Consider the following 57,324-nt stretch of genomic DNA (forward strand, 5'->3'; position numbering starts at 1 on the left):
GTGACCGACACCGACCTCGCAGCGATCTGGAACGCCGCGACGAACCAGCTCGCTGACGGGCTCGACTCTGCGCAGCAACGGGCTTATCTGCGGATGACCCGGCTGCGCGCGATCGTCGAGGACACCGCGCTGCTCTCGGTGCCGGACCCGTACTCGCGCGACATGATCGAGAGCCGGCTGCGCCCGGTCATCACCGAAGCACTCTCGCGGCTGCTCGGCCGGCCCATCCAGGTCGCCGTCACCGTGCGCCCGCCGGAGGACGCACCGCCGCTGCCGGCTCCGTCGGCATCGCACTGGTCGAACGGCGCGACCGGCGGCCACATGGTCGGCGAGCAGGCGACCGAACGGATCCCGGAGCACCGGGTCAGCGAGCACCGCGTCTCCGAGCACCGGGGCGTCGCCCAGGTCCCGCAGCAGCCGGAGCACGACCGCCTGTTCGAGCTCCCCGGCGACAACACGCCTACCGACTACGCGAAGGCGGCCGACTACAGCGGCGACTACAAGCAGCCGGAGTACGGCAAGCCGGCCGATTACAACGGCCCGACCGACTACAACAAGCCGGCCGACTACAACAAGCCCCCGGAGTACAACAAGCCGGGGGAGTACGGCAAGCCCGCCGACTCCTGGCGCAACGAGCACTCCGGCACCGCGGTCGAGGCCGCCGCCCAGGACGGCGGGCGTTACGAGCCGCCGAAGTACGAGTCCCAGTACAGCCAGCGCGAGATCCAGCGCGACGACCCGCCGCCGCGTCCGTCGACGCCCGGCACGGGCCGCGAGGACCGCCGCGGCGCCACCACGCCCTCCGGAGACTCCGCGGGAAACCGGCTCAATCCGAAGTACACCTTCGAAACGTTCGTCATCGGCAGCTCGAACCGTTTCGCGCACGCGGCGTCGGTGGCGGTGGCCGAGTCGCCGGCCAAGGCGTACAACCCGCTGTTCATCTACGGCGGCTCCGGGCTGGGCAAGACGCACCTCCTGCACGCCATCGGGCAGTACGCCACGATGCTCGGCAATGCGCGGTTCGTGCGCTATGTGTCGACGGAGGAGTTCACCAACGAGTTCATCAACAGCCTGCGCGACGACAAGACGCAGGCGTTCCAGCGGCGGTACCGCGACGTCGACATCCTGCTGATCGACGACATCCAGTTCCTGGAGACGCGCGAGCGGACCCAGGAGGAGTTCTTCCACACGTTCAACACGCTGCACAACGCGAACAAGCAGATCGTGATCAGCTCCGACCGCTCCCCGCGGCAGCTGGCCACGCTGGAGGACCGGCTGCGCACGCGGTTCGAGTGGGGCCTGCTGGCCGACATCCAGCCGCCGGACCTCGAGACCCGTATCGCGATCCTGCAGAAGAAGGCGGCCCAGGAGCGGCTGTTCGCGCCGCCGGACGTGCTGGAGTTCATCGCCTCGCGCATCGCCTCGTCCATCCGCGAGCTCGAGGGCGCGCTGATCCGGGTCACGGCGTTCGCCAACCTGACCCGGTCCCCGGTGGAGCTCAGCCTGGCCGAGGAGGTGCTGCGTGACTTCATCCCCGACGGCTCGGGCCCGGAGATCACGGCGGACCAGATCATGGCGTCGACGGCCGACTACTTCGGGGTGAGCCTGGAGGACCTCCGCGGCCACAGCCGGTCGCGGGTGCTCGTCAATGCGCGCCAGGTGGCGATGTACCTCTGCCGCGAGCTCACGGACCTGTCGCTGCCCCGCATCGGGCAGGCGTTCGGCGGCCGCGACCACACCACGGTGATGCACGCCGACCGCAAAATCCGGCAGCAGATGGCCGAGCGGCGATCGCTGTACAACCAGATCGCGGAGCTGACGAACCGCATCAAGCAGACGACCTGACCCCGCTTATCCACAGGAAATCGGTCATCCACCGGCCTTCTGCACAGCTTGTGGAGAGCATGTTGTCCACAAGCTGGACGCGGGGCTGACCTGTACCGAGTCGCCAAATGGCCACATGTTATCCACACTCCGCCCACAGGCCGGCCCCGGTTATCCACACGGCTTTTGCGGGCCCCGGGCCTCGGTTATCCCCAGTTTCCACAGTCTGTCCACAGAAAATCTGTGGATAACTTCTTTCCGGTTGGCTTTAGAAGAAGAGTGACCGAGCGGCTACGGAGAGTCCACAGTTGGTTTCCACAGCCTGTGGATAACTCCTGGGGATCATGTGTGGAGAACATGTGGATGCATCCGGAGGGTGAGTGGACAACCTACCGAACGTGAGTGAGGTTCGGGCCACACGTTATCCACAGGCGGAGGAAAACCCTGGGGATTACCGGTGGACAACCGGTGGACAAAGGCTGTGGACAAACCTTCATCCACAATCCACAGGGTTCTGCACACCGGCTCGTGCACAGGTTGTGCTCAGGCGTACAAGTGGCTTGAGCTGCGAAAAGGGCCGTTATCCACAGTTTCCACACCACCTACTATTACGAAGTATTTTTCTTTTAAAGAGAGAAGAAAAACAATCATCGGGGTGTGGGCAGAGGTGGGGTGCCGGATTCGCCGGGGCCGGTGCACGAGCGGAGCTCGCAGGCCCTAAGGTTCGATGAGCGAGCCGGAGGACGGCCCCCGCTCAGACGACGAACCCACCTCAGCCACGACTACAGGCCGCCAGGACGTACGCCCCGGAGCGAAAACCCGGCGGGCCGCGGACCTGGTGCGCGCCGAACGGCGAACATGTAGTACCGAAGAGAATGCGGGAGGACCGCGATGAAGTTCCGAGTCGAGCGCGACGCGCTCGCCGATGCCGTCGCCTGGACGGCCAAGAGCCTGCCCAGCCGCCCCTCGGTGCCCGTGCTCGCCGGCGTGCTGCTGCGCGTCGCCGACGGCCGCCTGCAGGTGTCCGGCTTCGACTACGAGGTCTCGAGCCAGGTCACCGTCGAGGTCCAGGCCGACGCCGACGGTGCGACGCTCGTCTCCGGCCGGCTGCTCGCCGAGATCACCAAGTCGCTGCCGAACAAGCCCGTGGATGTGGCCGCGGTCGGTTCGCACGTCGAGATCACGTGCGGCAGCGCCCGGTTCACGCTGCCGACGATGCCCGTCGAGGACTACCCGAGCCTGCCGGAGATGCCCGAGTCGGCCGGCTCCGTCGAGGCCGCCGTGTTCGCCGGAGCCGTCTCACAGGTCGCCATCGCCGCCGGCCGCGACGACACGCTGCCGATGCTCACCGGCGTGCGGATGGAGCTCGAGGGCAACACGCTCACGCTGCTGGCCACCGACCGCTACCGGCTCGCCGTGCGCGAGCTGCTGTGGCACCCGGACGAGCCGGACATCAGCATCGCCGCCCTGGTGCCGGCGCGCACGCTCGACGACACCGCCAAGACCCTCGGCCCGCTCGGCGGCACTGTCGCTGTCGCGCTGTCGCGGGGCAAGCTCGGCGAGGGCATGATCGGCTTCGCGGGCGGCACCCGGCGCACCACGTCCCGGCTGCTGGAGGGCGACTTCCCAAAGGTCCGGGCGCTGCTGCCGGACAACCACAACGCCCAGGCCCGGGTGCCGGTCTCGGCGCTCAACGAGGTCGTCCGGCGCGTCGGGCTGGTCGCCGAGCGGCAGACCCCGGTGCGGCTGTCCTTCAGCGCCGACGGGCTCGTGGTCGAGGCCAGCGGCAGCGAGGACGCCAAGGCCAGCGAGGCGATGGACTGCCAGTACGAAGGCGAGCCGATGACGATCGCCTTCAATCACCAGTATCTCCTGGACGGCCTCAAGGCACTGGACGCACCCATTGCCGCGTTGCAGTTCACTGATCCGAAGAAGCCTGCGGTCATGCGCCCGGCGTCGGATGATGGAGAGGTCACTCCTGGCTATACGTATCTGATCATGCCGGTTCGCATCGGCAGCTGATTCGGAGGCACCGCAAATGCAGCTCGGTCTCATCGGCCTGGGTCGGATGGGCTTCAACATGCGCGAGCGGCTACGGGCCGCCGGGCACGAGGTCATCGGCTTCGACCACCACCCCGACGTCACCGACGTGTCGTCCCTCAACGAACTTGTCGAAAAGCTCGCCGCGCCGCGCGTGGTCTGGATCATGGTCCCGGTACAGTTCACCGAGCCCACCATCGACGAGCTTTCGGGCCTGCTGGCGTCCGGTGACATCGTGATCGACGGCGGCAACTCGCGGTTCAGCAACGACCGGCCGCGGGCCGAGCGGCTCGGCACCAAGGGCATCGGCTACCTCGACGTCGGCGTGTCCGGCGGCATCTGGGGCCGGACCAACGGCTACGCGCTGATGGTCGGCGGCGAGAAGAAGTACGTCGAGCACTGCCAGCCGATCTTCGACGCGCTCAAGCCGGCCGGCGAGTTCGGGTTCGCGCACGCCGGCGGCCCCGGTGCCGGGCACTACGCGAAGATGGTCCACAACGGCATCGAATACGGCATGATGCACGCCTTCGCCGAGGGCTACGAGCTGCTCGAGGCGTCGGAGTACGTCGACAACATCCCCGAGGTCATCAAGAGCTGGCGGGCCGGGTCCGTCGTGCAGTCCTGGCTGCTCGACCTCCTCGACCGCGCCCTCGACGAGGACCCCCAGCTCGCCGGCATCAAGGGCTACGCCGACGACACGGGTGAGGGCCGTTGGACCGTCGAAGAGGCGATCCGACTGGCAGTACCGATGAATGTCATTGCGGCTTCGCTCTTTGCTCGTTTCGCTTCGCGTCAGGAGGACTCTCCGGCGATGAAGGCCGTGGCCGCGCTGCGCAATCAGTTCGGCGGCCACGCGGTCAAGAAGGACTGAATTTGTACGTCCGGGGCCTGGAGCTCGTCGATTTCCGCAGCTATCAGCGAGTCGTCGTCGAACTGGGCCCCGGACCGTGCGTGCTCGTGGGGCCGAACGGGGTCGGCAAGACCAACCTCGTCGAGGCGATGGCCTACGTGGCCACCCTCGAGTCGCACCGGGTCGCCACCGACGCGCCGCTCGTCCGCTTCGGCACCCCGCGCGCCGTCGTGCGCTGCGCCGTCGTCCACGACGAGCGCGAGCTGCTCATCGAGCTCTCGATCGAGCCGGGCAAGGCGAACAAGGCGCGCCTCGGCCGCTCGGCCGTCACCCGCACGCGCGACATTCTCGGGGCCCTGCGCCTGGTGCTCTTCGCGCCGGAGGATCTCACGCTGATCCGCGGAGACCCTTCAGAGCGGCGGCGGTACCTCGATGAGCTCCTCGTCGCCCGCCAGCCCCGCTTCGCCGGCGTCCGCAGCGACTACGACCGGGTGCTGAAGCAGCGCAACGCCCTGCTCAGGAGCGCCTACCTGGCCCGCAAGACCGGTGGGACCCGCGGCGGGGACCTCTCCACGCTGAACGTGTGGGACGTGCACCTCGCCGAGCACGGCGCCCGCCTGGTCCGGGCCCGCCTGGACCTCGTGGACGCGCTCGCGCCGCACGTCGCCAAGGCCTACGCCGCGGTCAGCGCGAGCCGCTCGGACGCGCGGATCGCCTACAGCTCGTCGTACCCCCAGAGCGAGAATCTGGAAGAGGCACTCCTCGCGGCGCTGGCCGAGTCGCGGCCGCAGGAGATCGAGCGCGGAGTGACGCTTGTCGGCCCGCACCGCGACGAGCTCACGCTGACCCTCGGTGCGATGCCGGCGAAGGGGTACGCCAGCCACGGCGAGTCGTGGTCCTATGCGCTCGCGCTGCGGCTGGCCGCCTACGACCTGCTCCGGGACGACGGCGTCGAGCCGGTGCTCATCCTCGACGACGTGTTCGCCGAGCTCGACGCGGGCCGCCGGGAGCGGCTCGCCGAACTGGTCGGCGGGGCGAGTCAGGTAATCGTGACCTGCGCGGTGGAAGATGATGTGCCGTCGACATTGCGCGGCATGCGTTTCGAGGTCGGCGGTGGGGAGGTCCGGCGTGTCTGAGGTACCGGATAAATCGGGCATCGAGCTGGCCCGGGCGGCCGTCGAGGCCGCACTGACCAAGCACCGGGCGCAGCCGCGCCGCAAGTCGGTGGTCGACTCGCAGTCGCGCCGCCGCGGGGGCTACACCGGACCGGGGCCGGACCCGCGGGACCCTCAGCTCTTCGGCTCGGTGCTGGAACGCCTGGTCAAGCAGCGCGGCTGGGCCCAGCCGACCCGCGAGGCGCGGATCTTCGGTGAGTGGGAGAAGGTCGTCGGCGCGGACATCGCGGCGCACAGCCGGCCGGTCAAGCTGGAGGACGGCGAGCTCACCATCGAGGCCGAGTCGACCGCGTGGGCGACCCAGCTGAAGATGCTCGCGGCCAAGCTGCTGGCCGGCATCGCGCGTGAGGTCGGTCACAACGTAGTCAAGCGACTGCACATCCAGGGGCCGAACCGCCCCTCATGGAGCAGCGGTCCGCTACGGGTCCGGGGCCGTGGGCCCCGCGACACCTACGGCTGACAGTTCTCCTCGCCGAGCCCCGGGCGGCGGCCCCTCAGAAGTCGGCGTAGACCGCGAAGCCGCGGTTGGCGCACCGGCGGTAGAACTTCGCCAGCACGTCGAGCTCGGAGATCGAGTAGGACCACTGCGGCGCGTTGCCGGCGTCGTCCCGCAGCGCGTCCAGGCGGCTTTGCAGCCACCGCAGTTGCTGCTCGGCGAGGCGGGAGCCCTCGAGGGCCTTGCGCAGCACCGAGCTCACGGTCTCGAACGTGATCTCGTCGCCGTATTCGGCGTGGCCGACGACGAACCGCTCTAGCCCGCCGGCGATCCAGGCGCAGTCGTCCGGGCTGATGACCGGATCCTCATCCTCGGCGGCCGCGTCTGTGGCGAAGAGCACGCCGTTGAGTCCGAAGAGGAGGTCGACGAGCTCGGTGTATCCCGTGACCCGCACAGTCCCCGTCTTGGCCACGTGATCGGCCAGCGTGGCGGCCGGCCCGGCGTGCAGCGGCAGCTTCTCGGCCAGGTCGGCGAAGTCGACGAACTCGGCCGGTGCGACCGGGTCGTAGAACCGACCGGTGCGCGGCCACTGCACGGCGACGTTGTCCAGCCCCACCGCGCACCCCCCTTGTCATCAACTTCGACGCGCCCGCCCCCGCGGCGGGGAACATACGGCACGAACGGCCCCTTGCGCGACCCCCGGAAGCTCCAAAAGCCCAATCTCGCTGCGGTACTGCCTGTGCCGCCCGCCACCAGGCTGGAGCCCCCCTCCCGCATGGGGGGACCTTCAACCCGCACCGTTCGGGCCGCTACGACGATTACAGGCACCGTCCCGGTGCGAAAATGTCGCACGGACACAGTAGGATTGGACCGGCTAGAGAACAGTCGATCACATCCCGCGTGTGCGTCACAGCGGTGGTCGGTTCGCCGGAAGTCCGGGCGCCCGTCAGCGGGGTGCCGACTGCCAGTGTGCCTGCTTCCGCCCCGGCGCGCCCGCACCGACTCCGCACGAGACCCGGGACGCCCACAGCGTGGCCGGCCAGTGCGAGAAAGCGACCGAGGGTGGCAGTAAACAAGCCCGAACAGTCCTACGACTCCTCTTCGATCACCGTCCTCGAGGGGCTCGAGGCGGTCCGCAAGCGGCCCGGTATGTACATCGGCTCCACGGGCGAGCGCGGCCTGCACCACCTGGTGTGGGAGGTCGTGGACAATGCGGTTGACGAGGCGCTGGCCGGCTTCTGCGACACGATCGAGGTGACCCTCCTCGCCGACGGCGGTGTGCGGGTCGTGGACAACGGCCGCGGCATCCCGGTCGACATGCACCCCAAAGAGAAGCGGCCCACCGTCGAGGTCGTCCTGACCGTCCTGCACGCCGGCGGCAAGTTCGACGGCCAGGCGTACGCGGTCTCCGGTGGTCTGCACGGCGTCGGCATCTCGGTCGTCAACGCGCTCTCGACGCGCATCGACCTGGAGATCCACAAGGACGACTTCGTCTGGCGCCAGCGCTACAACAACTCGAAGCCCGAGCCGCTGCAGAAGGGCGAGCCGACCGACCGGACCGGCACCAGCGTCACCTTCTGGCCCGACCCGACGATCTTCGAGACGACGACGTTCGTCTACGAGATCATCTACCGGCGCATCCAGGAGTACGCCTTCCTCAACCGCGGCCTCACGATCGCACTGCGCGACGAGCGCCCGGATACGCCGGAGGAGAAGCGCGAGGTCGTCTTCTGCTACGAGAACGGCATCGCCGACTTCGTGCGGCACCTCAACGCGACAAAGACCCCGATCCACCGCACCGTCGTGGAGTTCGGCTCCGAGGGTGACGGCATCGCTGTCGAGATCGCCATGCAGTGGAACGAGTCCTACGGCGAGAGCGTCTACACGTTCGCCAATACGATCAACACGCACGAGGGCGGCACCCACGAAGAGGGGTTCCGCAGCGCGCTGACGTCGGTCGTGAACAAGTACGGCGCCGACAAGAAGTTCCTCAAGGGCGACGAGAAGCTCACCGGTGAGGACATCCGCGAGGGCCTCGCCGCGATCATCTCGGTGAAGCTGGCCAACCCGCAGTTCGAGGGCCAGACCAAGACCAAGCTCGGCAACACCGAGGCGCGCAGCTTCGTGCAGAAGGTGTGCAACGACCGGCTGGTGGACTGGTTCGACCGCAACCCGGCCGAGGTCAAGACCATCATCACCAAGGCCTCGCAGGCCGCCCGGGCCCGCATCGCCGCCACGCAGGCCCGCAAGCTGGCCCGCCGCAAGTCGCTGCTCGAGTCCGGCTCGATGCCGGGCAAGCTGGCCGACTGCCAGTCCAACGACCCGCGCCTGTGCGAGGTGTTCATCGTCGAGGGCGACTCGGCCGGGGGCTCGGCCAAGCAGGGCCGTGACCCGCGGGTCCAGGCGATCCTGCCGATCCGCGGCAAGATCCTCAACGTGGAGAAGGCGCGCATCGACCGCGTGCTGAAGAACAACGAGGTCCAGGCGCTGATCACCGCCCTGGGCACCGGCATCCACGACGAGTTCGACATCGAGAAGCTGCGCTACCACAAGCTCATCCTGATGGCCGACGCCGACGTCGACGGCCAGCACATCCAGACCCTGCTGCTGACGCTTGTCTTCCGGTTCATGCGCCCCCTGATCGAGCTCGGGCACGTGTATCTTGCGGCACCCCCGCTGTACAAGATCAAGTGGAACAAAAAGGGCGATGACGCGCAGTACGCGTACACCGACCGTGAGCGAGACGGCCTGATCGAGCTGCGCCAGCGGTCCAAGCCCAATGCCAAGCCGGACGACATCCAGCGCTTCAAGGGCCTCGGGGAGATGAACTACCCGGAGCTCTGGGAGACCACGATGAACCCGGAGACCCGGATGCTCCGCCAAGTGACCTTGGACGACGCTGCAACCGCGGATGAGCTCTTCAGCGTCCTCATGGGCGAAGACGTAGAAGCTCGCCGCTCGTTCATTCAGCGCAACGCCAAGGACGTCCGGTTCCTCGACATCTGATCCGTGCCGGCTAGAGAAGAAAAGGATTACCAAGCGTGACGGAACCGACTTCCACCCCTGAGAACCCGGAAGAGACTCCGGCTGAGGGTGGGTCTGCGGTCGCCAGCCGTATCGAGCCGGTCGGCATCGAAGTCGAGATGCAACGCTCCTACCTCGATTACGCGATGAGCGTGATCGTCGGACGAGCCCTGCCCGACGTGCGTGACGGCCTCAAGCCCGTGCACCGCAAGATCCTCTACGCGATGTTCGACGGCGGATACCGCCCCGACCGCGGCTACGTGAAGTGCGCCCGCGTCGTCGGCGACGTGATGGGTAACTACCACCCCCACGGCGACGCCTCCATCTACGACGCTCTCGTGCGTATGGCGCAGAGCTGGTCGCTGCGCTACCCGCTCATCGACGGCAACGGCAACTTCGGCTCGCCGGGCAACGACCCGGCCGCCGCCATGCGATACACCGAGGCCCGCCTCGACCCGCTGGCCATGGAAATGCTGCGGGACATCGACGAGGAGACCGTCGACTTCGTCCCCAACTACGACGGCCGGGCCCAGGAGCCCACGATTCTGCCGTCGCGCATCCCCAACCTGCTGGTCAACGGCAGCACGGGCATCGCCGTCGGCATGGCGACGAACATCCCGCCGCACAACCTGCGGGAGATCGCCGCGGCCGTCCAGTGGTGCCTCGACCACCCGGATGCCGACGAGGCCGAGACCCTCGACGAGCTGATCGGCATCGTCAAGGGCCCGGACTTCCCCACCAAGGGCCTCATCGTGGGTACCGCGGGCATCATCGACGCCTACCGCACGGGCCGCGGATCCATCCGCATGCGCGCCGTGGTCGAGGTCGAGGAGGACACTCGCGGCCGGACCATCCTCGTGGTGACCGAGCTGCCGTACGCGGTCAACCCGGACAACCTGGCCGAGCGGATCGCCGACCTGGTGAAGGAGGGCAAGCTCGCCGGCATCGCCGACATCCGCGAGGAGTCCTCCGGCCGCACCGGCATGCGCCTGGTGATCGTGCTCAAGCGCGACGCCGTCGCCAAGGTGGTGCTCAACAACCTCTACAAGCACACGCAGCTGCAGGAGACCTTCGGCGCCAACATGCTGGCGCTCGTCGACGGCGTGCCCCGCACGCTCAACCTCGCGCAGTTCGTGCGGCACTACGTGGCCCACCAGGTCGACGTCATCGAGCGGCGCACCCGCTACCGGCTGCGCAAGGCCGAGGAGCGGGCCCACATCCTGCGCGGCCTGGTCAAGGCCCTGGACATGCTCGACGAGGTGATCGCCCTCATCCGGCGGTCGCCGAGCGCCGAGGAGTCCAAGAACGGCCTGATGAACCTCCTGGACATCGACGACATCCAGGCCACCGCGATCCTCGACATGCAGCTGCGCCGGCTCGCCGCGCTGGAGCGCCAGCGGATCTTCGACGAGTTGGCGAAGATCGAGATCGAGATCGCCGACTACAAGGACATCCTGGCCCGGCCCGAGCGAGTGCGTCAGATCATTTCCGACGAACTCGCCGAGATCGTCGCACGCCGCGGCGACGAACGCCGCACTCAGGTCATCCCGTTCGACGGTGAGGTCTCCATGGAGGACCTCATCGCCCGCGAGGACGTTGTGGTGACGATCACGCGGACGGGGTACGCCAAGCGCACGAAGGTCGACCTCTACCGCTCGCAGAAGCGCGGCGGCAAGGGCGTCTCCGGGGCGACGCTCCGGCAGGACGACATCGTCAGCCACTTCTTCGTGTGCTCGACGCACGACTGGATGCTGTTCTTCACGAATAAAGGTCGGGTCTATCGGGCAAAGGCCTATGAACTGCCCGAGGCGCAGCGGTCGGCGAAGGGTCAGCACGTCGCCAACCTGCTCGCCTTCCAGCCCGAAGAGCACATCGCGCAGGTGATCGAGATCCCGAACTACCAGGTGGCGCCGTATCTCGTCCTGGCGACCAAGGACGGGCTCGTCAAGAAGACCCGGCTCGAGGAGTTCGACTCCAACCGGTCGGGCGGGGTCATCGGCATCAACCTGCGCGAGAACGACGAGCTGGTCGGCGCGGCCCTGCTCGGCCCGGAGGACGACCTCCTCCTGGTCAGCAAGCAGGCTCAGGCCATCCGGTTCACGGCCAACGACGAGGCGCTGCGGCCCATGGGGCGGGCAACGTCCGGCGTGATCGGCATGCGGTTCACCGACGGTGACGAACTGCTGGCCATGGAAGTGGTACGCGAAGGCATGGATCTGGACGTCTTGGTGGCCACCGACGGTGGTTTTGCCAAGCGGACGCCCATCGAGGAGTATCCGGTGCAAGGGCGCGGCGGCAAGGGCGTCCTGACCGCTAAAATCACGTCGCGGCGCGGTGGTCTCGTCGGCGCGGTGGTGATCGACCCGGATGACGAGTTGTTCGCCATCACCTCCAACGGTGGCGTGATCCGGACTCCAGTGAAGCCTGTACGGCGTACGAGAGATCGGAACACAATGGGGGTCAAGCTCATGGACCTTCCTGAGGGTGTGACCATCGTCGCGATCGCCCGCAACGCCGATGAGCCCGACGAACAGGACTAGTTGATGACAGACACACAGGCGAAGTCGGGGACCGCCTCGGCAACCGAAGAGGCCAAGCAGGCCGGAGAGGCTGCCATGACGGGATCTGACTCGGGGGCGCCTGCCGCCGGAGGAGAGCCTGGCTCGTCCAACGGAGCCGGCTCCTTCGGCTCCCTGGGCTCGAGTTCACTCGAGCACACGTCCGGCGGCACGCCGAAGTTCCAGCGTGCCCCGGGCATGGTCCCGCCGCCGGACTCCCTGACGGTGCCGATCCAGCCGGCATCGGCGCCTCCGGCCGTCCCGACCAGCGGCGCGGGCATGGGCAGCACGGCCACGGGCACGGCCAGCGTCTCGGCCATCGCCCGGGCCGCCGTCCGTACCCCGGCCGCCGCCGCAACCCAGGCCATCAACACGCCGACCCCAGCGGTCAGCGGCTCGGCCCGGGTCACGGAGGCCGTCCGCGCGGCCCGCAAGACGGTCAGCTCCGCCGTGGGCCGCGGTCCCCGCCGCGCCCGCCTGCACCTCAAGCGGATCGACCCGTGGTCGGTGATGAAGTTCGCCTTCGCCGTGAGCTTCGTCCTCTTCGTCGTCCTCATCGTCGCCACCTCGGTCCTCTACCTGGCCCTGGACGCGATGGACGTCTTCAAGAGCATCAACAAGCTCCTGGCCGACCTCGTCAGCTCCACCGGCGGCTCCGGCTCCGACACCTTCCGCATCACCGCGAAGGGCGTCATCGGCGGCGCCGCCCTCCTGGGCGTGGTCAACGTCGTCCTCTTCACGGCCCTGGCCACCCTGGGCTCGTTCATCTACAACGTGTGCGCCGACCTGGTCGGCGGCATCGAGCTCACGCTTGCCGAAAAGGACTGACCTGCGGTTTCTCTCCCCCTGGCGTCGGCGCGCCGCGTCAGGGGGGAACCGGTTTGAGGCGGGCGTGGGAGGTACGGTAACCTTCTGTTCGCACCGCTACGGGGGCTCGGATTCCGTGGACGAGTGTTGTGCTGGGGCTATAGCTCAGTCGGTTAGAGCGCAGAGCTGATAACTCTGAGGTCGCTGGTTCGATTCCAGCTAGCCCCACATGTGGAAAAAGGTGCTCCTGGTGGTCGCCGTTGTCGGAGCCACCGCTTACGTCGCGAAGCGAGTCAAGGCCGCCAACGAAGAGCGCGCCCTGTGGCACGAGGCGACGACTGCCCCGGACCTGCGTTAGTCTGTAGCCCGACCCCGAGCGGGGGCGTAGCTCAACTGGCAGAGCACCGCCTTTGCAAGGCGGGGGTTAGGGGTTCGAGTCCCCTCGCTTCCACCCTTCACGGCGCCTGGCCTGCTGTTTTGAGGGCGCTAAGATTGCCCCGATCAGTTTCGACTCTCTCCGGGCTTTTTGCAGAGCCGCCCCGATCGCACCGCGCTGCCTTGACCGCTCGGTCCACCAGTGCACGTAGGTCCCCAGCGTGATCGTGACGTCTTGTGCCGCAGCGCCCGCTGGACCTCCTGTGGCTCGACGTGCTGCGAGATCAGCGTCGGGGCGAAGAAGTGCCGCAGCGCGCGGAACCCGGCGTGCTCGATGTCCGGCCAACCGGCTTTCGCTCGCCACTTCGCCCTCTCGCGCGACCAGATTCTGTCGGTAATCGGATTCTCGTGCCGGGTGGTGAACAGCAGCCGTGCGGTCCGGCACCGCGGCTCACCCGACGTGATGTCGAGCATCTGGAGCTCCACCGGCGGGAACGCTTTGATGTGCTCCCGGATCTTCTCCGCGACGACCGCGTCCAGTCGACCGTCCCCGACGAGCCCGACTTCGGCCCGCTCAGGTAGAAGCCGCCGTGCGTCCTGGGTGAGTACCGCAGTTGCTGAACAACGTGGAGCTCCTCCTCCGCGAAGTCGAAGCACCGCTCACCCACTTCGACGCCGATCGCCTCCGACGGTCGCAGCCCCGCGCCGGCCCCGAGCCAGACCGCCGCCTCCCACCTCGGCGGGACCACTCGAGCAGCTTCAGGACTTGGTCCTCGGTCGAAATCCACTTCGGGCACGGGACACGCCGTTGAGGATCTTGGCCAGGCGGACGCTGGCGCACGGCTTGTCGGGCATGACCTTGTCCGCGACGGCGGCCGCGCAGATCGCGTCGAGCAGCTCGAAGTACAGCTTGATCGACGACTTGGCCTTGCCCTCACCGAGTTGCCGAGCGAGCCACTCCAGCACCTCTGTCAGCGTGATCGACCGCATCGCCGAGTTGCCGAACGCGGGGACGAGGTGCACCCGGAGGTTCGACACCACCCGGTCCCGGGTCTCCACCGCCCAGCCGGTCTCCCGCGACAGCCGCCACCGCTTCGCGTACTCCTTGAACGCGACGTTCAGCGCCGGCGGGTTGAGCTGCGTCTCAGGGACCAGCCGGGCGCGCCTGGACGTCGAAGTCCTCGGCATCCTCTTTGCGGGCGAAGTTCCGCGCGCAGGCTCGCCGTTGGCGTCCAGGTACCGAACCTGCCAGCGCATCCCGCGCCCGTGCTTCGACGAGGGACCGGAGCAGGATCTTGCCGGCGAGCCTGATGCCGCCGGCGCCGGTGAGGGCGAGGGCGAGGGCGACCGGGAAGCGGCGGCTGCTGCTCGCCGCGGCCGCCGCGATCGTCGTGCTGGGAGGTGGGGCGGCGGCGGTCGCAGTGCACGGCGCCGAGGAGCCCCCACCCGGCAGTCAGGCGGTCTACGAGGGGGACGGCTTCAGGTACGGACCCATCATCCAACCCATGGCCTTCGTGCAGGGGGCTCAGATCACCCTGCCGTTGAGAGCCGCCGCGTACGAGAGTCAGCAGGGGCAGTACAACCACATCGGCATCATTTCGTGGAACGCCGTGTTCGACGACGAGCCCGGTGGGAACGCGACGATCATCCGGCCGCAGGAGCGGGATACGTGGTTCGACGCGCAATGGGTGAGGCGGGTCGTCGTCAAGCAGCTGCCGCCGGTCTTTCCCAACGAGCAGTCCCGGCAGTACTACCAGCGGCACCCGAACGCGCACCCGATCACCACGACGGCGCCCGAGGTCGATGACTTCAACCCCGGGGATCAGCCCGCCGCGGCCGGCCCGATGCCGACGACCGCGGCGGACATCGGCGAGCGGATCGCCAAACAGCAGGACCCGGCCGACCCGCGGGCAATTGTTTCGCTCATCGTCGATATGTCGAGCATTTACCTGCTCCCGGTCGAGGCGCGCACGGCGCTCATCGACCGCCTCACGAAAACGGCCGGGGCCGAGTGGATCGGGCTGACCACCGATCGGGCCGGGCGGGCGGGGATCGGCGTGAAGGTGCAGGCGAAGGAGGTGACGGAGATCCTCGTCTTCGAACCCGCCACGGGTGTGCTGCTGGCGTGGGACGAGGTCGACCGGGCCGGGATCATCCAGGGTGCGACGCTGTTCGTCAAGGCGGAGCGGACCGAGCGCATGGAGTGACCGTTACGGAAAACGTGGTCTGGGTAACAGATCTGCATCGAGGTTCGGGAGGTCAGGCACATGACGATGCAGACGGTCAGGGACGTGATGACCACGAATGTGGTCTATCTGCCCAGTGAGACCACGCTTGCCGAGGCGGCACGGACCATGCGGGAGCAGGATATCGGCGATGTGGTGGTGGCCGACGGGCCGGAGCTTTCCGGGCTGGTCACCGACCGGGACATTGTCGTGCGCGCGGTGGCGGAGCGGTGCGACCCGGCCGCGACGACGATCGGCGAGATCCTCACCAAGGAGCTGGTGACGGTCCGGCCGGAGGATTCGATCCACTCGGCCGCGCTCCTGATGCGTGACCAGGCGGTCCGGCGGGTGCTGGTCTGCGACGACAACAACGGGCTCGTCGGGATCGTGTCGATCGGCGATCTGGCCGAGGAGATCGACCCCGATTCGGTGCTCGGCGGCATCAGCAAGGCCGAGCCGAACAACTAGGAATCCGTATCGAGGCGGGCGTGCAGATGCATGTCGTGCCAGCCGTCCGCGTGGAGCAACGCGCCGCGCTGCACGCCCTCCGCCGGAAATCCCGCCGCGACCGCCACCTTGCACGACGCCGGATTGTCCATCGAATGCCGGACCACGAGCCGGTGCAGTCCGAGCGATCCGAACGCCCACGAAGACATGGCCGCAAGGGCCCGTGGCGCAATCCGCCGGCCGCGATACGAGGGCAGCGTCCAGTACGAGATCTCGGCCTCGCCATCGACGAAGTTCAGCGTCCGTAGGCCGATCTGCCCGGCGACGGCATCGTCGAGCGTCACCGCCCAGCCCGCCCGCGACTCGGTGCTCCAGCGCTCCGGCCACGCCGCCAGCCAGCCCGCCGCCTCGCTGTCGTCCATCGAGCGGCAGTGCCAGCGCTGAATGTCCGGGTCGGAATACGCCGCGACGACCGCCGGCTGATCGGCGAGCTGCCACGGGCGCAGCACGACACCGTCGAAGGACAGGGTGGGTTGCCTGAGCGCGGCCAACGTTCCGGGCTGCACCACATCGGCGACGAGACTCGGCACAGCGGTACGTTAGCAAGGTGGAGATGCCCCGCAAGCTGGCCGCGATCGTCGACGAGTTCGCGACCGCCCCGCGCGACGTCGTGCTCGAGATGCTGCTGGAGTTCTCCGACGCCGTCCCCCCGCTCCCGCCCGAGCTCGAGGGCCACGAGGGCATGGAGCAGGTGCCCGAGTGCCAGACTCCATTCTTCCTCAAAGCCGAGGTGACAGAGCAGAAGACTGTCCGGTTGTACTTCCAGTGCCCGCCCGAAGCCCCGACGACTCGAGCGTTCGCGGGGATCCTGAGCGAGGGTCTCGAGGGAGCGACGGCCGACGAGGTCCTGGCGGTGCCGGCCGACCTGTATCAGCGGATGGGGCTGGCCCAGGCGATCAGTCCGCTGCGCGTGCGCGGCGGGACGGCGATCCTGCAGCGCCTCAAGCGCCAGGTGTCAGAGCGCCAGACCCTCGACAACGGTGACGCCCGGGATTGAGGCGAGCACCGCGCCCGGCAGCACGATCTTGCTGGCCCGCCGCCCGCTGCCGATGACCGCCGACTCGACCGGGACCACGCGCGAGTCGACGTAGACGGGCCAGTCGGCGGGCAGCCCGATCGGGGTGATCCCGCCGTACTCCATGCCGGTGAGCCCGACGGCGTCGTCCATCGGTGCGAAGCTCGCCTTGCGGGTGCCGAGCAGCCGGCGCACGGCGCCGTTCACGTCCGCGCGGGTGGTTGCCAGGACCACGCACGCGGCGTACACACCAGATGGTTTGCCTAAAACAATCACGCAGTTGGCTGATTGTTCTAGGCCGACGTCGTAGGCCGCGCAGAATGCCGCGGTGTCGGCAAGCTCGGGATCGATGGGCGCCGCCTGCACGCGGTCGGCTCCGGGCAGCTGCAGCAGCGCGGCGTGCACGGGGGCGGCGAGCAGTTCGGGCGCGCTGAGCGCCGGGGAGAGATCGAGCTTCAAGATCAGCGTCCGTCGTCCAGGGCCAGGGCCTTCATGAAGATGCCGCCGATTTTCGACGGGTCCGACGCGATGAAGACCGCGCCGCCCGTGGCGTCGACGATGCGCTGCATCTCCGCCTGGTTCACCTCGGAGCCGACCCCGATGATGATGATCTGCACCGGCTGGTCGGCCTTCTCGGCGCGCTGCAGCGAGCTGACCAGCCCGTCGAGCGAGATCCCGCTCGGGTCGTTGTTGCGGCCGCCGGTGATGACGACCACCGAGTTCCCGCGGCCGGTGTCCCAGCCCTGCTGGACGTTCTGGTAGGCGGCCAGGATCGTGTCGTACAGACCGCTCCCGCCCTTGGGGTTCGGCTTGAGGCCCCCGAGGGCGCCGCGTAACTGGTCGCGCTGGGTGGTGAGCGGGCCGATCGGGACAAGCGACTGGTAGTCGTGGCCGCCGGGCATCTCCGTGGAGAAGCACCAGAGCCCGACGGCCCACGTGTCGGGGAACAGGTCCAGGCCACCCTGGGCGGCCTGGACGGCGACCTGCGCCTTCGTGAGCCCGCCGGCCGTCGGCACCGGCTTGCCCATCGCCGACGACACGTCGACGACGGCAAGCATCCGCGACGGCTGGGTGATCTCGATCCACATCTGCATCGCCTTGTTGATCACCCCGGCCTCGGGCACCGGGGTGACCTGGCCGCCGGGCGGGGCGCTCGGGCTGAGCGTCATGCCGGTGCCGACCGAGCCGTCGTTGGCCCGCAGCTGGTGCTGGGCCAGCTGGTTGCGGAACGCGGCGCCGATCAGCTGCTGGCGGAACGCGTCGGCCGCCGCCTCGCGGTCCGGGGCCAGCCGCGGCATCGCGGCGTAGGGGAAGTCCAGGGCGATGGGGGCCGGGTCCGGGTACACCGCGATCAGCGGCACGGCCGGCCCGGCGGCGTTGTAGGCGTGCAGCGCCTGTTCGGACAGTGGCGCCAGCGTGACCGAGGTGGACAGGGTGCGCGGGTCGGCGTCGCGCGGGAACCGCCCGATGAGGCCGGACTGCTGCTCGGACTTGCCGGACATCAGCGACTTGACGGCGCCGACCGTCAGCGCGTCGCCCTCCGGCCCGAACTGGTCCTTCACCGACTCCATCGCGACGAGCGTCGACACGCCTACCGAGTCGCGCTGGGGGTCGACGATGCCGGGCACGATCCGGGTGTCGCCGACGATCTGCTCGAGCACCTGCTTCCACGTGACCTTGTTCTCGACCCAGCCGAGCTGCTTCGCGGTGGGCTCGGGCACCGCGAGCACGATCGGGCTGCGGGCCAGGGACGGAGCGGCCAGGGTCACCAGATCCTCGCGGGCCGCGCGCATGCGCTGCAGCCAGATGGAGGAGTCCGGCACCCAGACCTGGGGCACCTGCGTCTTGCCGTCGGCCTGACCGAGGCCGGGCACCGTTGCCCCGCTCTCGCCGGCGATGGCGGCGGCGACCTCACTGGAGGCGACCGAAACCACGTCAACGGCGACACACTCGTCGTTGACCCGGGGATTGGTCTTCATCCACTGGTTCGCGACGTCCTTGATCACCGGCGCGATCTCCGGGCTGGCCGCGACGGACAGGCGCACCGTCCCGGAGCAGCCCGACGTCGACATCGCCCGGTACCCGCCGTACACGGCACCGATGGCGACGAGGGGAAGGATCGTGCCGGCCGCGATGGCGACGAACCCGTTGCTCCTCAGGTCCGTAGCCCGATGCCGTCCTCTCACGGGTACCAATATTCCCTAGATAAGCGGTTCGTGGGTCACGCGTTCGGCCAATCGTGAAGGTGTTTCGCGGGCTTTCGACACACTCCGCTCTCGCGGACTCACGGTGCGTTGCGCTGGCTTTGCAGAGCCTTAATTAGCGCGGCGATCAAATCCCGCCGTCGTGCATTTCCACCGTCCGGGCGCCAGGTGCAGGCGACGTCCAGACCGACCACGCGCCCGGTCGCGACCAGCGCACCGACCGCGGCCAGCAGCGCGCTCGCGGTGGGTCCACCGTCGACCGGAAACATCAAACCGGGCAGTTCCGCCGGATCTACAACGTCCAGATCCACGTGAACCAGAAACTTACCGTCCGGAGGACGAATTGCATTCACGTCGTACCGCATGAGCGTAGCTCCGGCCAGAAATTCGACCTCGGCGGGATCGAGATCGCGCGCGTCGGCGAGCACCGCCCGCTCCTGCGGGACCGGCCGCAGGCCGAGCCGCTCGGCGATGAGCTCGGGCCGATAGCCGACGAGCAGACGCAAGGGCATTCCGCCGATGTACCCCGAGGTCGTCGTCTCCAGCGTCTGCACATCGCCGTGCGCGTCGAACCAGACCACGCCCACCGCTTCTTGCGGGTTCCCCTGTCGCTGGAGGCCGGCCATCACGCCGAGCGACACCATGCAGTCGCCGGAGATCACGATCGGCACCGGCTCCTTCGCCACCGCGTCGGCGACATTGCCGTAGAGCGTGGCCAGGCGGGCCCAGATGTCGCCGTCGGGCAGGTCGGCGGTCACCGTGGTCGTGGGCCCGGCCGGCAGGTCGTCCGTGAGCCCGTCACGCCGCTCGTCGAGGTGGTACGGCACAAAGATCATGGGGCGAACATAGCCGTCAATGGTGTGGTGTAGCGCAAAGTCGCTTTCGTGGGCCGGAGGCCCCTGACAGGATGCGAACGTGGCGCAGTACGGAAGTTTCGTGGCGGTGGGTGACAGCTTTACCGAGGGCCTTGACGATCCTCGGCCGGACGGGATCGGATACCGCGGCTGGGCCGACCTGGTGGCGGGGTGCCTGGCAACCGGTTGTCCGGATTTCCGGTACGCCAACCTCGCCGTTCGCGGCCGCCTGTTCGACAACATCGTGGCCGAGCAGGTCCCGCTGGCCATGGCCATGAAGCCGGACCTGATCAGCTTCGCCGGCGGCGGCAACGACGCGATGCGCCGCACGTTCGAGCACGACGCGCTCATTGCCAGGTTCGACCGCACCATCGAGAAGCTGCGCGCCACCGGCGCCGACGTCGTCATGTTCCGCTGGGCCGACCTCTCGGGCCGGATGCCCGGCGGCAAGATGCTCCGCCCCCGCGTCGACCTGCTCAACAACGCCATCGAGGACGTCGGCCGCAAGCACGGCGCCCACGTCGTCAGCCTGTGGGACGACCCGGAGTTCGCCAACCCGCGCCTGTGGGGCATCGACCGCCTGCACCTGTCCCCGGCCGGCCACCGCCGCGTGGCCGCGCACGTCCTGACCGAGCTGGGCGTCGCGTGCGACCCGGACTGGCTGGCCGCCCCGCCGCCGCCGGAGGAGCTGTCGTGGATGTCGCGCAAGGCCGCCGACGCGAAGTGGGCGACCCAGCACCTGGCCCCGTGGGTGAAGCGCCGGCTGACCGGTAAGTCCTCGGGCGACCGGGTCACGGCCAAGCGGCCCGAGCTGGCTCCCCTCAACGAGTAGCGGGCCCCCTTGCCGCGCCGCGGACCCGTCTATCGCTGCGCCTCGTAGTAGCCCTTCATCGACGGGTAGTAGTCGTCGAAGTCCGGCTTCGGCCCGTCCTCGCGCGCGGCGACCAGCGCGTCGAGGTAGAACTCCCAGCCGGGGCCGATGTCCTCGACGCCTGCGCCCTCGGCTCCGGTCAGGTGCTGGGTGAAGCGCAGCTCGGTGACGCCACCGCTCTCGGTCAGCTCCAGCTCCAGGTGCCACTCTCCGGCGGCCAGCGCCAGCCGGCGCGGCGGCTCGCAGGCGTCGATCGTCATGTCCGACCAGGGCTGCCCCTCCTCCTGCACCATCTGGACCTGGATGGTGCGCCCCGGGCCGGCCTCTCCCTTCCAGGCTCCGTACCAGCGGGCGGTGCGGTCCGGCTCGGTGACGCTGGCCCAGACATCGTCGATGGGCGCGCGGAACGTGCGGGTGAGGACGAGATCGTTGCCGAACAGCCGTCCGGTGGGGGTCGGGCTCATGCGGTCTTCTCCTGGGTCTCTCGGGGTTCATTCGTGCGGCGCTCGCGGCGGGTGCGGTACACCTCGGTCTCCAAGGCGTCGAAATGCCGCTGCCAACCGTCGGGCTGCCGGAGCCGCTCCAGCCAGCGGGCCAGCTCGTCGAGCGGGCCGGTGACCAGCTCGTAGACGCGTCGGCGGCCGTCGGCGGTGTCCTGGACGAGGCCGGCTTCGCGCAGCACCCGCAGGTGGCGGCTGACCGCGGGCCGGCTTATCGCGAACCGGTCGGCGATCTCCCCGGCCGACAGTGGCCTGTCGCGCAGCATGAGCAGGATCTCCCGCCGTACCTCGTCGGCTATCGCTCCGGCGGCGGCGTCCACGCTCGTCACGGCAAAAGCGTAACCTCTGGGTTACGCGTCGGGCAATGGGAGCTCACGGGTAAGGCCCCCGAGATGCTCCTCGGGGGCCTCGCCGTGTTCGTGGTGCTCGCTTCGCTCAGCCGCGGGAGCGGGGCAGGCAGCACTTCTTGTACTTGTTGCCGGACCCGCACCAGCAGGCCCCGTTGCGCTCCGGCGGCCAGGCGATGTGCCCGGCCCCGGCGGCCAGCCGATCGGCGTACCCGGCCCGCGTCTTCGCATCGGCCGGCGTGCCGTCGTTCTTCGCGGCGAACGCGGCGAGGCCGTCCACCTTGCCTTCGAGCAGTGTCCCTCCGGGCGCCCGGACCATCGCCCGCTCGAGCCGCGCGCGGTGCTCGTCCCAGGTCGCGCCGTAGGCCTCGGTCAGCTCCGGCCACTGCTCGACCAGCCGCGCGAACTCCGCCTGCGGCCAGAACAGCAGGTCGTCGGCCGCCTCCGCCCCGGCGGCCGCCCCGGCCACGGCCAGCCGGCTCTCGAGCCGCTCGGCGAGGTTGTCGTGCGCGTCGTGCTGCCGCCCGATGATGTGCCGGACCCGGTGCCGCTGCTGCAACAGGAAGAACAGGACTCCGGCATCCTCGGGATTGCGCGGCTCCGCGGCCTTCTCCCCGTCCGCGGACCGCTCGGCCAGCGCCACCCGCACCGCCTCGGTCAGCCACTCCTCGGCGACCTGGTGCCGCCCGCCGGCCGCCAGCGCCGCGCTGATGTACGCCGGCGCGTCGGCCTGGCTCCCGAGCAGCGGCCGCAGCGCTTCGAGCTCGGCGATCGCCTCGTCCTCGCGCCCGCCCCGGAACAGAATCCGGGCCCGCAACGCCCGAGCCGCTCCCGCCTCGCCGTCGTCGCGCCCCGCGTAGGCTTCGACGGCGCGCTCGACGTACTTGAGGGCGGCGTCGAGCTTGGACCGGCTCTCAGCAATCTCGGCCGCCACGAGCAGCGCAAACCCGGCGTCGTCGCGATCGGCCAGCCGCCCCGCATCGACGGCCTCAGCCAGCCCGGCGGCCACACCGAGCGGATCGGCGGTGCCGAGCGCGGACTGCCGAATCTCCCGGAGCTCAGCACCGGTGAGCTCACCTTTAGTCAACACAACGCCACGCTACTGCCGCCGCCCCGGCCCGCGCCGTTGATCTGCGTCTCACCCGCCCTGGGTCGGCAATCCCCGCCGGCACCCTCCGCGAGTAGGCCCCCGTCATGCGAGACCCGACGCTGACGTCGGTCGAAAACCCCGATCAAGCTGTGCTTCGAGCTGCTCGACGCCATCTGCACGGCCGCTGCGCAGGCAAGGCCATGCTGGGCAATCTCCGCGTTGGTGTGTGCCTGGCCGAAGATGCTCAATGGGGAGCCGCGGCGCCGAAGTGGATTCCGACAGGACCAGGTGGTGCGGCTCCTCGACGTTTGTCCCGCCGCGGTGGGAGGCGCCGGCCTGGCTGGGGGCTGGCGCGGGGCTGCGGCCGAGTGAGGCGATCGGCGTCGAGGGGGTGAGTGGTGCTCCGACCGTTATGGAAGAGGAGCTCGATGCCATCCAGTCACCGTGGCACTTACCCAGAACGCACGGCGGCTTCTACCCGAGCGGGCCGAAGTCGGGATCGTCTGGGCGGTCGGCTCGAACGCGATCGTCGCCGAGAAATCCGGGAGCACATCAAGGCGTTTCCGCCGGTGGAGCTCGAGATGCTCGACATCACATCGGGTAAGCCGCGTCAGCGGACGGTGTCGTTGTTGTTCACCACGCGGCACGGGAATCCGATTACCGACAGAATTTGGTGGCGGGAGAGGGCCAGCCGGGCCGGACATCGAGCACGCCGGCTCCATCCGCTGCGGCACTTCTTAGCCACGACGCTGATCTCGCAGCATGTCGAGCCGCAGGAGGTCCAGCGGGCGCTGCGGCACAAGACGCTCACCATGACGCTGGGGACCTACGTGCACTGGAGGCCCAAGCGGTCAAGGCAACGAGGTCTGATCAGGGGCGGCGTGGCAAAGAGCCCGGCGGTGACCGAAATGTGGTCCGGCGGATCTTGGCTAACCCAAAAGACCAGGCCGCACGCGCTACTTGCCGGTCACGGCGGCGATGCAGGAGGTGCGGATTCGGCCCAGGGTGGTCACCTGCAGCAGCGTCGGCGGCTCGCTCGGCCCGGTGACTGTGACGTCATAGAAGCGGCCGCTGTTGTCGAGCGTCGACCAGTCCTCGCGGTAGCGGACGTCGATCGAGACCGGGGCCGAGCCCGCCCACACCCGCTTCACGGCCGCGTTCGGAAGGCTGCTGCCCGGGCAGGTCACCGGCCTCGCCGGGCCGCCCTGCGCCGCCCCGGTCAAGTAGCCGGTGATCAAGTGCTCCTCGGCCGACCGGCCGGACCATTCGTAGCCCACCAGCGCGGCCGCGCTCACGGCCACGGCGGCAACGGAAATCACCGCCCACCACCGACCGCGCATGGCTGGAGAACATAAACCAAGAGCTAGGGTCGAAGCCATGGCTGTTGCTTCCGATCCGGCGCCGGAGTTCGCGGCGTACGCGCACCCCGAGCGGCTGGTGACCACCGCGTGGCTCGCCGCTCACCTCGGCGAGCCCGGGCTGGTCGTCGTCGAGTCCGACGAAGATGTGCTGCTCTACGGGACCGGGCACATTCCCGGCGCGGTGAAGGTCGACTGGCACACCGAGCTCAACGACCAGGTCACCCGCGACTACCTCGACGCCGAGGGGTTCGCCGCGCTCTGCCGGGCCAAAGGTATCGGCGCCGACGACACGATCGTGTTTTACGGCGACAACTTCAACTGGTGGGCCACCTACGCCCTGTGGGTGTTTGAGCTGTTCGGCCACCGTGACGTGCGCATTCTCGACGGCGGGCGGGCCAAGTGGGTCGCCGAGGGGCGGGACCTGACCAAAGAAGTGCCACAGCGCAAAGCGACGGACTACCCGGTCGTACCGCGAGACGACGCACGAATCCGAGCGTTCCGCGAGGACGTGCTGGAGCACATCAGGGCCGACAAGCCTCTGGTGGACGTGCGGTCGCCGGGCGAGTACTCCGGTGAGCTCCTGCACATGCCCGACTACCCGCAGGAAGGGGCGCTGCGGGGCGGGCACATCCCGGGAGCGGTCAACCGGCCCTGGAAGCAGGCGGCCCGGGAGGACGGCTCGTTCAAGCCGGCCGGCGAGCTGGCCGCGCTCTACGCCGATCTGGGCAAGGACGACGACGTCGTCGCCTACTGCCGGATCGGCGAGCGGTCGTCGCACACCTGGTTCGTGCTGACCCACCTGCTGGGCTACGAGCACGTGCGCAACTACGACGGCTCCTGGACCGAGTGGGGCAACCTCGTCCGGGTCCCGGTAGTGCAAGGGACCGCACCGAGATAGCCGGCGCGGTCCCTCGACAGGCTGCTACTCGTCCTCGGGTGGCAGCGAGACCAGGTAGTCCACGACCTCCGAGTAGCGCGCCGACGCCATGGCCACCGTGAGGTCCGCGGCGCCGTAGTACATGCGGAGCTCGTCGCGGGCCTCGTCGTGGACCAGACCGGTCGGGAACACCACGTTCGGGACGTCGCCCACTCGCTCATAATCCGCGTCGGGCCCCAGGACCCAGCTCGGAGTACGACGGATGACCTTCGTCGGGTCGTCGAGGTCGAGCATGACCAGGCCGACGCGGTAGATCGAGGTGGCCACCATCTGCTTGACGCCGTGGTACACCGCGAGCCAGCCGTGCGGCGTCTCGATCGGCGGCGGGCCCATGCCGATCCGAGTGGCGTCCCACCACGGGCCGGAGCGGGCCTGCATGACCGGCTCGGGGGTCGTCCACGAGCGCAGGTCCTTCGACTTCGACAGCCAGACGTCGGCGCGTGCGGAGACGACCGAGACCGGGCGGTGGAAGAGGACGTAGTCGCCGTTGATGCGGCGCGGGAGCAGCGACGCGTTCTTGTCCTCGGGCGGCATGACGACGCCCAGGGACTCGACGGTCTGGAAGTCCTCCGTCCGGGCCAGGGCGACGCAGGGGCCGCCCGGGCCGTACGCCGTGTAGGCGATGACGTATCCGCCCAGGTCCTCGACGTAGGTGATGCGCGGATCCTCGACACCCCAGCAGCTGTGGGCGTCGGTCGGGTCGTCGGCGATGAGGGGCTTGCCCTCGACGACCCAGTCGGTGCGCCCGTCCTTCGAACGGGCGACGGTCAGGTGGGAGATACCGCGGCGGTCCTCGATCCGGCAGAGCAGGACCGTGTCGCCGTTGTGCATCGCGGCACCGGGATTGAAGACGCTGTTTATCGGATACGGGAAGTCCCCGGCGCCGAGCAGGGGATTGCCTGGTTCCCGGTGGAACAGCTCCGCGTCAAAGTGCATCGGAATGGTCCTCCGTGTTGCGCAGACGGGGCGGTGTGGCGGTCGCGCCGAAGCCGGCCGACGCCCGGCCCACCACACGCCCCTTGTTCGTGGGCTTCGAGAGCGCGGTGGTCGGCAGGGAGGTCGGGACCGGAGCCGTAGCTGCGACTGGATGCGGCAATGCGGCCAAACCGGCCCTTAGGAGGCTTAGTAGCGCTTGGTAATAGGCTAGCGTGGACTCGGCGCCCTGGTTCCCATTTGGCTCAGTGGCCGACAGACCGTCGTGGCAGGCGCCCGTTGCGTCGACGTACATGCGGGCACCCGCGCGGTTGCGGCCGAGGAACCATGAGTATGCCCAGCCGGCCAGCTTCGCGTGGTGCGGGTCGGCGGTGTGCTGCCAGGCGTCGACGAGGGCCTCGCTGATCGCGGCGGCGTCGAGCGGCTGCTCGTCGCCGTCGTCGGCCATCCAGTGGGCGCCGCGGCGGTGCCACTTGTTGCCGACGCAGCGCAGGGTGCCGTCGGCCAGGCCGACGTGCTGGACGTACCAGTCCAGGGCGGCCAGGGCCCGGGCGGCGGCCGCGTCGTCCTGCAGGAGTGCCGCGCCGAGGAGCATGGCCTGGGGCAGCCGGGCGTTGTCGTAGGTGAGCTCGTCCTCGAACCAGCGCCAGGCCGGGTCGGTGGACGAGGTCTCGATGAGGGCTTCGTCGAGCCGGGCGAGCAGTGGCGCGGCCTGTTCGGTGCGGCCGGCGCGGGCCAGGCCGATGAGCGCGTAGGCCGCCGAGCGCAGCCCGAGCCCGAAGAGCGACTCGGCGCGCGGGCCGAGCTCGTCGAGGAGCGCGGCGGCCGGCCTTCGAATGTCGTCGGGGACCGCCGGGGTCCCCACCAGTACCCCCAAGGCCCAGACAGTGCGACCGACGTGGTCACCCGTGTGTGGCCAGTCCTGCCAGGTCCCGCCGTAGCTCAGCACGTTGTGCATGGCCCCGGAGGGGTCGTAGGCCGCGGTCAGGAACCGGATCGACTGGCGCAGCCAGCGCGTCGCCGTGGCCGTCTGCTTGGCGTCGGTGCCGACCGCGAGCAGGTCCGCGGCGACGATGGCCAGGCGGGCGACGTCGTCGACGCAGTACCCGGAAGCCGCATCCGGGTTGGGCCCGCTCGCGAACTGGATGATCCCGATCTCGTCGGTGAGCCGCGAGAGGTGATCGAGGTTCAGCGGCGGCGCGGCCGCGGTGGCGTGCCCCGGGCGGGCGGTGGCCGCCTCGGCCTGGCGCACGACGTCGGTGACGAGGTCCGCCTCGCGGGCGGCGACGGCCGGCCACGGCAGCCAGGCCGCGCACGCCTCGGCGACGGCCTTGGCCGCGGCGAGGGCCCGGGCGTCGCTGAGCAGGTCGATGATCTCGGCGGCGAGTGCGGCGCCGTCGCCGATCGGCACGACGCGACCGGCCCCGCCGGCCAGCATGTCCTCGGCGTAGCTGTAGGACGTCGAGACCGCGGGCAGGCCCGCACCCAGGGCGAACGTCAGCGCGCCGGAGCAGATCTGCTCGGGCTGGCGATACGGCGTGACGAACAGCGTGCTCGCGTGCAGGATCGCGGACAGCTCGTCGAGGGCCAGGAAGGCGTCGACGAAGTGCACGTTGCCGCTGAGGCCGAGCCGCTGGACCTGCTCGTGCAGGCCCTCCCGGTAGACCTCGCCCTCCTGACGCTTGATCTCGGGGTGCGTCGTCCCGGCGACGATGTACTGCACCTCCGGGTGCTTCGTCACGACCTCGGCCAGCGCGTCGATCGCGATGTCGATGCCCTTGCCCTTGCTGAGCAGGCCGAACGTCGTGAGCGTCGGCTTGCCCCGGACCGTGTCGAGCAGTTCGCGCAGCTCCGGGCGCAGCGTGGCCGGCTCGGGCGGGCGGCGCATGACGTCAGGCGCACCGTGCGGCACCACCACGAGCTGGTGGCCGGCGGCGATCCCGGTGCGGATGGCGACCCGGCGGGCGGTCTCGGTGAAGACCGTGACCCGGGCGGCGCGGGCGCACAGTGCGCGCAGCGTGGCGGCCTGGCCGGGCGACGGGCGGGTCAGCACGGTGTGCAGCGTCAGCAGATACGGGATGCCGCACGCGTTGAGCGCACGGGTGAGCTCGAGCAGGTGCGAGCCGTCCGGTCCGCCGAAGATCCCGTACTCGTGCTGGATCAGCACGACCTGGACACCGGCGTCGCGCAGGACCCGGGCGGCCGCGGAGTAGTCCTCGATGCGGTCCTGGGTGATGGTGGCGACGACCTCGTCGCCGTAGGAGTGCCCGTCACGGTCGATGGCCACGACGACTGATTCCAGGTCGTCGGTGGCGACACCCAGTGCCTCGCGCAGGTCCGCGGTGTAGGTCGCGAGCCCGCATCGGCGAGGCAGATAGGTCGACACGATACCGAGTCGATAGGTCGCGGCAGGGTGTGGCATGAGCACATTGTTACCCCCGGCGGCGCCCGAAAACCTTCATTCGCCGGGATGAGGGACTGCCGCATATGTCGCTCTACCCCAGGTCATGCCCGATCTCACCCGGGAAAGTTCATGCGTAGGAGTCAATCTGTGCATTCGCCTGCGGAGATGACCAATGCTCACGTACTGTCATCATGAACTCTGGAACCAATCGGGCAGCGGTTCACGGGCGCCGATCCATTCGGCCGGAATGCCGGCGACGCCGACCCGGGCCGCGATGATCCCGCCGACGATCGCACACATCGAGTCGACGTCGCCGCCCGCGCGGACGCACGCCTCCAGTGCTCCCGCGTAGTCGTCGAGGTGCGTCGCCGCCACCCACAGCGCGAACGGCACCGTGTCCTGCGCCAGCGCGTGCGAGCCGTTGCCGAGATCGGTGGCGGCCTCGCGCGGATCGGTGCCCGGCGCGATCCGCGTGGCCCGGCCGATGCCGTCGCGGACGTCCGACGGCGGCAGGTAGTGCAGGACCTGGCGCAGCAGGTCGCCGGGGCCGGCCGTGGCGTGGGCGGCGGCCAGCGCGACGGCGACCGCCCCGGCCACCCCCTCGGGATGCCGGTGCGTGACCTCGGCCGACAGCACCGCCTCGCGCGCGGCCAGGTCCGGGTCGGCCGAGAAGTAGGCCCCCAGCGGCGCCACCCGCATCGCCGCGCCGTTGCCGGCCGAGCCGCGCCCCGAGAACAGGGCCCCGGCGGCCGAACGCCACGGCACGCCCTCCCGGATGCTCTGCAGGAGGGCAACGGCGCCGCGGCCGTACCCCCGGTCGGCGCTCCACCGCGAGGCGAACGCGTCGGCCAGGGCATGCTGCTCGACCCGCCCGTCAAGCCGCAGTGCCTGCACGAGCGAGCAGGCCATCTCCGTGTCGTCGGTCCAGCGCCAGGGTGCGGGCGGCAGCTCGAAAGCGGCGCCGTCGGGCAGCGGCGGCTTCATTTCGAACGGGGCGCCGAGCGCGTCTCCCACGGACAGGCCGGTCAGGCTGGCGAACGCGGCGGCAAGATTCACGGGCCGAATGTACCGGGCGCGTTCCCGCCCGATCATCCTGTGGAAATCGGGGACAAAAATGTCGGACCCACCGGGTAGCGTGCGCGGCGTGGATCGGACGTTCCAAGTTGACCTGCGCGGCATCGTCGACCTGCTCAGTCACCACCTCTATGCGAGCCCCCGGGTCTACGTCCGGGAGCTGCTGCAGAATGCCGTCGATGCGATAACGGCCCGGCGCACGGCCGACCCGGCGGCCCCGGCGGCGATCCGGATCGACACGCCCGACGTCACCGGCGACGGCACCCTGCGGGTGCACGACACCGGCGTCGGGCTGACCGAGGAGCAGGTGCACCAGTTCCTCGCGACGATCGGGCGCAGCTCCAAGCGCGACGACCTCGGGTTCGCCCGGCACGACTTCCTCGGCCAGTTCGGGATCGGGCTGCTGTCCTGTTTCCTCGTCGCCGACGAGATCCGGGTGCTGACCCGGGCCGAGGGCGGGCCGGCCGTGCTGTGGCGCGGCTATGCCGACGGCCGATACAGCGTGCAGACGGAAGACCAGCACCGCGCCGAGGTCGGCACGTCGGTGACGCTCGTGCCGCGCCGCGACGCCGAGGAGTGGCTGCGCCGCCCCACAGTCGTCGAGCTGGCGTCGCTCTACGGGTCAATGCTGCCCTTCCGGGTCGAGGTCGCCGGGGTGCCGGTCAGCGGAGACGGGCTTCCGTGGCACAACCGGGAGAGGCTCAGCGAATACTGCCGCGAGGTCTTCGGCTTCGTGCCCTTCGACGTCATCGACCTCAAGGTGCCGGAGTCCGGGCTCACCGGGATCGCGTTCGTGCTGCCCACGCCGGCGAACCCGGCCGCGCGGGCCGGCCACCGGGTGTATCTCAAGCGCATGCTGCTGGCCGAGGGCGCCGAGGGCGTGCTGCCGCCGTGGGCGTTCTTCGCCCGCTGCGTGATCGACACCAGCGAGCTGCGGCCGACCGCCAGCCGTGAGGCGCTCTACGAGGACTCGCTGCTGGAGGCGACCCGCGAGGCGCTCGGCGACCAGCTGCGGGGTTGGCTGATGAAGCTGGCCGGGCGCAGCCCGCGGCGGCTCGGCGAGTTCCTCGACGTGCACCACCTCGGCGTCAAGGCCCTGGCCATGCACGACGACGAGATGCTGCGGCTCGTCGAGCGCTGGTGGCCGATGGAGACCAACGCGGGCCGGATGACGCTCGCCGACTTCCGGGCCCAGCACGGCCTGATCCGCTACTCCGCCCAGCTCGACGAGTTCCGCCAGATCGGCGCGGTCGCGGCGGCGCAGGGCATGGCGCTCGTCAACGCCGGCTACATCTACGACACCGAGATCATCGAGCGGCTGCCGCAGGTCGAGCCGGGCGCGCTCATCGAGCGGGTCGAGCCGGGCGACCTGAGCACCGCCTTCGACGTGCTCGAGCCCGAGGTCGAGCTGGCCAAGCGGCCCTTCGTGCAGCTGGCCCAGCGCGCGCTCGACCGCCTCGGCTGCGAGGTCGTGCTGCGCGCGTTCGACCCGGCCGGCGTGCCGGCGATGTACCTGACCAGCCGCTCGGCGACGTTCGCGGCCGAGCTGCGGGCCACCCGCGAGCGCGTCGACGACGTGTGGGCCGACGTGCTCGACGCCCTGGCCCGCACCGACGAGCAGGACCGCTCCCAGCTGGTGCTCAACTACCGCAACCCGCTCGTGCGGCGGGTCACCGAGATCCCCGACCCAGACCTCGTCCGGCTCGCGGTCGAGGGGCTCTACGGCCAGGCTCTGCTGCTCGGCCACCATCCGCTGCGGCCGGCCGACGCCGCGCTGCTCAACGGCTCATTCCTGGGCCTGCTCAACAAGGCGGTCGGACATGAAGAGTGAAGACGAGCTGTGGACGCTGCTGCGCGAGGCCTACCAGATGCCCTACGGCGGGGCCCAGATCGCGCTCGTCGAGCAGGTCATGGCCCACGCCGACGCCGGCGGGCACGACGAGCTGCGGCTGGCCTCGCGGCTGTTCGCGACGACCGCCTACGTGCACGGCGGCGAGACGGCCAAGTCGTTCGTGACGTTCTCGTGGTGCCGCTCGGAGTACGACGCCCACCCGGAGCGCTTCGACGAGCAGGACGAGCACCTGCTCCTCTGGCACTTCAAATACATGGTCAACGGCCTGCTGAAGTTTCCCGCCGTGCCGCTCGGGCGCACCTATGACGTGCTCGACGACATGGAGCGCCGGTTCCGGGCCGGCGGGCACAGCCTGCACGCCGTCTACGCGCACCGCTACCAGGTCGCCGAGCACGTCGGCGACGCGGCGGCGGCCGACGACTGGTATGCGAAGTGGAGCGCGGCGCCCCGCGACCACAACAGCGACTGCGCCGGCTGCGACCCCGGCGCGAAGGTCGACCACCTGGTCAGCCGGGGCCGCGACGACGAGGCGGTGGCGATGGCCGCGCCGGTCCTCGCCGGCCGGCTCACCTGCGTGGAGCAGCCGCAGTCGATCCTGACGTCGCTGATGGTGCCGTATGTGCGGACCGGGCGGCTGACCGAGGCGGCCGACGCGCACCGGCAGGCGTATCGGAAGCTGCGCGGCAACCTCGCCGACATGCAGACCGTGGCCGACCACATCGAGTTCTGCGCGCGGACCGGCAACGAGACCCGGGGCCTGGAGATGGTCCAGCGGCACCTGCCGTGGCTCGAGCGCTCGCCCAGCCCGCAGGCCGAGATGTGGTTCGCCGCCGCCTCGGCCCTGCTGCTCGGCCGGCTCGACCGTGGGCTGCCGCTCGGGGATTCGACAGCCGGTGAGCTCGGCGACCGGCTCGCCGCCCGGGCCCGCGACTGGGCCGCCAAGTTCGACGAGCGCAACGGCTCGGCCGCGGTCTCCGGCCGGATCGAGGCGCTGCTGGCCGCGCCGCCGCTCGTCGAGCAGCTGCCGCTGAGCGCCGTGGCCCGGCAGAAGACGCCGGCCACGGTGCGCCCGGAGCCGGTCGAGGAGCTGCCGGCCGAGGCCGGGGCGCTCATGGACCGGGCCTGGGCGCTGTATCACGAGCATCGGATCGAGGCCGCCGCAGCCGCGTTCGCGCGCTTCGACGAGCTGCACCCCGAGCCGCCGGCCGAGCTGGGCGTGCGCCGCCTCGACGGCCGGGCCCGGCTCGCCGCCATCCGCGACGACGGCGGACCCGAGGCCGAGGGCCTGTTCCGAGCGACGGCGGAGGCCCACCGGGCGCTCGGCCACGAGCTCAAGGCGCTGGGCGCCGAGTCCCGCGCCGTGCTCTCCCGTCAGGCCGATGAGCAGATGCTGGCCGACCTCCTCGCGCTTACCGAGCGCATCCTGGCCCACCCGGAGGCCGCGCACGACGCCGACGTGCGGGCCGAGGCGCGGATGCGGGCCGAGTCGGCGTACCTGCGGCTGGAGCGGCCGGACGAGGCGCTGGCCGCCGTCGAGGCCGCGCTCGCCGAGAAGCCGGCCCGGGCCACCCTGCGGGCCGAGCTGGAGGCCCGGCGGGCTCGGCTCCTGCTGATGCTCGACCGGCACGAGGAGGCGGTCGCGGCCGGCGACGAGGCGCTGCGGCTATACGCGGAGCTGGGCTCCCCGCCCGCGGCGGCGATCCCGGCTCTCGTCCGGGCCCACGCGCTTGGCAACCTCGAGCGCTTCGACGACGCCACAGCGGGCTTCAGTCAGGCGCTCGGGCTCGCCAACGAGCGCATGTACCGGCTCTCCGCCCTCGTCGGCCGGGCCCGCTCCCGGCTCGCCGCCGAGCACCCCGCCGACGCGATCGACGACCTGGTCGAGGCCGTGGCCGACCACGTGGCCCACGGCGAGGACAGTCCGGCCGCGCTGCTGCGATACGACCTGGCCGCCGCCTACTACCGGGCCGACCAGCCCGGCGACGCGGCCGAGGCGGCGGAGAGCGCCATCGACGCCCTCGACCGGGCCGGCGCGCAGGAGCAGGCCGACCAGACCCGATACCTGCTGTCCCGGGTCTACCGCGAGCTGGGCGAGCTGGATCTGGCGCTCGGCCTGCTGGACACGCTCGCGACGAACCTGGACGGGTTCGACAACCTGCCCGCGCGCGGCCGGATGCTGCAGGAGGCGGCCCAGCTGCTCTACGAGGCCGACCGGGACGCGCAGGCGGCGGACCGGTTCGCGGCCGCGGCGGAGGCCTACCGGGCGGCCGGAGACATCCAGTCCGAGATGTTCACCCGGCGCCTGCGGGCCCTGTCGCTGCGCTGGGCCGGTGATGTGCCGGGCTCACTGAGCGCCCTGGCCGAGGCCGACGCGCTGTCCCGCTCGCTCGACGCCACCGTCGATCCGGCCGAGCCCTGGCTGGTGTGGCAGCGCGCGATGCTCGACTGCGACGCGGCCCGCGTCCACATCGGGGCGGGGAGCCTCGACGAGGCGGCCACCCGATCGGCGAGCGCGGCCGACGCGCTCCGGGCGATCGGCTCGCTCAGCGAGGCGCTCGACGCCGACTTCCTGCACGCCGAGGCGCTGATGCGGGCCGGGGACCCGGCCGCGGCCGAGGCGCGGCTGCGGTCGGTGCTCGGGGCGGTGCCCCGCGGATCGCAGCTTGAGCACAACTCGGCCTGGATGCTTGCCGAGTCGCTGGAGGCCCAGGGGCGCTCCGAGGAGGCCGAGGAGATCAGGGCGCAGTATTTGCAGCAGTGACGAACTTGCCGCAGTGACGAACTTAACGCTCGTTCAGTAGCGGGCTTGACATGCAGTTAGGCTTTCCCCATGACGCTGGAACGGCAAGCCGTACGACCGCCCGCTCAGTCCCGGGGTGCCGGGCCGGCCGGCGCACCGGCCGGTCAGCAGCCGCGGCGGCGGTCCCGGCGGGACGAGATTCTCGAGATCGCCGTGGGGCTGTTCGCGGCCCGCGGCTATCACGGCGTCTCCATGGACGACATCGGTGCCGCGGCCGGCGTGACCGGCCCCGCGCTCTATCACCACTTCGCCGGGAAAGAGGCGATGCTCGCCGCGGCCCTCATCCCGGTCAGCGAGCAGCTGCTCGCCGGGGGCAAGGCGCACATCGCCGAGGCCGGTGACGACCCGCGCACCGCGCTTGCCGCGCTCGTCGACTTCCACGTCGAGTTCGCGCTGGCCAATCCGGCCGTCATCGCCCTGCACCTGCACGAGCTCGACCGGCTGCCGGAGGAGCCGCGGCGGCAGATCCGGCGGCTGCAGCGCCTCTACGTCGAGGAGTGGGTCAACACCCTCACCGCGCTGCGGGCCGGCGAGCTGAACGACGGCGAGGCCCGGGTGCTGGCGCACGCGGCGTTCGGTCTCATGAACTCGACGCCGTTCCTCGGCGGCGAGGTCGACCGCACGCGCCGCGCCGAGCTGCTCCGCGCGGCGACGCTTTCCGCACTGCAGGGATAAATCCTCGTCTTTCGACGCGACCTGGGGAAACCCTGTTATCCACAGGCTCGCCACCTTCCTTTCCACAGAGTTATCCACAGGAGAGTCGACTCAATGTTGAGTTCGCTGCTCGTGGCGAATCGGGGGGAGATCGCCCGCCGGGTGATCCGGACCGCGAATCGCCTGGGGATCCGGACCATCGCCGTGCACTCCGAAGCCGACGCCGATCTGCCGTTCGTGCGCGAGGCCGCCGAGGCGGTGCCCATCGGGCCGGCCAACCCGGCGCAGTCGTATCGCAACGCCGAGGCCGTGCTGGCCGCGGCGAAGGCGACAGGGGCCGAGGCGATCCACCCGGGGTACGGGTTCCTGTCGGAGAACGCCGCGTTCGCCGAGACGGTGCTCGACAACGGACTGATCTGGGTCGGTCCCGGGCCCGCGGCCATCGCGGCGATGGGTGACAAGATCAACGCTCGGAACCTGATGGCGGCGGCCGGAGTACCCGTGGCGCCGGGAACCCACGACCCGGCGGCGAGCGCGGAGGCCGCCCTCGCGGCCGCCCGGGAGATCGGCTTCCCGGTCATGGTGAAGGCGGCGGCCGGCGGCGGGGGCATGGGCATGGCGGTCGCCGACGACGCCGACCGGCTGCGCACCGAATACGACAAGGTCCGCGCCTTTGCGGAGCGGATGTTCGGCGACGGCTCCGTGCTCATCGAGCGCTACTTCCCGCGGGTCCGGCACATCGAGGTACAAATTCTGGGGCTTGCCGATGGGCGGATTGTCGCGCTCGGCGAGCGGGAGTGCTCCGTGCAGCGACGCAACCAGAAGCTCCTCGAGGAGTCGCCCTCGCCCGCGCTGAGCCCCGAGCAGCGGCGCGACCTGCTCGCCGCGGCCGTGCGGGCCGGTGAGGCGGTCGCCTACCGCAACGCCGGGACTGTCGAGTGCCTGTTCGACCCGGCCGCGGGGCAGTTCTTCTTCCTGGAGATGAACACCCGGCTGCAGGTCGAGCACCCGGTCACCGAGGCCGTCTTCGGCATCGACCTGGTCGAGCAGCAGCTGCGGGTCGCGTCCGGCCTGGCGCCGACGTTCGACCCGGAGGCGCTCGCGGTCACGGGGCACGCCATCGAGGTGCGGGTCAACGCCGAGGACCCGAAGCGGTTCCTGCCGGGCCCGGGGGCGATCGCGACCTGGACCGAGCCGACCGGTGACGGGGTGCGGGTCGACGCCGGGTACACGGCCGGCAACACTGTCACCCCGCACTACGACTCGCTCATGGCCAAGCTGATCGTGCACGGCCCGGACCGGGCCGCGGCGATCGCGAAGCTGCGGACCGCGGTGCAGGACTTCGCCGTCGCCGGGCCGAAGGTGAACCTCCCGTTCTTCGCCGAACTGCTGGACAACCCCGAGTTCCTCTCCGGCGACTACGACACCGGCATTGTGGGGCGAATGCGATGACGGCGCTCTCCATCCGCGAGGTCGGCCCCCGCGACGGGCTCCAGAACGAGGACCCGGTCCCCGCCGACGCCAAGGTCCGGCTGCTCGACGCGCTGTCCGGGACCGGCGTCGGGCGCATCGAGGCGGTCTCGTTCGTCCACCCGAAGGCGATCCCGCAGATGGCCGACGCCGACGAGGTGTGGGCCAGGGCGAAGAAGAACCCGCTCGTCCGGTACTCCGCGCTGGTGCCCAACACCAAGGGCGCGCAGCGGGCCGTCGCGGCCGGCTTCACCGAGATCGAGGTGGTCGTCTCGGCGTCGGACACGCACAACCGGCGCAACGTCAACCGCTCGACCGACGAGTCCCTGGACGACATCGCCGGCCTGATCGACCTGCTGCACGGCGCGGGCGCGAGCGCCGAGGTGATCATCGCGACCAGCTTCGGCTGCCCGTTCGAGGGCGACGTCGACCCGCGCCGGGTGGCCGGGATCGTCGACCGGGTGGTGGCCGACGGGGCCGACCGGGTCGCGTTCGGCGACACCACCGGGATGGGCACGCCCCGGCGGGTCGAGGACGTCGTCGGGCCGGTGCGCGACAGGCACCCCGACCTGCCGCTGCTGCTGCACTTCCACAACACGCGGGGCACCGCACTGGCGAACATCCTGACCGCGCTGCGCCTCGGCGTCACCGAGTTCGACGCGAGCATCGGCGGGCTCGGCGGGTGCCCGTACGCGCCCGGAGCCACCGGCAACGTGGCCACCGAAGAGGTGGTGCACATGCTCGAGGACATGGGCTACGACACCGGAATCGACCTGAAAGCGCTGCTCGAGGCGGGCCGGCTGGCCCAGGAGATCGTGGGCCGGGAGCTGCCGTCGGGAGTACTGAAGGCCGGGCCGCGCATTCCCCTGTGAGGCTTGTGTCCGATTCGTCCGTGTCCCCGGCCCAGGCTGTTCGTTGCTCAGTACGGAAAGAGTCATATGTGGGGCGTATGCCCGACATTGAACCGTACTGAGGGGGTGACATGGCCGCGTCGAAGCCTTCGCAGCCGGCCGTGTCCCGCTGCGCGAAGTGGACTGTGCGTGGGCTGATCGTCGCCGGTGTCGCCGGTGTCGCCTGGCTCATGTCGGCCGCGGCGGCGCACGCCTCCGGCACGGAGATCTCTGACCAGCCCGCGCTGCTCGCCCCGGTGACCAACCTGCTCATCGGCGACAGCGGCGTGCGGCACACCGGCATGAGCGGCGACCAGCCGCGGGTCTTCCAGCACCGACCGGACCGGCAGCCGCCGGCTCTGGACCGCCGGCGCGGTGACCTGCTGACCAGCACCGTGTTCACGGTGCTGAGCCCCGTGGCGAAGGCCGCCGCACCCGTGACCGGTACGGTCACCGGGGCCGTGACCGGGACCGTGCACCGGACGGTGACACTCACGAAAGCGCCGGTCCAGACCGTGGACCGCCACCGCTCGGCGTCGGCTGACGCGTCGAGCGCCAAGCACGCGAGCAAGAAGAGGCCGGCACAGGCCGGTATCACCCGGACCCACCACCACCGGACGCAGGAGCCGGCCGTCCAGGCCGTGCCGGTCCGCGCAGGGTCCAGCGGCGACGTGACCGCTGCGGCGACCGGCACCACCCGTGCCGGCGTCGACACGGTCGCCGCCGCCCGGGCCGCCGCCCGCCTCCGCGCCCTCAGGGTGGCCGAGGCGCTGGACGGCGCGTCCGCCAGGCCGGTCGTGAACCGGAACATTGCGCAGGGTGCGAACCACGTGCCGCTGCTGCCCCGGCCCGCACCCATGCCGGCACCGCCGGCGGCCGGCCTCGCCACCGGGGTACCGAGCTCAGGCTCGGGCCTCAACCACGAGGGCGCCGCCGTGCTGCCCGCCGCACCGGCCGGCACGAAGGTACTGACCTTCCGGCCGGACGCGGTCGAGGACGTCGAACTGCGGCTGCTAGCAGCCGAGAGGCCGACAGTCTCACCCGACTGAGGCAGTTCCGGCCAGCCGCCGCGACGCGCTGCGGGCCGACGGAACCTGCCTCGGTCCAACGGACCCGCATCGACCACATCGCGGCATCTGTAACGAGCAAACAGCAACAACAAGGGCGCACGTCGACAGGGCGAAGCCGGGATGAGCCTGCCCGCACGCGGGCTCGGTGGCTTCGTGCCGCGCCCATTCCTTGCAGTACCGAGATTGATAACTACCGAAGGGTCACACTTTCCCATGAAGACGTGGGTTCGTAAGTCGCTCAACGTTGGTGTGCTGTCCGCGGGTGTCCTGCTCGTCTCGGGCGGGGCCGCGCACGCCGACTGGACGACCGGGTACAACGCCGGGCTCCTCAACGGCAATCAGTTCGACACCACGCTGCAGGTGCCCGTCAACGTCTGCGGCAACTCGATCGCGATCCTCGGCTTCGCCGACGCGAACTGCGGCGGCGGCGCCACCGCGATCAAGACGGAGAGCGCCAGCTCCACCGAGAGCGCGACCACCGAGGACTGGACGAGCGGCTACAACGCCGGCGTTGCCAACGGCAACCAGCTCGACACCACCCTCCAGGTGCCGGTCAACGTGAGCGGCAACGCCGTCTCGCTGCTCGGCTTCTCGAGCGCGTCCTCGTCCGGCGGCGCCGCCGCCGTCAAGGGCAACGTCTCCTCGGACAACGACAACGACGGCTGGGACAACGGCGGCCGCCGCCACCACCGGCACCACAACGGTGGCAACGGCCAGGGCAACGGCAACGGCGGGGACTACAACGCCGCGGCGAACAGCTCGTACCCGGGCGCCCAGGCCAACGGTGACTACACCGAGAGCGCCGCGAACCGCACCGAGGACTGGACCTCGGGCTACAACGCGGGCCTGCTCAACGGCAACCAGTTCGACACCACGCTGCAGGCCCCGGTCAACGTCTCCGGCAACGCGATCGCGCTGCTCGGCTTCGCGGGTGCCCAGAGCCAGGGTGGCGCGTGGGCGGTCAAGGGCGAGAGCGCCACGACCGAGAGCGCGACCACCGAGGCCAGCCACACCACCGGCTACAACGCCGGCCTGCTCAACGGCAACCAGCTCGACACCACGCTCCAGCTGCCGATCAACCTGTGCGGCAACTCGATCGCGATCCTGGGCTTCTCCTCCGCCAACTGCGGCGGCGGCGCTGTCGCCTACAAGGGCGACGGCGGCTCGGACAACGACGGTCGCGGCCAGGGCAACGGCGGCTGGGACAACGACGGTCGCGGTCACCACCACCACGGGCACGGCAACGGCAACGGTGGCTGGGACAACGACGGCGACGGCAACGGCAACGGCAACGGCGGCTACGACGGCAACGGCAACAGCAACGGCGGCTACGGCGGCCAGGGCAACGCCAACGGTGGCAACGGCTACGGCGGCAACGGCAACGCCAACGGCGACAACGGCTACGGTGGCAACGCCAACGCGACAGGCGCCTACGCCAACTCCAACGGCAACACCAACGGTGACGCCAGCGACGTGAAGGCCAACGCCAACAACGCGTCGAAGATGCACAAGGCGAGCAAGAAGTCGCACAAGTCGATCGACCTGGGCGAGCACGCCAAGACCAGCAAGCACATGAAGCACAGCCCGAAGGGCAACGGCTCCGGCCTCGCCGCCGCCAACGACGCGGGCTACGGCAACGCCGCCGCGAACGGCGACAACGGCTACGGCGGCGGGAACGCCAACGGTGCCGGCGACGACAACGGCGGCTGGGACCACGGCCGTGGCGACGACAACGGCGGCTGGGACCACGGCCGCGGCGACGACAACGGCGGCTGGGACAACGGCCGTGGCCACCACCGTCACCACGACGGCCGGGGCAACGGCAACGGCGGGGCGACCGCGGTGAAGGGCGGCTGCGGCGACTGGACCACCGGGTTCAACGCGGGCCTGCTCAACGGCAACCAGTTCGACAGCACGGTCCAGCTGCCGATCAACATCAGCGGCAACGCCGTCTCGGTCCTGGGCTTCTCGCAGGCCCAGAGCTCGGGTGGCGCGGTGGCCTACTCCTGCTGACGTGACAGCGGTACCCCCTGATCCACAGGGGGTACCCGGGCTCCGCGAGCACACGCCGACCCGCTGTCTCGCAGTGCCCGTCGCGCAGAAGGAATCCAACCCAGTTGGAACTTCACCTCCGCGTCGGCTAACCTGAACGATCGTTAGAGGTTAACGATCGTTCAGGCAGCCGACGCGGAGGTTGCACTATGGAGGGTGACTCCCTCAACCAGGCTCTCGACCAGGCGCGCAAGCGGGTCGAGAGCGGCGGCGCGGAGAAGTACCACGCGGCGAACGCCGCCAAGGGCAAGCTGTTCGCCCGTGAGCGGGTCGCCCTGCTCGTCGACGAGGGCTCCTTCGTCGAGGACGGACTCTTCGCCAACGCGCTGGCCGACGGGCTGCCGGCCGACGGCGTGATCACCGGGCGGGCCACCGTCGACGGCCGGCCGATCTGCCTGATGGCCAACGACTCCACGGTGAAGGCCGGCTCCTGGGGCGCCCGGACCGTCGAGAAGATCATTCGCATCATCGAGCAGGCGTATGCCACGGGCGTACCCATGGTGTACCTCGTCGACTCCGCCGGCGCCCGCATCACCGACCAGGTCGACCTCTTCCCCGGCCGCCGCGGCGCCGGCAAGATCTTCCACACCCAGGTCCGGGCCAGCGGCAGCATCCCGCAGGCGTGCGCGCTGTTCGGCCCCTCCGCGGCCGGCGGCGCCTACATCCCGGCCTTCTGCGACGTCGTGGCCATGGTCGAGGGCAACGCCTCGATGTACCTCGGCTCCGACCGCATGGTCGAGATGGTCACCGGCGAGAAGACCACGCTCGAGGCCATGGGCGGCGCCCGGGTCCACTGCGCCGAGAGCGGGGTCGGGCACTTCCTGTGCAAGACCGAGGCCGAGGCGATCGAGACCGTCCGGCGATACCTCTCCTACCTCCCGTCGAACTGGACCGCGGAGCCGCCGGCCGTCGCCGCCCGCCCCGCCACCGGCCTGCCCGAGATCCCGGACCGCGAGCGCCAGGCGTTCGACATGCGCAAGGTCGTGAAGGGCCTGCTCGACGAGGGCTCCTTCTTCGAGATCCAGGCGCTCTGGGCCCGCGAGCTGACGGTCGGCTTCGGCCGCCTGGACGGCCGCGTGGTCGGCGTGGTCGCCAACAACTCGATGTTCAAGGGCGGCGTGCTCTTCGTCGACTCCGCCGACAAGGCGACCCGGTTCGTCCAGCTCTGCGACGCCTTCAACGTGCCGCTGCTCTTCCTGGCCGACGTGCCCGGCTTCATGGTCGGCTCGGCCGTGGAGAAGCAGGGCATCATCCGCCACGGCGCCAAGATGATCACCGCGATCTCCGAGGCCACCGTGCCCAAGATCTGCGTGGTCCTGCGCAAGGCCTACGGCGCCGGCCTCTACGCGATGGCCGGCCCCGGCTTCGACCCCGACGCCACACTCGCGCTGCCCACGGCCAAGATCGCGGTGATGGGCGCCGAGGCCGCCGTCAACGCCGTCTACGCCAACAAGATCGCCGCGATCGAGGACGAGGCCGAGCGGGCCGCCTTCGTCGCGGACAAGCGCGCCGACTACGAGCGCGACATCGACATCATGCGGCTGGCCAGCGAGCTCGTCGTCGACGCCGTCATCGAGCCGGCCGCGCTGCGCGCCGAGCTGGTGCACCGCTTCGCCGCGGCCCACGGTCGGGACCGCACGTTCTCCCGGCGCCGGCACGGCGTCACACCGGTGTAAGAGGGGGCCTGCGCATCATGGTTGACTTCACGCTCGGCGAGGAGCTGGAGGCGCTGCGGGACAGCGTCCGCGAGTTCGCCCACGACGTCGTCGCGCCGGTCATCGGCGACTACTACGAGCGCCACGCGTTCCCCTATGACCTGGTCCGCCAGATGGGTAAGATGGGGCTCTTCGGGCTGCCGTTCCCGGAGGAGTGGGGCGGCATGGGCGGCGACTACTTCGCCCTCTGCATCGCCCTGGAGGAGCTGGCCCGGGTCGACTCCTCGGTCGCGGTGACGCTGGAGGCCGGCATCTCGCTCGGAGCAATGCCCATCTATCGGTACGGCACCGACGCGCAGAAGCACCAGTGGCTGCCGAAGCTCACGTCCGGTGAGGCCCTCGCCGCGTTCGGCCTGACCGAGCCCGGCGCCGGCAGTGACGCCGCCGGCACCCTGACCCGCGCGGTCCTTGACGAGTCGACCGACGAGTGGGTGATCAACGGCTCCAAGGCGTTCATCACCAACTCCGGCACCGACATCACGGCCCTCGTCACGGTCACCGCTGTCACCGGCACCAACCCGGACGGCTCCAAGGAGCTGACCGCCATCATCGTGCCGAGCGGCACCCCCGGCTTCACGGTGCAGCCCGGCTACTCGAAGGTCGGCTGGTGCGCCTCCGACACGCACGAGCTGAGCTTCGACGACGTCCGCGTCCCGGCGGCCAACCTGCTCGGGGAGCGCGGCCGCGGCTACGCCCAGTTCCTGCGCATCCTGGACGAGGGCCGGGTGGCGTTCGCCGCCCTGGGCGTCGGCCTGGCGCAGGGCTGCGTGGACGAGTCGGTCGCCTACGCCCGCCAGCGCCACGCCTTCGGCCGCCCGATCGGGGCCAACCAGGCCATCCAATTCAAGATCGCCGACATGGAGAGCCGCGCCCACACCGCCCGGCTGGCCTACTACGACGCCGCCAGCCGCCTGGTCAACGGCCGCGACTTCAAGCGCCAGGCCGCCATCGCCAAGCTGGCCTCCAGTGACGCCGCCATGCTCAACGCCCGCGAGGCCACCCAGGTCCACGGCGGCTACGGCTTCATGAACGAAACCCCGGTCGGCCGCATGTACCGCGACGCGAAGATCCTCGAGATCGGCGAGGGCACCTCGGAGGTCCAACGCATGATCATTTCGCGCTCGATGGGCCTGTAGGTCACACCGGCCAGGTGTGGACGGGCACGTTCTCGTGGAGGCCCTCGGCGTACCGCTGCAGCATCTTCTGCAGTGCCTTCTGCCTGTCGAGGCCCTCGTGCTCCTCGAAGTGCTGGACCATCCGGGTCTGCCAGGTGGCGCCGTTCTGACCGGTGCGGCAGCGGCCCTCGATCACGCCCAGGAGGCGGTCGCGGGTCGCCGGGTCGACGCCGAAGCGGTCCAGGCCCGCGGCGGCCAGGGGGAGGAGCTCGTCCAGGACCAGCGTGGCGACCGCGACATCGCCCACCTCCGGCCACCAGACCTGGGCGTCGAGGCCCTCGCGGGCGGCCACGTGGAAGTTCTCCTCGGCCGCCGAGAATGACATCTGCGTCCAGATCGGGCGGTCCTGTTCGCACAGCTCGCGGACCAGGCCGAAGTAGAAGGCGGCGTTTGCGACCTGGTCGACGACTGTCGGGCCGGCCGGCAGCACGCGGTTTTCGACACGCAGGTGCGGGCGGCCGTTCATGATGTCGTAGACCGGGCGGTTCCAGCGGTAGATCGTGCCGTTGTGCAGGCGCAGCTCGCCCAGGCGCGGCACGCCCCCGGCCTCGAGGACGGCCACCGGGTCTTCTTCCTCGGTGATCGGCAGGAGGGGCGGGAAGTAGCGGACGTTCTCCTCGAACAGGTCGAAGATCGAGGTGATCCAGCGCTCGCCGAACCAGACCCGCGGGCGCACGCCCTGGGCCTTGAGCTCTTCCGGGCGGGTGTCGGTGGCCTGCTCGAACAGGGCGATGCGGGTCTCGGCCCAGAGGCGCTTGCCGAACAGGAACGGGGAGTTGGCGCCGACGGCCACCTGGATGCCGGCGATGGCCTGGGAGGCGTTCCAGTAGCGGGCGAAGTCCTCGGGCGCGACCTGCAGATGGAACTGCACGCTCGTGCACGCCGACTCGCCGGCGATGGAGTCGGACTGGGCCTCGAGCCGCTCGTGGCCGCGGATGTCGAGCGCGATGTCCTCGCCGCGGGCGTTGATGATCTGATCGTTCAGCAGCCGGTACCGCGGATCGTTCGACATGTTCGCCAGCACGAGGTGCTCGGGGCGAAGCGTCGGCAGGATCCCGATGAGGACCAGCCGGGCGTCGGACTTGTGGGCCCGCTCGTCGGCGTGGACGAGGCTGGCCAGCACCTCCCGCTCGTACACCTCCAGCCCGTCGCCCCCGATGAGGCGCGGCGCCACGTTGATCTCGAGGTTGAACTGGCCGAGCTCGGTCTGGAACGACGGATCGGCCAGGTCGGCCAGGATTTCGGCGTTGCGCATGGCGGGCTGCGCGTCCGGATCGATGAGGTTTACCTCGATCTCCAGACCCGTCGTCGGGCGGTCGGAGTCGAACCGGAAGTCGTTGAGCATGAGCGCGAAGACGTCGAGGCAGCGGCGGACCTTGTGCCGATACCGAGCGCGGTCCTCACGCGAGAATGCGCCCCGTGTGACGTCCTGGCCCACGCGTGCCCCCTGGTCCCTCTTGGACCACTCACGTTAGGAGTAGTACGTAAGTACCGCTAGGGACAAAACGGACAGGATGGCAGCCGACGGTGAGCGGAACCTTGCAGAGGGTGGGAGATTTCGCCCACCCTCTGCACGATGGTCCCACTTCGACATTTCTGATATGTCGGAATTGGAGGGACGTCAGGCCTGGCGGACGGCCTCGGCGCCGATCTCGATCTTGACCTTCTTGCCGACCACGACGCCGCCGGTCTCGAGGGCCTGGTTCCAGGTGATGCCGAACTCCTCGCGGTCGATCTCGGTCGTCGCGGAGAAGCCGATGACCTCCTGGCCCCACGGGCTCTTGGCGTGGCCCTCGAACTCGACGTCGAGCTCGACCTCGCGGGTGACGTCACGGATGGTCAGGTCGCCGACCACCTTGAACTCGTTGCCGGAGACGCTCAGGACGCGGGTGCTCTTGAAGGTGAGGTGCGGCCACTGCTCGACGTTCAGGAAGTCGGGGCTGCGCAGGTGGCCGTCGCGGTCGGCCACGCCGGTGTCGATGCTGGCGGCGTCGATGTTCACGTCGACGTGCGACTGCAGCGGGTCCTCGGCGATGACGATGCTGCCGGACGCGCTGGTGAAGCCGCCCCGCACCTTGCTGACCATCATGTGCCGGGCGACGAAGCCCACGCGCGTGTGCGCCGGGTCGATCTCGAACTTGCCGGCGGTCGGGATGGTGAGCCCGTTGTAATCACGGGTGTTGACGGGTGCCGTCATGGTGACTCCCTCAGTTGTGCGGTGGTGAAGAAGATTGTCGCAGCAAATATACACACGGCAGACTCTCGTACGTCAAGTTCTCTGTTAGACTCCCACTGTGAGCGACGAGATGTTGGATGATCCGCGAATTACCGCCATGGGCCTCTTCGTCGAGGCGTTCTCCGGGCTCAACGCGCGGTTCCACGCCCAGCTCGCCGAGCACAGCCTGGGAAGCGTCGACTTCGAGGTGCTGATGCGGCTGGCCCGCTCGCCCGGCGGTGAGCTGCGCATGACCGACCTCGCGGCGCAGACCGGCCTGTCGACGAGCGGTGTGACACGGGTCGTCGACCGCCTGGAGCGCGACGGTCTGGCCACGCGCCGGGCCTGCCCGACCGATCGCCGCGGCTCGTTCACCGTGATCACTCCGACCGGTCTGGCCCGGATGCACGAGGTGCTGCCCGGCCACCTGACGCTCATCGACGAGTGGTTCACGGGCCTGCTGGCCCCGGCCGAGCTCGACGCGGTGCTTGGCGGTCTGCGCAAGATCCGTGACGCGGTGCGCCCGGACGCGACCTCCGGTGTGCCTTCGATGCGTAGCGCGGCCTGACCTGCACCTGGACCGGCAGAACTACCGGCAGGTGTGCGGGCTTGTGGGCGTACACATCGGGAATGTCGGGTTTGTAAGTTCTTCCGGCGCATAGCCTCGCCAAGCACGGGCGAAGTTAGGTGGGTCGGCGTGACAACGCCCCCAGGGGGTCTTCGTCCGTGCCCCCAAAATTCGCGAGCTCGGCGTCCGCGAGCGGGGCCAGCAGGCGGTGCTCCCGCGGCAGCAGCCGGATCCGACCGCGCTCACGCAGGCCGGCCAGGTCCTCCAGCGCCCGGGAGCGGGTCGGCGGGTCGGCGCTCACGACCAGGCCGACAAGCGCCTCCAGTACATCGCGGATGTCGTCGCGGCCGGCCAGCAGGTTCGCCGCCGACTCGAACGCCTTCGCCGCCGCCGGCCGGGCGCCCCGGGCCAGGGCCAGGTAGCCGTTGATCAGCGCCACCGTGCCCGCACTGCCGGGCACCGCGGCCAGCTCGGCCAGCACCGCCGACGCCTCACCGGGCTGGCCGGTCTCGGCGAACGCCTGGCCGAGCGTGCCGAGCACCCGGACCCGGTGCGAGGGGTCACCGACCTCGGCGATGACCGTCGCGGCCCGGCGGGCCAGCGCGATGGCCGTGCCGAAGCGGCCGTCCAGGCGCGCGACCTCGGCCAGGTTGGCCTCCGTGAGCGCGCACAGCCGGGCGTCGCGGGCCTCGGCCGCCCGCCGCCCCGCGCCCTCCAGCCGCCGGGCCGCCATACCGAGGTCGCCGACGAGCACGTCGTGCCAGGCGAGGTTGTTCTGGGTGACCGCGATCTCCCGGCCCCGCCCGGTCCGCACGGCCAGCCCGAGCGCGGCCTCGTTGTGCCGGTGCGCCTCGTCGCTGCCGCCGAGCGCCTGCCAGATCCCGGCCAGGAGCGCCCGTGCGGTGAGCTCGCCGGTCACGTCGCCCCGCTCGACGAGCACCAGCAGCGCGGCCTCGGTTGCGCACAGCTCCTGGGCCCCGCGCCCGTGCGCCGTGGCCAGCATCGCCGCCCCGACCTGCGCCCAGGCCCGGATCGCAGGGTCGCAGGTCTGGGTGCGCCGGTCGTCGAGGAGCCGCCGCAGCAGCCGATACCCCTCCACGTCCCGCCCCCGCAGCCGGCACCACCGCGGAATGGCCCCGGCGATGCGCAGGGCGATCTCCGGCTCACGCACGGCGGTGTACCGCAGGGCCGTGCGAATGTCGCCGTTGAGGTAGTCGAGCCGCAGCGTGGCCGCCGCGCTGCCGGGCCCGGTGAGCTCGGCCGACACTCGGGTCGCGGTCCGCATGACGACCTCGGCGTGGCGCAGGCGGGCGGCCCGCAGCTCCCCGGCGTCCGCGCACCGCTCGGCGGCGAAGTCGAAGACCACGTCGAGCAGCCGAAACCGCATGTCACCCGGGCCGCGCACGCTTACCAGCCCCAGCCCGACCAGCCGGTCGAGCACCGCCTCGACGTCGTCGACCACGCCGTCGAGCAGCAGCTCGGCCAGTTCCACGGACCACTTCCCGCGAAACGTCGACAGCCGGCGCAGCGCGGCCTGCTCGTGCCCGGCGAGCAGCTGATAGCTGTCGGCCACGACATCGCGCAGCCGGCGCCCGGGCGGGTCCGTGGCGGCCAGGTCCAAGATCCGGTGCTGGTACCGCGAGAGCAGCTCGACCAGCTCGAGGACGCGCCCCCGGGCCGCGGCCAGCTCGATCGCCAGCGGCAGCCCGTCGAGCCGGCGGACCAGCTCGGCGATGGTCGGCAGCTCCTCGTCCCGCGCGGGCTCCCGGCGCACGGCCCGGAGCCGCTCCACGAACAGCGCCACGGCCGGCACGCGCCGGAGCGAGCCCGCGTCGAGCCGCCGCCCGGCGGGCACCTCGAGCGGCTGCACCTGCCAGTCGACGACTCCCGGCAGCTCTCCGGCGAGTGGGCGCCGGCTGGTGACGAGCATCCGCACGGCCGGCGCGCGCGCCCGCAGCCAGGTGATGGCCTCGATCGCGGCTCGTGGTGCCCGGTCGGCGCCGTCGACAACCAGCAGGACCGGCTCCTGGGTCTGGCTCAGCTCGTCGGCCCGGGCCACTCCGAAGACGGCGGCGACGGCGGAAAAAATGTCGGTCGTCTGCGAGATGTTCATGACGGTGACGGAGACGGCCGTCCATCCGGCCGCGACCGCCGAGTGCGCCACCGCGTGCGCGAGTGCGCTCTTGCCGACCCCGGCCATCCCGATCAACGCCACGACATCGCCCGCCGGCTGGGTCAACTGGGTGCTGTAGAGCGTCAGCAGCTCGGCGACGTCCGCGTCCCGGCCGATGAGCGGTGGCGTGGTGGGCAGCGGCAGGGCGGTGCGGGCGGTGCCGCTCGGCGCCGGCCGGGGCTCGGGCGGCGCCGGCTGCTCTCTTCGCAGCGCGCCGCGGCCGCGCACCATCCGCCCGGCCGTGTCCAGGTATCGCGTGTTGGCGGACCTGGGGTCGGGCAGGGCCGGGCGGTTCGCGGCCGAGTCGAGAAACGCCTCGCGGTCCGGGCCGGTCAGGCTGAGCGCGTCGGCCAGCAGGGACAGCGTGGTGCGCTGCGGGCGGGCGACCCGGCCCCGTTCGAGCTCCCGCAGTGTCCGCACGCCCAGGCCGGCCCGCGCGGCGAGCTCATCCTGCGTCAGTCCCCGGGCCAGGCGCCTGGCCCGCAACGCTCCGGCGAAACTCGCCCCGGCGTTGCGCGGATCATGATCCGCAACTGGAGACATGTTGTGGAAGGTTACTGAGACAAGCCCCAATACGACACCCGGGCGTCGGAACCACGACCGATGTCAATATCTCACCGGCCGGCCCGCGCCCGCGGCAGTGACCACCGCGGGGCCCACCAGTTCCAGCGGTCGAGCATCGCCATGAGGGCCGGCAGCAGCAGGCCGCGCACGACCGTCACGTCGATCAGGATCGCCACCGTCATCCCGACGCCGATCTCCTTGACCGCGACCAGGCCGCCCGCCGCGAACCCGAGGAAGACGATCCCGATGCATATCGCGGCCGCCGTCACCACCGGGCCCGACCGCGTGATGCCGAGCAGGACGGCGCGATCCGTCTCGGGCCGGATGTCGTACTCCTCCTTGATCCGCGCGAGCAGGAAGACCTCGTAGTCCATCGACAGGCCGAAGATGAACACGAACAGCAGCACCGGGGTCGTCAGGTCGAGGCCGCCCCACGAGTCGAAGAACAGGGGCACCTGGCCCCAGCCCCACTGGAACACCACGACGAGCACCCCGAGCGTCGCGGCCAGCGTCAGCAGGTTCATGAGCACGGCCTTGAGCGGGATCACCACCGAGCCCGTCAGCGCGAAGAGCAGCACGAACGACACGAGCAGCACGATCACCGCGGCCACCGGCAGACGGTCGGCGAGCGACGCGCGATAGTCGACCACCTCCGCCGCCGGACCCGTCACCCACTTCGGAAACGGCGTGCTCATCGCCCGCACGTGCCGCACGACGGCGTACCCGGTCGTATCACCGACGCCGCCCTTCGGTGTGAGATCGATGATCGTCCAGCCGGCCGGGACGTCGCTGCGCACTGACTGCCGCAGCACCGAGCCCTGCAGCTCGTTGCCGATCCGGTTCATGAGGTCACGGACGTCGGCGCGCTCCGGTCCGGCCTGGAGCAGCACCGAGACCGGCTGTGCCTCATTGTTGAGAAACTTCGATTCCTGGATGTCGTACGTCCGGCGAACCTCGTTCGACCGCGGCAGCGCACGGGCATCGGAGTTGGCCGGGTTGGCGCCGAGCAGCGGTGCGGCCAGCACCAGGAGCCCGAGTGTGGTCAGCAGCGCCACCCGGGTGGGCTCGCGCTGGGCCCGGGCGGCCAGGCGGGGCAGGAGCCGGTCGAGCGGTTTTGATTCGCGCTGCGGACCGATCGGGATCAGGGCGAGCAGGGCGGGTACCAGCGACAGGGCGACGAGCGTCGTCAACGCCACGACGGCCGCCCCGCCCAGTGCCACCGCGGCCAGCAGGGGCTCGGCGAACGCGGTGAGCCCGGCCAGCGTCAGCGTGACGGCCAGCCCCGAGATCGCCACCGCCCGCCCGGCCCGGCGCACCGCCACACCGGGGTCCTCGCGGTATCGAACGATGATCAGCAGCGAGTAGTCCACCGCGAGCCCGATGCCCAGCAGTGTGACGACGTTGAGGGAGTACTCGCTGACCTTCGTCACGTAGCTGAGGCCCAGCAGCACCAGCAGCGAACCGCTCACGCTCACGGCCGCGACGATCAGGGGCAGGAGCGCGGCGCGCAGGCCGCCGAAGAAGAAGTACAGCGCGACGAGCAGGACCGCGAACGCCACGCTCTCGCCGATGGCCAGATCGTGGACGGACTGGTCGGCGAACGCCCGCTCGGCCAGCTTCGTCCCGCCGACCTCGACGGTCGGCGCCTGGATCCGCTCGAGCCGGGCCCGGACGCGGTCCTCGAGCGCCTCCCGCGGGCCGTCCGGGAGGGCCGGGTCGAGCTCGACCCGCACGCTGACACTGCGGTTGTCGGCACCGATCTGTCCACCCTGGCCGGTGTAGAGGTCGTTTACCTCGCGGACGCCCGGCATGGCCCGGACCTCCTGGGCCGCGGTGCTGACACTCGCGACGAGCCCCGGGTCGTACGGCTCAAGCCCTTCGATGACCGCGAACACCAGCGCCCCGGTCGGCGCGACCTCGTCGATGTGCCGCTGCCCGACCGCCGACTCGCTGTCGGCCCGGTTGGTGCCGGTGGCGGCCAGCCGATCGAACAGCCCGCCGCCGAACACCGCGCCGGCGACCGTGACCGCCAGCCAGAACCCCACGACGACCCACCGGCCGCGTTTCCCGAACATCGCCGTATGCAAGCACGGCGGGGGTCGGGTGGATATCGGCCGTACGCGTTAGTCGGTGCTCTTGCCCCGGCCGCGTCCGCGCCCGCGGGGCGGCTTGGTCTCGTCGGGTGCGGGCTCGGTCGGCCAGAGCGGCGCGACGGCGGGGGTGACCTTGGCCGTGCCGGTGCCCGCCGGTTTGGTGTCGGCTTTGGCGGGTGCGGGCTCGTCGGGTTCGGTGTCCTCCGCGTAGGCGCGGTTGGCGGCGTCGGAGGTGTAGGTGCGGCCGGCGGGTTCGCTCTTGCCGTAGGCGCGGGACGGCGCGTAGGCGTCGGACTCGAGGTCGGTGGCCGAGTCGAGGTCGGTGGAGGTGACGGACGCGGCGCCGACGGCCACGGGCTCCTTGGCCCAGGAGTCGCTGGAGGTCGTGATCGGGGCGTCGTCGTCGGAGTCGCGGCGGCGGGTCTCGGCCTCGCCGGCGTCGGCGAGGGCGGCGGTCCATTCGGAGTAGTGGGCGGCGGAGCGGGCGTCGCGCTCGGCGGCGGCGGCCTTGCGGCTGGCGCGGGCTTCGGCGCGGGAGCCGCGGGGGCCGATGGAGGAGACGATGACGGAGCCGGCCAGGCCGGCGAGGACCGCGTAGGGGGCGATGACGAACGCGGAGAGGTGCTGGTCGTGCTCGCCGAGGGCGGGCATCGCCAGGAAGTAGGCGATGGCGACGAGCAGGGGGCCGGTGAGGCCGGAGACGGCGACGCCGACGCGGTGTTCGCCGCGGCGGGCGGCGGGCCAGGCGGCGAGGGCGCCGATGACGAGGGCGACAAGGATCATGAGCAGGGCGCCGGGCAGGTTGACCATGCCGTTGATCCAGGTGGCGTCGGTGAACTGCCAGGTGCCGAGCTGAGCCGCGGTGGTGGTGTCGCCGTTGGCGTGCACGACGTCGGCGACGGCGACGACGCCGAGGGTCCACAGCCAGGCGGCCGAGGCGATGATGTTGGCGGCGATGGCCCGGGCGGCGAGGGCGGCGATGGCCACGAGCAGGCCGACGATGAGCCCGGTGATGGCGTAGCCGCCGGCGGTGAAGTAGGGGGCGGCGTTGTCCGGGCGCGGGGTGCGCGACGGGATCGCGACAAGCGGCACGATGATCAGGGAGCCGACCGCGGCGGCGAGGGCGACGACGACCCGCCAGGCGATGATCAGGGCCTGGCCGGCGACGCTGTCCGGGCCGAATCGGCTGTCACTGTCCGGGACGCGGGCGCCGGCGCCGGCGAGGCGGTCGGCGCAGACGGCGCCGATGACTGTCGAGGTTGCGGCCAGCCAGGCGACCCAGGCGAGGCTGCTCACCCAGACGGTGGCGCTGTTGCCGGTCGGCTGCCAGGAGATGATCCCGAGTCCGTAGCCGAGCCCGAGCTGCGCGGCACCCGCGCCGGCCGCGACGCCGATCGCTGTGAATATTGAGGTCGCCCAGCTTCGTGCCGCCATGCCGGGCACTATAGGCCTCGGGGTCCACCCCGGCGAGTTGTTGTCGTGGGTACGTCATCCGCCGCGGGTGACGTGATCCCGCTGGTCACGATCATGTCGCGGCGAAGCACCGGATGAGTCGGGCAAAGTGGTGAACTGGAGGTATGGCGAACCGAGCCGACCAGCCCGACGACGAGTCCTCGACGCAGCCGTTCTGGCCGTTTCCCAGCGATGACGGGCCGGGCGCCGACCCGGACGCGACGCAGCTCCAGCACCCCACGGACGCCACCCAGGTCCAGCGCCCCACCGACGCCACGCAGGTGCAGCGGCCGGTCGACGCCACGCGGCAGGTTCGGCCGACCGCGCGGATCGTGGAGGACGGCGCCGAGCGGGAGCGGTGGTCGGCCCGGGCCGGGGTGCCCGCGCCCGGTGACCCGGCGGTGCGCCGGCCCGCACCGCAGGAGTGGGTGGAGGAGCCGGAGGAGGACCCGTATCAGGGTCGCAACTGGCTGACGCCGGTGGTCGTCGGCATCGTCGCGCTGGTGCTGATCGGGGCGCTGAGCGTCGGCCTGTACCTCATCTACCGCGCGACAGCCGACGGCCGCAACGCGCCGGGCGACCTGGAGTCGTCGGCTCCGGCCGCTGTCTCGTCCGCGCCGCCGGCCAGCAGTGCCGCGCCGCCGTCGTCCGCGCCGCCGTCCTCGGAGGCACCGCCGAGCGAGGGGCCCGAGCCCGTCGTGATCCCGCCGCTGCGGGGCAACACCCTGGCCGAGGCGACGGTGAAGCTGCAGGGGCTGGGGCTCAACGTGAAGGTCGAGCGGGTGCCCGACGACTCGCTGCCACCGGGTGAAGTGCTGTCCGCCCGGCCGGGCGAGGGCCAGACGGTCCTGCCCGGAGAGACAGTGACCCTGAGGGTGGCGGCCGCCGTTACTACCGCTCCATCGGTACCGCAGCCCAGCGCCTCGGCGAGCCGGAGCCGCTGACCGCGCAGACAGGGCCTCCGCCGTTCGCTGACGCGGCGGCGGAGGGGGCGATCCCGTCTTGCATCCGGGGATGGGGTCGGCGTCAGCCGACGGCGACCGGCGTTCCGGTTCGCATCGCCGCGGAGGCGCGTTGGTTGCGGGCGACGAAGCCCGGCTGTAGGCCCTGGAGCAGCACAAATATCGAACGGCGCTCGACGGCGTCGCCCGAGGCGTTGAGCTGGTATCCGTCGAGCCAGGCCCAGCCGTCGTAGGTCTGCCAGTCGTGAACGCGGATGACTCGGAACAGCATGGGCTGCGTGAACTGCACACTCGCGGTCTTCGTCACGCGCAGCACATCACCGGTCCTGGGTAACACCGTGGGACTCCCGTCTTTCCGTCGGCTTGGGGAAGCACGGTCACGGGAGCCCTTCGCGGGGGCCGGTCCGTAACCGCCGATCGGCTTCGATCGTTTGTCGCTGCGTCCACCTGAGGGCGGATTGCTCGCTCAAATGAACAATCCGTGACCCCAGCCACACGGACAGGTTGCCGCACAACGGTGATCAATGCAACTTGCAGGACGAAGTTTCCACCGCAGGTATGAGTCACAGAATGTTGTGCCCAGTCGCCTTGCGCGGCTTTACGATGTTGCGCTGATCTATACGTAAGTCATCTACGTAGATCTCGCGGCGTGGAGGTACGACAAACGTGGCAAGTCGACGAGGCAGCCCGACCCTCCGGCGCCGCCAACTGGGCATGGAGCTGCGGCGACTGCGTGAGGCCGCGCACGTCACCATCGATCAGGTTGCCGAGCGACTGGAATGCTCCGGCTCCAAGATCTCCCGCATCGAGACCGGGCAGACGGGCGTCACGCCGCGCGATGTCCGCGACATGTTGGACATTTACGGCGTAGATCCGGAATACGCCGATCAATTGCTCAAGATCGCTCGTGAGGCTCGACAGAAGGGCTGGTGGCAGCTGTACGGCGACGTGCTCACCAGTGCCTACGTGGGGCTCGAAGCAGCCGCCGACCACATCCGGTCGTACGAGGCGCTCGTCGTTCCCGGGCTGCTGCAGACCGAGGAGTACGCCCAGGCCATGATCCACGCCGCCCGGCCCGACATCGGCGCGAGCGATGTCGAAAAAAGGGTGCGTGTCCGAATGGGCCGCCAGTCGTTGCTCACTCAGGATGACCCGATCGACCTCTGGGTGGTGCTGGACGAGGCCGTCCTGCGGCGCCCGGTCGGTGGGAGGGCGGTCATGCGCCGCCAGCTGGAACACCTGAGTCTGGCGGCCAGCTGGCCCAACGTGACCCTGCAGGTCCTGCCCTTCTCCGCCGGCTCGCACGCCGGGATGGACGGGGCGTTCACGATTTTGCTGTATGACGAGTCTGCCGGGCAGAACTTCGTGTTCGCTTCGAACGCGGCCGGGGGACTCTTTCTCGAGAAGGACGACGAGCTGCAGCGCTACGGATTCATCTTTGACTACTTGCGCGCCAACGCACTCCGTCCGGACGAGTCAGTGTCATTGTTTGTGAAGCTGACAAAGGAGCCGTAGTGGAAATCGAAGCCAAGGGCTTCCACGTGAACCTCGACGGTGCCGCGTGGCGCAAGAGCACCCGCAGCGGACCGTACTCCGACAACTGCGTCGAGGTGGCGTTCGTCGGGGGCGCCGTGGCGCTGCGCGACTCGAAGGACAAGGCCGGCGCGGTGCTGCTGTTCACCCCCGAGGAGTGGCTGGCCTTCATCGGCGGGACCAAGGACGGTGAGTTCGACCTGGCGTGACGACACGCCGGTCATGACCATCCGGCCCGTTTCGCGGATTCGCCCGCGGAGCGGGCCGGTTCGTTTTACGGCCCAATCCCTCTCCGGGCGGGTGGTTCTGCGGTGCCGGTGCGCGTGGCAGTGCACGTCGAGGCGTGGCGTTCCACCAGCAACGTCGTTGTAGATATGAGTGCCGCGAATCGCACCGATTGCGACACTTCCCCCCGAGTGAGATAAGGCTTCCTACCGTGAACATTGGCCCCGAAAATTTCGGCAACGGATCGTCGAAGACCGACGACCGTTTCTCCGGGCAACTGGGTAGCTACCGTCCGGGCGGTCGCCGGGACGGCCTCGGCGACGGGCCGCTCGACGACCTGTCCCCGCGCAACGGCTCGCCGCTGGACCGGGCGTCGATGCCGCTGGACATGACGCCGCCCAAGCTCCCCGAGTCCTCGCTCGTCGCGGACCTGGGCCCGCTCACCGGGGGCTCGCTGAGCTCCGGCTCGTTGGGCTCCAACGCGCTCGACGGCCCGCTGACCGAGCCGATGTTCGGCCGCGACTCCTGGCTGGACACCCCGAGCGGCGCTTCGATGGCCGATCACCCGCTGCTGCGCGGCCTGCTCATGGAGCTGCCGCCGAAGGGCACGATGCCGCAGCAGGAGTGGCTGGACCGCTGGTTCGAGGCCGCCCGCAGCATCCTCGAACTGATCTACTCGCAGGAGTCCCGGCAGCTCAAGTAGGCCGTCACCGCTCCTCGCACCCCCGTCTGTCTATCGACAGGTCGATCCGCACCCTGTAGAAACAGGGAGGACTCGACCTGGGGAGGTCGGACGGGCTCCGGGTGCGCGGACGTGTCTCCGGAGCCCGTCATGCAACCGGCAAAGAAGCCGGCGAAGCAGCTCAAGACGACCGCGCGGCGGCCGATCCTTGTTGGTGAGCAAGATCAGGAATATCGGCCGAATGTCCGATTGGTCGCGCCACCTTCGGGCAGGGGGCGTGTCGCAAAGTTGATGGTCGATCTTGAAATGTCCGCTTAGCTTGGGTCGGGGTTCGCCGGTGTAACGGGCAGCAAGGGAGAGTGACGTGACCGATCTGATCTTCGCCTGCGTCAGCGGGTTCGGCCTGCTGGCCCTGAGTGTCGGCGCTTTCGGCGTTCTGGACGCCTACCACAAGCGCGGCGTCGGCGAGAGGCGGGTCGACTGGCTGGTCGCCCTGTACGCACTGGGCGTGACGGCGAACATCGTCGCGTACGTAATGCTCGACCGCTGGTACATCGCGGCACCGCTGGCCCTCATGCTCTGGCCGGCCGAGCAGGCGTTCGAGAAGCGCGGCACCTTCAAGCGCCGCGGCGCCAAGGTCGACGCCATCACCGGCCGCTGACCGTCTTCACACCGGCCGCCGAGGCGGTCTGACGTCCCATCAGGCGGACAAATCACCTGATGTGAGATATCCAACGCGAATGGGCGCCTCACGGGGCGCCCATCGGCATCTCCGGCCCGGCACCTACACCGCGAAGTGCTGCAGCGGCTCCGTGGCTGGCGGCGGGGGAGCGGCGCGCCACAGGCGGGTCTTCTGGGCGCCCAGGCGGGCCAGGTAGTTCGGGTTCAGCAGGATGTAGCGGCGCCACAGGCGTTTCGGCTCCAGGCCCAGGCGCCACAGCCACTCCAGGGCGTAGCGCTGCATCCACGGAGGCGGGTTCTTGAGGCCACCCGCGTGGTAGTCGAACGCCGCGCCCACGGCCAGCATCGGGGCGTCCACCAGGTGCTTCATCGCGTAGACGAACACCTCCTGGCGCGGGCAGCCCAGGCCCACCATCACGACCCGGGCACCGGAGGACCTGATGCGGGCGGCGATCTCCTCCGGCTCGCCGTCACGGGCCGGGCGAAACTTCGAAGGCTCCATACCGGCGATCTTCAGGTCGCCGAAGCGCTCGTGGAGCTTGGCCGCCAGCCGGTCGAGGGTTTCCTGGGTCGAGCCGTAGAAGTACACCGGCAGGCCCTCCGCGGCGGAGGCGGCCAGGACCTTGAGGGTCAGGTCGGGGCCGTAGACGCGGTCGGCCAGCTGGGCGTGGTGCAGCAGGTTGAGGGCCCAGCGGACCGGCTGCCCGTCCGGCGTGACGAGGTCGAACGAGTTGAGGCGGGCCCCGTGCGCCTTGTCCTGGACGCCTGTCATCACCCCGTGCACCGCCAGCGCGGTGACCGCCAGGGAGCGCTGCTCGCGGGCGGCTTGCATGACCTTGTCGACGGCGCTGTCGTAGTCGACCGCGCTGACCTCGACCCCGAGGACGTTCTGCTTGCCCTGATCGATCACGTCAGGCTGCCGGCGTCCACTTGCCGACGTTCGCCTCGTAGATCTCCTGGCAGATCATGGGCACGTCGTAGACCTGCTTCCACTCCGGGTAGTCGAGCTGGAAGCGCTCGTTGGAGCCGATCCACCAGATGTGGTCGCCGACCCGGTTGGCCTCGTGGTATTCGGTGACCATCTCGT

General features: G+C 70.3%; 51 protein-coding genes, 2 tRNA genes and 1 pseudogene (1 of these 54 only partly in view). 32 read left to right on the forward strand and 22 right to left on the reverse strand.

Annotation, left to right across the window (positions count from 1 at the left end; all coding sequences use genetic code 11):
• The 5 genes from dnaA to Dvina_RS00025 all read left to right on the forward strand — a co-directional run bounded on the left by dnaA (position 1) and on the right by Dvina_RS00025 (position 6,349).
• On the forward strand, positions 1–1,845 hold the full coding sequence (gene dnaA, locus Dvina_RS00005; protein WP_246655927.1) for a chromosomal replication initiator protein DnaA: 1,845 nt from the start codon (positions 1–3) through the stop codon (positions 1,843–1,845).
• Positions 1,846–2,715: 870 nt separating this feature from the next.
• Positions 2,716–3,846, forward strand: a complete 1,131-nt coding sequence (gene dnaN, locus Dvina_RS00010; protein ID WP_223100308.1) for a DNA polymerase III subunit beta — start codon at positions 2,716–2,718, stop codon at positions 3,844–3,846.
• 16 nt (positions 3,847–3,862) lie between these two features.
• A complete protein-coding gene (gnd, locus tag Dvina_RS00015) occupies positions 3,863–4,735 on the forward strand; it encodes a phosphogluconate dehydrogenase (NAD(+)-dependent, decarboxylating) (RefSeq protein WP_223100309.1) in 873 nt (290 codons plus the stop codon).
• Positions 4,736–4,737: 2 nt separating this feature from the next.
• The gene (recF, locus tag Dvina_RS00020) at positions 4,738–5,850 is read left to right on the forward strand and encodes a DNA replication/repair protein RecF (protein WP_223100311.1); all 1,113 of its coding nucleotides are present in this window, start codon (positions 4,738–4,740) and stop codon (positions 5,848–5,850) included.
• Entirely contained in the window at positions 5,783–6,349 is a 567-nt protein-coding gene (locus Dvina_RS00025; RefSeq protein WP_223100313.1) for a DciA family protein, read from the forward strand. The genes recF and Dvina_RS00025 overlap by 68 nt, the downstream gene beginning before the upstream one ends.
• 34 nt (positions 6,350–6,383) lie before the next feature.
• On the opposite strand, the gene Dvina_RS00030 is transcribed toward Dvina_RS00025, so the two are convergent.
• The gene (locus Dvina_RS00030; protein ID WP_223100315.1) at positions 6,384–6,941 is read right to left on the reverse strand and encodes a hypothetical protein; all 558 of its coding nucleotides are present in this window, start codon (positions 6,939–6,941) and stop codon (positions 6,384–6,386) included.
• 446 nt (positions 6,942–7,387) lie between these two features.
• On the opposite strand from Dvina_RS00030, the gene gyrB reads away from it, so the two are divergent.
• From gyrB to Dvina_RS00060, 6 genes are all read left to right on the forward strand, one after another.
• Positions 7,388–9,331 carry a DNA topoisomerase (ATP-hydrolyzing) subunit B gene (gyrB, locus tag Dvina_RS00035; RefSeq protein ID WP_223100317.1) on the forward strand — a complete coding sequence of 648 codons (1,944 nt, stop codon included), beginning with the start codon at positions 7,388–7,390 and terminating at the stop codon, positions 9,329–9,331.
• A gap of 137 nt (positions 9,332–9,468) precedes the next feature.
• Positions 9,469–11,889 (forward strand): DNA gyrase subunit A, encoded by a 2,421-nt coding sequence (gene gyrA / locus Dvina_RS00040; RefSeq protein ID WP_246655929.1) that lies wholly within the window; start codon positions 9,469–9,471, stop codon positions 11,887–11,889.
• Between the two features lie 3 nt (positions 11,890–11,892).
• Positions 11,893–12,735, forward strand: coding sequence for a DUF3566 domain-containing protein (locus tag Dvina_RS00045; protein ID WP_223100320.1), 843 nt, complete (start codon positions 11,893–11,895; stop codon positions 12,733–12,735).
• Positions 12,736–12,868: 133 nt separating this feature from the next.
• Positions 12,869–12,942, forward strand: a tRNA-Ile gene (locus tag Dvina_RS00050).
• A gap of 1 nt (position 12,943) precedes the next feature.
• Positions 12,944–13,072 (forward strand): DLW-39 family protein, encoded by a 129-nt coding sequence (locus Dvina_RS00055; protein WP_223100322.1) that lies wholly within the window; start codon positions 12,944–12,946, stop codon positions 13,070–13,072.
• Positions 13,073–13,092: 20 nt separating this feature from the next.
• A tRNA-Ala gene (locus tag Dvina_RS00060) sits at positions 13,093–13,165 on the forward strand.
• 50 nt (positions 13,166–13,215) lie between these two features.
• On the opposite strand, the gene Dvina_RS00065 is transcribed toward Dvina_RS00060, so the two are convergent.
• Positions 13,216–13,563 carry a site-specific integrase gene (locus tag Dvina_RS00065; RefSeq protein ID WP_223100324.1) on the reverse strand — a complete coding sequence of 116 codons (348 nt, stop codon included), beginning with the start codon at positions 13,561–13,563 and terminating at the stop codon, positions 13,216–13,218.
• 285 nt (positions 13,564–13,848) lie between these two features.
• Positions 13,849–14,277 (reverse strand): phage integrase central domain-containing protein, encoded by a 429-nt coding sequence (locus Dvina_RS00070; RefSeq protein ID WP_246655930.1) that lies wholly within the window; start codon positions 14,275–14,277, stop codon positions 13,849–13,851.
• 317 nt (positions 14,278–14,594) lie between these two features.
• Between Dvina_RS00070 and Dvina_RS00075 the strand changes: the two genes are divergently transcribed.
• Both Dvina_RS00075 and Dvina_RS00080 read left to right on the forward strand, forming a co-directional pair.
• Positions 14,595–15,296: a hypothetical protein gene (locus Dvina_RS00075; protein WP_223100325.1), complete on the forward strand. Its 702-nt coding sequence runs from the start codon at positions 14,595–14,597 to the stop codon at positions 15,294–15,296.
• A 60-nt stretch (positions 15,297–15,356) separates the two neighbouring features.
• Positions 15,357–15,782, forward strand: a complete 426-nt coding sequence (locus tag Dvina_RS00080; protein ID WP_223100327.1) for a CBS domain-containing protein — start codon at positions 15,357–15,359, stop codon at positions 15,780–15,782.
• Here Dvina_RS00080 and Dvina_RS00085 read toward each other — a convergent pair.
• Positions 15,779–16,351, reverse strand: coding sequence for a GNAT family N-acetyltransferase (locus Dvina_RS00085; RefSeq protein WP_246655931.1), 573 nt, complete (start codon positions 16,349–16,351; stop codon positions 15,779–15,781). The genes Dvina_RS00080 and Dvina_RS00085 overlap by 4 nt on opposite strands.
• Positions 16,352–16,374: 23 nt before the next feature.
• On the opposite strand from Dvina_RS00085, the gene Dvina_RS00090 reads away from it, so the two are divergent.
• Entirely contained in the window at positions 16,375–16,818 is a 444-nt protein-coding gene (locus Dvina_RS00090; RefSeq protein WP_223105220.1) for a SufE family protein, read from the forward strand.
• Here Dvina_RS00090 and Dvina_RS00095 read toward each other — a convergent pair.
• The 3 genes from Dvina_RS00095 to Dvina_RS00105 form a co-directional block, all read right to left on the reverse strand.
• Entirely contained in the window at positions 16,777–17,298 is a 522-nt protein-coding gene (locus tag Dvina_RS00095; RefSeq protein WP_380031526.1) for a YbaK/EbsC family protein, read from the reverse strand. The two genes, Dvina_RS00090 and Dvina_RS00095, sit on opposite strands and share 42 nt — an antisense overlap.
• Positions 17,298–19,022, reverse strand: a complete 1,725-nt coding sequence (locus Dvina_RS00100; protein WP_223100329.1) for a substrate-binding domain-containing protein — start codon at positions 19,020–19,022, stop codon at positions 17,298–17,300. The genes Dvina_RS00095 and Dvina_RS00100 overlap by 1 nt, the downstream gene beginning before the upstream one ends.
• A 98-nt stretch (positions 19,023–19,120) precedes the next feature.
• A complete protein-coding gene (locus tag Dvina_RS00105; RefSeq protein ID WP_223100331.1) occupies positions 19,121–19,876 on the reverse strand; it encodes an arginase family protein in 756 nt (251 codons plus the stop codon).
• A 79-nt stretch (positions 19,877–19,955) separates the two neighbouring features.
• On the opposite strand from Dvina_RS00105, the gene Dvina_RS00110 reads away from it, so the two are divergent.
• Positions 19,956–20,726 carry an SGNH/GDSL hydrolase family protein gene (locus Dvina_RS00110; protein WP_223100333.1) on the forward strand — a complete coding sequence of 257 codons (771 nt, stop codon included), beginning with the start codon at positions 19,956–19,958 and terminating at the stop codon, positions 20,724–20,726.
• 29 nt (positions 20,727–20,755) lie between these two features.
• On the opposite strand, the gene Dvina_RS00115 is transcribed toward Dvina_RS00110, so the two are convergent.
• The 3 genes from Dvina_RS00115 to Dvina_RS00125 form a co-directional block, all read right to left on the reverse strand.
• A complete protein-coding gene (locus Dvina_RS00115) occupies positions 20,756–21,229 on the reverse strand; it encodes an SRPBCC family protein (RefSeq protein ID WP_223100335.1) in 474 nt (157 codons plus the stop codon).
• A complete protein-coding gene (locus Dvina_RS00120) occupies positions 21,226–21,594 on the reverse strand; it encodes a metalloregulator ArsR/SmtB family transcription factor (protein WP_380031338.1) in 369 nt (122 codons plus the stop codon). The genes Dvina_RS00115 and Dvina_RS00120 overlap by 4 nt, the downstream gene beginning before the upstream one ends.
• A gap of 106 nt (positions 21,595–21,700) precedes the next feature.
• Positions 21,701–22,702, reverse strand: coding sequence for an SEC-C domain-containing protein (locus tag Dvina_RS00125; protein WP_223100337.1), 1,002 nt, complete (start codon positions 22,700–22,702; stop codon positions 21,701–21,703).
• A 581-nt stretch (positions 22,703–23,283) separates the two neighbouring features.
• Here Dvina_RS00125 and Dvina_RS55615 point away from each other — a divergent pair.
• Positions 23,284–23,487, forward strand: a pseudogene (locus Dvina_RS55615) (site-specific integrase); the annotation flags it as partial.
• A gap of 171 nt (positions 23,488–23,658) precedes the next feature.
• Here Dvina_RS55615 and Dvina_RS53935 read toward each other — a convergent pair.
• Positions 23,659–24,042 (reverse strand): hypothetical protein, encoded by a 384-nt coding sequence (locus tag Dvina_RS53935; RefSeq protein ID WP_246655932.1) that lies wholly within the window; start codon positions 24,040–24,042, stop codon positions 23,659–23,661.
• A gap of 37 nt (positions 24,043–24,079) precedes the next feature.
• Between Dvina_RS53935 and Dvina_RS00135 the strand changes: the two genes are divergently transcribed.
• A complete protein-coding gene (locus tag Dvina_RS00135; protein ID WP_223100341.1) occupies positions 24,080–24,961 on the forward strand; it encodes a sulfurtransferase in 882 nt (293 codons plus the stop codon).
• A 24-nt stretch (positions 24,962–24,985) separates the two neighbouring features.
• Here the strand turns inward: Dvina_RS00135 and Dvina_RS00140 are convergent, their stop codons facing one another.
• From Dvina_RS00140 to Dvina_RS00150, 3 genes are all read right to left on the reverse strand, one after another.
• Entirely contained in the window at positions 24,986–25,936 is a 951-nt protein-coding gene (locus tag Dvina_RS00140; RefSeq protein ID WP_223100343.1) for a glycoside hydrolase family 130 protein, read from the reverse strand.
• A complete protein-coding gene (locus Dvina_RS00145; RefSeq protein ID WP_223100345.1) occupies positions 25,926–28,319 on the reverse strand; it encodes a glycosyltransferase in 2,394 nt (797 codons plus the stop codon). Before Dvina_RS00145 ends, Dvina_RS00140 begins: the two co-directional genes overlap by 11 nt.
• 207 nt (positions 28,320–28,526) lie before the next feature.
• Positions 28,527–29,393 (reverse strand): ADP-ribosylglycohydrolase family protein, encoded by an 867-nt coding sequence (locus tag Dvina_RS00150; RefSeq protein WP_246655933.1) that lies wholly within the window; start codon positions 29,391–29,393, stop codon positions 28,527–28,529.
• Positions 29,394–29,481: 88 nt separating this feature from the next.
• Here Dvina_RS00150 and Dvina_RS00155 point away from each other — a divergent pair, with 88 nt between their 5' ends.
• The 9 genes from Dvina_RS00155 (at position 29,482) to Dvina_RS00195 (ending at position 43,050) form a co-directional block, all read left to right on the forward strand.
• Complete coding sequence (locus Dvina_RS00155) at positions 29,482–31,242, forward strand: HSP90 family protein (protein WP_223100349.1); 1,761 nt, start codon at positions 29,482–29,484, stop codon at positions 31,240–31,242.
• Complete coding sequence (locus tag Dvina_RS00160; RefSeq protein ID WP_223100350.1) at positions 31,232–34,024, forward strand: tetratricopeptide repeat protein; 2,793 nt, start codon at positions 31,232–31,234, stop codon at positions 34,022–34,024. The genes Dvina_RS00155 and Dvina_RS00160 overlap by 11 nt, the downstream gene beginning before the upstream one ends.
• A gap of 69 nt (positions 34,025–34,093) precedes the next feature.
• Positions 34,094–34,738: a TetR/AcrR family transcriptional regulator gene (locus Dvina_RS00165; RefSeq protein WP_223100352.1), complete on the forward strand. Its 645-nt coding sequence runs from the start codon at positions 34,094–34,096 to the stop codon at positions 34,736–34,738.
• Positions 34,739–34,831: 93 nt separating this feature from the next.
• Entirely contained in the window at positions 34,832–36,169 is a 1,338-nt protein-coding gene (locus Dvina_RS00170; protein WP_223100353.1) for an acetyl-CoA carboxylase biotin carboxylase subunit, read from the forward strand.
• Positions 36,166–37,059, forward strand: a complete 894-nt coding sequence (locus tag Dvina_RS00175; protein WP_223100354.1) for a hydroxymethylglutaryl-CoA lyase — start codon at positions 36,166–36,168, stop codon at positions 37,057–37,059. Before Dvina_RS00170 ends, Dvina_RS00175 begins: the two co-directional genes overlap by 4 nt.
• A 110-nt stretch (positions 37,060–37,169) precedes the next feature.
• Positions 37,170–38,126, forward strand: coding sequence for a hypothetical protein (locus tag Dvina_RS00180; RefSeq protein WP_223100355.1), 957 nt, complete (start codon positions 37,170–37,172; stop codon positions 38,124–38,126).
• A 234-nt stretch (positions 38,127–38,360) separates the two neighbouring features.
• Positions 38,361–40,160, forward strand: a complete 1,800-nt coding sequence (locus tag Dvina_RS00185) for a chaplin family protein (RefSeq protein ID WP_223100356.1) — start codon at positions 38,361–38,363, stop codon at positions 40,158–40,160.
• A gap of 188 nt (positions 40,161–40,348) precedes the next feature.
• Positions 40,349–41,875, forward strand: coding sequence for an acyl-CoA carboxylase subunit beta (locus tag Dvina_RS00190; protein ID WP_223100357.1), 1,527 nt, complete (start codon positions 40,349–40,351; stop codon positions 41,873–41,875).
• Between the two features lie 17 nt (positions 41,876–41,892).
• A complete protein-coding gene (locus Dvina_RS00195; protein ID WP_223100358.1) occupies positions 41,893–43,050 on the forward strand; it encodes an acyl-CoA dehydrogenase family protein in 1,158 nt (385 codons plus the stop codon).
• A 1-nt stretch (position 43,051) separates the two neighbouring features.
• Here the strand turns inward: Dvina_RS00195 and Dvina_RS00200 are convergent, their stop codons facing one another.
• Both Dvina_RS00200 and Dvina_RS00205 read right to left on the reverse strand, forming a co-directional pair.
• The gene (locus tag Dvina_RS00200) at positions 43,052–44,527 is read right to left on the reverse strand and encodes a glutamate-cysteine ligase family protein (protein WP_223100359.1); all 1,476 of its coding nucleotides are present in this window, start codon (positions 44,525–44,527) and stop codon (positions 43,052–43,054) included.
• Positions 44,528–44,710: 183 nt separating this feature from the next.
• Positions 44,711–45,286, reverse strand: a complete 576-nt coding sequence (locus Dvina_RS00205; RefSeq protein ID WP_223100360.1) for a YceI family protein — start codon at positions 45,284–45,286, stop codon at positions 44,711–44,713.
• A 97-nt stretch (positions 45,287–45,383) separates the two neighbouring features.
• Here Dvina_RS00205 and Dvina_RS00210 point away from each other — a divergent pair, with 97 nt between their 5' ends.
• Positions 45,384–45,872, forward strand: coding sequence for a MarR family winged helix-turn-helix transcriptional regulator (locus Dvina_RS00210; protein ID WP_223100361.1), 489 nt, complete (start codon positions 45,384–45,386; stop codon positions 45,870–45,872).
• 115 nt (positions 45,873–45,987) lie between these two features.
• Here Dvina_RS00210 and Dvina_RS00215 read toward each other — a convergent pair whose 3' ends face one another.
• The 3 genes from Dvina_RS00215 to Dvina_RS00225 form a co-directional block, all read right to left on the reverse strand.
• The gene (locus Dvina_RS00215) at positions 45,988–48,588 is read right to left on the reverse strand and encodes an ATP-binding protein (RefSeq protein ID WP_223100362.1); all 2,601 of its coding nucleotides are present in this window, start codon (positions 48,586–48,588) and stop codon (positions 45,988–45,990) included.
• Between the two features lie 71 nt (positions 48,589–48,659).
• Positions 48,660–50,684 (reverse strand): MMPL family transporter, encoded by a 2,025-nt coding sequence (locus tag Dvina_RS00220; protein ID WP_223100363.1) that lies wholly within the window; start codon positions 50,682–50,684, stop codon positions 48,660–48,662.
• A gap of 48 nt (positions 50,685–50,732) precedes the next feature.
• Complete coding sequence (locus Dvina_RS00225; RefSeq protein WP_223100364.1) at positions 50,733–52,136, reverse strand: hypothetical protein; 1,404 nt, start codon at positions 52,134–52,136, stop codon at positions 50,733–50,735.
• 143 nt (positions 52,137–52,279) lie between these two features.
• Between Dvina_RS00225 and Dvina_RS00230 the strand changes: the two genes are divergently transcribed.
• Positions 52,280–53,098: a Stk1 family PASTA domain-containing Ser/Thr kinase gene (locus Dvina_RS00230; RefSeq protein ID WP_223100365.1), complete on the forward strand. Its 819-nt coding sequence runs from the start codon at positions 52,280–52,282 to the stop codon at positions 53,096–53,098.
• 82 nt (positions 53,099–53,180) lie between these two features.
• Here Dvina_RS00230 and Dvina_RS00235 read toward each other — a convergent pair whose 3' ends face one another.
• Positions 53,181–53,453: a hypothetical protein gene (locus tag Dvina_RS00235; RefSeq protein WP_223100366.1), complete on the reverse strand. Its 273-nt coding sequence runs from the start codon at positions 53,451–53,453 to the stop codon at positions 53,181–53,183.
• A gap of 377 nt (positions 53,454–53,830) precedes the next feature.
• Here Dvina_RS00235 and Dvina_RS00240 point away from each other — a divergent pair, with 377 nt between their 5' ends.
• From Dvina_RS00240 to Dvina_RS00255, 4 genes are all read left to right on the forward strand, one after another.
• Positions 53,831–54,631 (forward strand): helix-turn-helix domain-containing protein, encoded by an 801-nt coding sequence (locus Dvina_RS00240; RefSeq protein WP_379993018.1) that lies wholly within the window; start codon positions 53,831–53,833, stop codon positions 54,629–54,631.
• The gene (locus Dvina_RS00245; protein ID WP_223100368.1) at positions 54,631–54,858 is read left to right on the forward strand and encodes a DUF397 domain-containing protein; all 228 of its coding nucleotides are present in this window, start codon (positions 54,631–54,633) and stop codon (positions 54,856–54,858) included. The genes Dvina_RS00240 and Dvina_RS00245 overlap by 1 nt, the downstream gene beginning before the upstream one ends.
• A gap of 227 nt (positions 54,859–55,085) precedes the next feature.
• Positions 55,086–55,577, forward strand: a complete 492-nt coding sequence (locus Dvina_RS00250) for a hypothetical protein (RefSeq protein ID WP_223100369.1) — start codon at positions 55,086–55,088, stop codon at positions 55,575–55,577.
• 343 nt (positions 55,578–55,920) lie between these two features.
• A complete protein-coding gene (locus Dvina_RS00255) occupies positions 55,921–56,217 on the forward strand; it encodes a hypothetical protein (protein WP_223100370.1) in 297 nt (98 codons plus the stop codon).
• Positions 56,218–56,340: 123 nt separating this feature from the next.
• On the opposite strand, the gene Dvina_RS00260 is transcribed toward Dvina_RS00255, so the two are convergent.
• Both Dvina_RS00260 and Dvina_RS00265 read right to left on the reverse strand, forming a co-directional pair.
• Complete coding sequence (locus Dvina_RS00260) at positions 56,341–57,147, reverse strand: WecB/TagA/CpsF family glycosyltransferase (RefSeq protein WP_223100371.1); 807 nt, start codon at positions 57,145–57,147, stop codon at positions 56,341–56,343.
• 1 nt (position 57,148) lies between these two features.
• A protein-coding gene (locus Dvina_RS00265) for an NAD-dependent epimerase/dehydratase family protein (RefSeq protein ID WP_223100372.1) crosses the window boundary here: on the reverse strand, positions 57,149–57,324 show its end. It continues 898 nt past the right edge of the window; 176 of the gene's 1,074 nt are visible here — the last part of the coding sequence; its start codon lies beyond the right edge, outside the window; the stop codon is at positions 57,149–57,151.

The sequence above is a fragment of the Dactylosporangium vinaceum genome, from assembly GCF_019904175.1.
GTDB lineage: Bacteria > Actinomycetota > Actinomycetes > Mycobacteriales > Micromonosporaceae > Dactylosporangium > Dactylosporangium vinaceum.

Excerpts from the sequence above, each read along its gene's own strand:
- dnaN (WP_223100308.1), top strand. The coding sequence starts at position 2,716 with ATGAAGTTCCGAGTCGAGCGCGACGCGCTCGCCGATGCCGTCGCCTGG.
- gnd (WP_223100309.1), top strand. The coding sequence starts at position 3,863 with ATGCAGCTCGGTCTCATCGGCCTGGGTCGGATGGGCTTCAACATGCGC.
- Dvina_RS00025 (WP_223100313.1), top strand. The coding sequence starts at position 5,783 with ATGATGTGCCGTCGACATTGCGCGGCATGCGTTTCGAGGTCGGCGGTG.
- gyrA (WP_246655929.1), top strand. The coding sequence starts at position 9,469 with ATGCAACGCTCCTACCTCGATTACGCGATGAGCGTGATCGTCGGACGA.
- Dvina_RS00045 (WP_223100320.1), top strand. The coding sequence starts at position 11,893 with ATGACAGACACACAGGCGAAGTCGGGGACCGCCTCGGCAACCGAAGAG.
- Dvina_RS00055 (WP_223100322.1), top strand. The coding sequence starts at position 12,944 with ATGTGGAAAAAGGTGCTCCTGGTGGTCGCCGTTGTCGGAGCCACCGCT.
- Dvina_RS00065 (WP_223100324.1), bottom strand. The coding sequence starts at position 13,563 with ATGCTCGACATCACGTCGGGTGAGCCGCGGTGCCGGACCGCACGGCTG.
- Dvina_RS00070 (WP_246655930.1), bottom strand. The coding sequence starts at position 14,277 with ATGCCGAGGACTTCGACGTCCAGGCGCGCCCGGCTGGTCCCTGAGACG.
- Dvina_RS00075 (WP_223100325.1), top strand. The coding sequence starts at position 14,595 with ATGGCCTTCGTGCAGGGGGCTCAGATCACCCTGCCGTTGAGAGCCGCC.
- Dvina_RS00080 (WP_223100327.1), top strand. The coding sequence starts at position 15,357 with ATGACGATGCAGACGGTCAGGGACGTGATGACCACGAATGTGGTCTAT.
- Dvina_RS00090 (WP_223105220.1), top strand. The coding sequence starts at position 16,375 with ATGCCCCGCAAGCTGGCCGCGATCGTCGACGAGTTCGCGACCGCCCCG.
- Dvina_RS00105 (WP_223100331.1), bottom strand. The coding sequence starts at position 19,876 with ATGATCTTTGTGCCGTACCACCTCGACGAGCGGCGTGACGGGCTCACG.
- Dvina_RS00115 (WP_223100335.1), bottom strand. The coding sequence starts at position 21,229 with ATGAGCCCGACCCCCACCGGACGGCTGTTCGGCAACGATCTCGTCCTC.
- Dvina_RS53935 (WP_246655932.1), bottom strand. The coding sequence starts at position 24,042 with ATGCGCGGTCGGTGGTGGGCGGTGATTTCCGTTGCCGCCGTGGCCGTG.
- Dvina_RS00135 (WP_223100341.1), top strand. The coding sequence starts at position 24,080 with ATGGCTGTTGCTTCCGATCCGGCGCCGGAGTTCGCGGCGTACGCGCAC.
- Dvina_RS00140 (WP_223100343.1), bottom strand. The coding sequence starts at position 25,936 with ATGCACTTTGACGCGGAGCTGTTCCACCGGGAACCAGGCAATCCCCTG.
- Dvina_RS00160 (WP_223100350.1), top strand. The coding sequence starts at position 31,232 with ATGAAGAGTGAAGACGAGCTGTGGACGCTGCTGCGCGAGGCCTACCAG.
- Dvina_RS00165 (WP_223100352.1), top strand. The coding sequence starts at position 34,094 with ATGACGCTGGAACGGCAAGCCGTACGACCGCCCGCTCAGTCCCGGGGT.
- Dvina_RS00170 (WP_223100353.1), top strand. The coding sequence starts at position 34,832 with ATGTTGAGTTCGCTGCTCGTGGCGAATCGGGGGGAGATCGCCCGCCGG.
- Dvina_RS00175 (WP_223100354.1), top strand. The coding sequence starts at position 36,166 with ATGACGGCGCTCTCCATCCGCGAGGTCGGCCCCCGCGACGGGCTCCAG.
- Dvina_RS00180 (WP_223100355.1), top strand. The coding sequence starts at position 37,170 with ATGGCCGCGTCGAAGCCTTCGCAGCCGGCCGTGTCCCGCTGCGCGAAG.
- Dvina_RS00185 (WP_223100356.1), top strand. The coding sequence starts at position 38,361 with ATGAAGACGTGGGTTCGTAAGTCGCTCAACGTTGGTGTGCTGTCCGCG.
- Dvina_RS00190 (WP_223100357.1), top strand. The coding sequence starts at position 40,349 with ATGGAGGGTGACTCCCTCAACCAGGCTCTCGACCAGGCGCGCAAGCGG.
- Dvina_RS00195 (WP_223100358.1), top strand. The coding sequence starts at position 41,893 with ATGGTTGACTTCACGCTCGGCGAGGAGCTGGAGGCGCTGCGGGACAGC.
- Dvina_RS00205 (WP_223100360.1), bottom strand. The coding sequence starts at position 45,286 with ATGACGGCACCCGTCAACACCCGTGATTACAACGGGCTCACCATCCCG.
- Dvina_RS00215 (WP_223100362.1), bottom strand. The coding sequence starts at position 48,588 with ATGTCTCCAGTTGCGGATCATGATCCGCGCAACGCCGGGGCGAGTTTC.
- Dvina_RS00220 (WP_223100363.1), bottom strand. The coding sequence starts at position 50,684 with ATGTTCGGGAAACGCGGCCGGTGGGTCGTCGTGGGGTTCTGGCTGGCG.
- Dvina_RS00225 (WP_223100364.1), bottom strand. The coding sequence starts at position 52,136 with ATGGCGGCACGAAGCTGGGCGACCTCAATATTCACAGCGATCGGCGTC.
- Dvina_RS00230 (WP_223100365.1), top strand. The coding sequence starts at position 52,280 with ATGGCGAACCGAGCCGACCAGCCCGACGACGAGTCCTCGACGCAGCCG.
- Dvina_RS00240 (WP_379993018.1), top strand. The coding sequence starts at position 53,831 with ATGGAGCTGCGGCGACTGCGTGAGGCCGCGCACGTCACCATCGATCAG.